Here is a 57,671-nt window from a genome sequence, read left to right on the forward strand (position 1 = left end):
CCCCACCGACAGTCCCCGCCCCCGATACGACCCCGACGGAGATCTCATGAGCAGCGCCCGATTCCGCCCCACGCGTGCCGGGATCATCAACCTGTGGGACTACCGCGACCAGGAGTTCTCGTTCGCCGACGGACGACTGGTGCTGCGCGGACCGAACGGGTCGGGCAAGACCAAGGCGCTCGAGGTGCTGTTCCCGTTCGTGCTCGACGGCCGGATCGAACCGCGACGTCTGAACCCGTTCGCCGGCGAGGAGCGCACCATGCGCTCGAACCTGCTGTACCGCGGCCAGGACAGCGCCCACTCGTACGTGTGGATGGAGTTCTGCCGCGGCCGCGCCGACGACCCGGAGGCCGTCACCGTCGGTATCGGGATGCGCGCCACTCGCGGCAACGACAAGGTCACCCGCTGGCATTTCGTCGTCGACGGCCGTGTGGGAGTCGACTTCTCGCTGCTCGACGACGAGGACCGACCGCTCACCCGCAAACAACTGGTCGATCAGATCGGGGCCGACGCGATTGCCGATCGTCCCGTCGACTACCGGGCCGCGATCGACGCGCGCATGTTCGGGCTGGGCGCGCAACGCTACGACCAGCTGATCAACCTGATCCTCACGCTGCGCCGCCCCCAGCTCGCCAAGAACCTCGACCCGAAGGGCCTGTCGCAGGCGCTGACCGACGGCCTTCGCCCCCTCGACGACGATCTCATCGTCGAGGCCGCCCGCTCGTTCTCCGCGATCGAGGAGGTCGAGCGCACCCTCGAATCCCTCGCCGCCGCCGACGATGCGGCGCAACAGTTCGTCAAGGTGTATTCGAAGTACATCCGTCAGCAGGCGCGCACCGCCGTCGACAAGGTCGCCACCCGTCTCGGAGTGGTGGACACCGCCGTCCGGTCGCTGCGCGAGGCGACCGAAGCCCGCACCGAGGCCGCCGCCGCTCGCGCGGCCTCCGAGGAACAGCTCCTGGTGGCCGAACGCGACCACGAACAGGCACGCACCACCCTCGAGGCACTGCACCGCTCCAGCGCCTACGAGGGCAAACAGCAGCTCGACGACCTCGCGTCCGCGGTGAAGAACCTCGAGCGCACCACCGCCGCGCAGGCCGAGCAGGCGAACCGTGCCCAGGCCGTCGTAGCCGACCGGCTCCGCGACCACGACAGCGCCCGCGACGCCCTCGAAACGGCGACGGTGGCGCGTCGTCGCGCCGAGGACGGGCTGAGTGCGGCGGCCGAGGACGCCGGCATCACATGGACCGGCCTCGACGGCATCGAACGGACCGAGCAGCTCAACACCGCGATCGACGCTCTCGCCGAGGAACGCGACGCCGACGTGCGCGCGGTGCGCAGCGCACTGTCCCAGCTCGACGGTGCGACCGCCGCGCGGTCACGGGCCGAGGCCGCCGCGGTGCGTGCCCGCGCGCAACGCGACACCGCCTCGGCCGCGGTGGAGGCCGCCGAGACCATGGTCGAGCTGTCCCGCAGCGAGGTCGCCGCCGAGCTGGGCCGGTGGTGGTCCGATCGCGCCGAGACCTTCGCGGCCGTGGGCCTGTCCACTCCGGTCTTCGAAGCGCTCGACACCGCCTTCGGCACCGTCGGTCAGGACGATGCCCCGTCCCCCGCGGCGGTGTTCGCCGAGCACACCGGGCCCGTGCTCGACGACCTGCGATTCCGGCGGCGCGTGTGCGGCTCTGAGACCGAGTCGCTCGGCACCCGCGTCGCCGAACTCGAGACCGAACGCGCCGCCGTCGCGGCCGAGCGCGACGACGCTCCCCCGGCGTTCCCGGCCCGCACCGGCAACCGCAACGATCTCGTCGGCGCCCCGCTGTGGCAGCTCGTCCGGTTCCGCGACGATGTGTCGGCGCAGGACGCCGCCGGTATCGAAGCGGCACTGCAGGCCGCGAACCTGCTCGACGGGTGGATCACCGACGGCGACCTGCCGGACATCGAGTCGGAGCAGTTGCTGGTGCCGTTGGCGCCCGAGCACCGCCCCAGCGGTCTCACCCTCGCCGACGTACTCGTTCCCGAACCCGACACGGCCGTCCCCGAGGAACGGGTCGCCGCGGTGCTGTCGTCGATCGCGTGGGCCACCGATCCCGGTCCGGACGCGCGAGTGTCGGTCGATGCGCACGGCGGGTTCCGGCAGGGAGTGCAGCTCGGTCGCCACGTCAAGGAGCAGGCCGAGTTCATCGGAGCCACCGCCCGCGCCCGGCGTCGGCAGCGTCGCATCGTCGAACTCGAGACCACCATCGCCGAATGCCGCGTCGACGTGGAGGCGCTGCGCGAGCAGGATCGCGAGATCGGCCACCGGCTCACCGCACTCGACGAGGCCGTGAAGTCGTTGCCGCGCACCGGATCCGTGCTCGCGGCGCTGCGCAAGGTCACCGAATGCGCCGGCGCGTTGCGGACCGCATCCGAATCCGCGGCTGCCGCCGATCGCGACCTGGACCAGGCGATCGCCGCGGTCGCCACCAAGGAACAGCATCTGCGGTCGACGGCCGGCCGGCACCGGGCACCGCTCACCGCGACGGAACTCGACAGTCTCGACGCAGCCGTGCGGCACTTCCGTTCCCAGGGCCAGGCCCTGCAGCGCGCCCTGCGAGAGCAGGTCACCTGCGGTGATCGACTCCGCGACACCGATGTGCGGCTCGACGAGGCGCGGGTCTCCGCCGAGCACGCGGCCGAGCTCGCGGCGGAGAACGCCGAGACGCTGGCCAACGAGCAGCAGAAGCTCGAGACGCTGCGCGAGTCGATCGGGGCGAGCGCCGACCGGATCGATGCCCAGCTCGACGAGGCCCGACGCCGGATCGAGACGGCGAAGACCGCCGAGCGAACCGCGCGTAAGGCCCACGAGTCGGCGCTCGAGCGGATCGGCAAGGCAGAGGCCGCCCACACGGGCGCCGAGCAGACACTGCGGTCGGCGCTCACCGAGGCCCGCGCCGACGCCGACGCCCTGGCACCCTTCGCCCGGCGCGACCTGCTGACCCTGCTCGGCGTGGAGAGCGAGCACGTGTGGCCGTCCAGCGCCGCCGCGTGGCTCGACGCCGATCAGCTGGCCTACCGAATCCGGCAGTCCCCCGACGACACGGTCGACGTGCTGCCCACCGAGGTCCTCTCGTTGTTCCGGGCACTCGACGCCGCCACCGAATCGGTCACGGCCTCCGAGTCGACCCGCAAGTCCACCGCTTCGGCACTGACCTCCGCGCTGCAGGAGTTCGACGCCGAACTCGCCCGGGGTCGCGACTACCGCCTGCATTGGGACGCCGCGGACGGCATCACCGTCGTGCAGGTACAGGACGAACAGGGTTACACGTCCGTCGCGGCGTTCGCGCAGCGCATCGCCCGGGCGCGGCAGGAACAGGAAACCCTGCTCACCGACTCCGAACGACGCATCCTCGAGGACGCGCTGCTCACCGGTCTCGCGCAGCAGATCCACGAGCGCACCGTCGACGCCCGCGACCTCATCGCCCGGATGGGCACCGAGATGCGGCAACGGCACATGTCCTCGGGCAACACCATCGGGGTGCACTGGGTGCTCGCCGACCATCTCGACGAGCCGGCCCGCGCGGTGTGCAAGCTCCTCGACCGTGACGCGTCGATGCTGGCGCCGGAGGACCTCGCGGGGATCCGCGCGCATTTCGCGTCGCGGATCCGCGCGGAGCGGGCCGCGCATCCGGAACGGTCGTACCCAGAGATTCTCGCCGCCACGCTGGATTACCGCCGGTGGCGGGTGTTCTCGTTCAGTCTCGTCGGTGCGGACGGCAGTGAGGACCGCCTCACCCCGGCCCGGCACTCGGCGCTGTCCGGTGGCGAGCAGTCCGTCTCCCTGCACCTGCCGTTGTTCGCCGCGGCGCACGTGATGCTCGATTCGGCCGACCCGCATGCGCCGCGTCTGCTCGCCCTGGACGAGGCCTTCGCCGGTGTGGATGACACCGGTCGCAGCGAATTGCTCGGTTTGTCCGTGCAATTCGACCTCGACCTGTTCATGACCGGTTTCGACCTGTGGATCACCTATGCCGGCGTGCCGGGTTGCGCGCACTACGATCTGTCGCATTCGGTGGCCGAGCACACCGTCGCCACGACGCTGCTGGTGTGGTCGGGTGGCGAACTGCTCGCCGAGCACGACGGGTCGGATCTGGAGAGCGCGCTCGGATCTCCGCGGACCCGGCGGGTCACACGTCCGGTGGAGGGAGCCCTCGAGTTCGCCTGATCGTGACGACGGTCACTGCGGCGTGTTCCTCCTTGATCGGGGCTCTCACCTGCGCCGCGGACCTACGATCCGGAAGATGACGAGGCTTCGGGTATCCAGACTCATCGTCGGCGCCGCGACCGTGGTCGGGCTGCTGCTGGGCACGAGCCCCGCGGCAGCGGCACCGGCGCCCGGCGCGCGGGTGACCGCGTCGCCGGACGGTTTCGCGCTCGACGGTCGGGCCTGGTGGCCCACCGGGTTCAACGCCTACCAGCTCGCCACCGACTGGTCGGTGAACTGGGGATGCGGAGCGATGGTCGACCTCGACGCCTATTTCGGTGCGCTGCCCCCGAATTCGCTCACCCGCTTCAACCTCTTCCAGGCGCTGGCCGTCAACCGGTTCACCGGGCAACTCGACTTCGGACCGATGGACGCGGTCTTCGCGGCGGCCGAAGCGCACGATCAGATGCTGCTGCCGGTCCTGGCACCACAGGACGGCGCGTGCGAGGACGAGGTCTTCAAGGGACGGCAATGGTACGTCGACGGGTGGACCGAATTCACCCCGGGACACGAACGGGTGGTGATGAGCTACCGGGACTGGATGCGTACCGCCGTCGCCCGCTACCGGGACTCCCCGTCCCTCGCAGCGTGGGAGCTGGTCGGCGAGCCGGAGACGAGTTCGTGCACCGACGCCGCGTGCCACTGGTGGACCCGGTCGTGCGAACCCGGCGCCGCGCAGGTGTTGCGTGACTTCTTCGACACGGCCGGTGCCGAACTGCGCGCCGTCGACCCCCGCACTCTGATCACCGCGGGCTACACCGGGGGCGGTCAGTGCGGCACCCAGGGCGACGAGTACCAGTTCGTCAGCGCCTCCTCCTATGTCGATGCCGTGCAGTACCACGACTACGGCGCCGACGGCGTGCCGTTGCCCGGCGATCAGTGGAACGGCCTTGCCCGGCGGGTCGCGCAGGCCGCAGCCGTCGGAAAGCCGTTGCTCGTGGCGGAGATCGGTGAGCTCGCCGGATCGTGCGGGTCGCTCGGTGACCGCGCCGATCACATCACCACGAAGATCGAGGGTCAACGCGCCGCCGGCACCGCGGGTGCACTGCTGTGGGCGTTCGTGCCCGACCCGCGGGAAGCCGACTGCACCTACGACATCGGATTCGACGACCCGTTGTGGGATGTGGTCGAGGACCTCGGATCCCTCGTACCCTCCACCCTCCCGAACGCGCAGTTCTCTCCGTAAGAGCAGTCCTCACACATCGACGGTGAATCCGAGATCCACATCGCACGCGGCCTGCCCGGCGCGGATCCCCCAGCTCTCGGTCGGGATGTCGCGCACGATCACGGTCACGTGGTCGGCGGGAATCGCGAATGCGCCGAGCCGCTCGGTGATCTCGCGGTAGAGGCGCCGCTTGGCGTCCACGCTGCGCCCGGCGAAGCAGTCGACGATCACGAGGGTGTAGAGCTCGGGCGATGTCAGGGTCGGCGGCACCGCGAATCGTTCGGGTTCGTGCACCACGAGCCGGATGTGCTTGTCGATCTCCGGGATCCGGAAGGCGGCGACGAGCGCGTCGTGGACGGCGTCGATGATGCCGGTCTCGACCTCGCGGTCGTGGCGGGTGCGGACCTCGATGACGGTGCTGGGCATCCGACACTTCTACCGGCCGGAGGACCGCTGCGCAATGGGCGGAGGCGGAATTCATCGTCGGAGGGCCGACAAGCTCGTCCCTATCTCGCTGGGGACCGCCATGGGCGCACCGCCGGTTCTCCGGTGGCGCCGGAGATTGCCGATGCACACCCGGCCCACGAGCGCGGGATGCATCAGATGTCCGGGTGGATCCATCAGGCTGCTGACCCGCAGGAATCGGTCGACAACCACGGGATCGTTCTCGGCGGCGGCCAGGACCCGCGCCACGTACGCGTTGCCGAGCCGGGTCTGCACGCTGCGGGGTCCTTCGACTTCGGGCAGCGCGAGGTCGGAGCCGATCGCGAGCTGCCACGCAGCACCGATCGGTTTCTTCGCGGCCCGGAAGAACCTGTGGGACAGGTCGTCCTCGCCGCGCCGCAGGCAGTCCCGCAGCGACATCGCTTCGACGGCGGCGACCGTCATGCCCTGACCGTAGATCGGGTTGAAGCTGCAGATCGCGTCGCCGAAGACGAGCAGCCCGTCCGGGAAGCGGCGCATCCGCTCGTAGTGCCGCCACTGGCTGGACGGGAACTTGTGCTGTGCCACCTCGCCGAGGGGTTCGGCGGTACGGAGCGCGGCCACGACGTGGTCGGGCGCGTACGCCTCCACGGCGGAGATCATGCCGTCCCGGCTCGGTGGCGGTTCGCGACCGGCCATCGCAGCGACCGTGAACAGCCACGTGCCGTTCTCGTAGCCGAACAGCGCCATGCCCGCCGGACGTCCCGGCACAGCACCGATCAACACCATCTTCTCCATCGGTGTGCCGGGCGCGAGTCGTAGCAGCTGGCTGCGGTACACGACGTGGACGACGACGTGTTCTTCGACCGGTCGTCCGTAGCCGAGTTTCTCGAGACCCGCCGGGGTGCGGGCGCCCCGTCCCATCGCGTCGACCACCAGATCCACCGTCATGGTCCGAACACCCTCGCGGCTGCCCACCTGCACCCCGGTGATCCGGCGGCGGTCGGGTGTCGTCGTCAGGTCGCCGACGTTGTGTCCGTCGAGGAGGGTGATGTTCGGGATGGCGCGGACCCGTCGCCGGACATGGTGTTCGAGCAGCGGCCGACTCGGCACGTAGGTGGCTCGACGGTCGCGGAAGCGACGGTTCTCTGCACCGGACGGGAGGACGTCGCGTTCGACGACCGTCACCGCGTCGTAGGACTCTGCCGGCGCACGGGCCGCGAGCAGACCACCGACGCTCGCGCCCAGAACGATTGCATGGTCACCGGTCTTGTCCATCTCGTCATCTCCGTCGTCCGGTCGACTGTCGCACTCCGTGCCTGTACACGAAGTCTGTGGTGGCGATCGCCGAGGGTCGCGAGTAGCGCACTACTCGATTCGGAATCCGGTTGACCGGCCGCGGCGGCACTGCTTCGATCGGTGCCATGAGCGACCGCACGCGCCTGACCCGCAAACCCGAACGCGGCACCGACGATCCGGCGGTGCTGCACCGGCTTCTCGACGAGGCCCGCATCGCGCACGTGGGTTTCGTCCGCGAAGGATCGCCTGTGGTGCTGCCGATGGCGATGGGCCGCGACGGGGACAGGTTACTGCTGCACGGCTCGACCGGCGCCGGCATGTTTCTCGCCGCGCGGTCCGGGATCGAGGTGTCGGTCGCGGTGACGCATCTCGACGGGCTCGTCTTCGCCCGGTCGGCCTTCGACCACAGCATGAACTACCGCAGTGCGGTGTTGTTCGGTGTGGCCACACCGGTCGCGCCGGGCGAGAAGGAACACGCATTGAAGGTGGTGACGGAGCATCTGATTCCCGGTCGGTGGGACGAGGTCCGGTCGCCGACACCGAAGGAACTGGCCGCCACCACGGTCCTGGAAGTGCCGCTCACCGAGGTGAGCGTAAAGGTCCGGGCGGCCGGACCGGGAGAGGACGCCGGGGACGGTGAAGACCACTCCGTGTGGGCGGGAGTGGTGCCGTTGCGGACCGTCGCCGACGATCCGATCCCGTCACCGATCACCGGGTCCTCGACCGCGTTGCCACGCTCCGTGCGCGCATTTCTGTGACATCGAACGGGCTGTCCGTTGTGACATCGAAGGGGCTTTCCGTCGTGTCCGCCCCCGAATCCGACATCGGTGATGAAAGGATGCCCGCGTCGAAGGAACAGATCGGAGTCGCCGCGAGTGCCATCAACGTCCGTGTCCGTGAAAGCCGCACGCAAGCGGCTCGGTGAGCTGGTCCGGGAGGTCAACGACGAGACCGTCGCCGTCGAGATCGTCGGCAAACGCGGCACGGGCGTCCTGATCTCCAAGGACCGCTATGCGGCGCTGCAGGAGGCAACCTTCCTGCTCCGCTCCCCCGAACTAATGGACAGCCTGCGCCGGGAGATGCAACGTTCGCGCGAGGCCGCCGCGTCGACGGGCCGGCGGCAGCCGCCGGCTGCTCGCCGGCGCGCGAAGAACAAGAAGAAGCGCAAGAAACGGCGTCGCGCCCGTTGACCGTCTCCATCCCGTACATCTGCACACCGCCGCCGAGCACTGCGGCCGGGCGGTGCAGATGCCGGAAGTCTCGCCGCGAGGCGGTGAAAGCGGTCGTCCAGCTCGCCGATCCCGCGGCCGCCTCCGACGCGAACTCGCCACCTGCAAGTACCCGACCGGAGTCGAGTTCGTGCGTAACCGGCCGCGCGATCCGACCCGCACCCGACTGGTCCAGATTTGACCGAGACCGGTGTTGTTCGCGAAATCCGTTGGGAACTCGCGAACAACACCGGTCTCGATTCGTCAGTATCGGGCGGTCAGGTGCCGCAGAAGGTCCGGAAGGACTCGGCGAACGAACGCGGTGCGGGCGAGACATATTCGTTCCACTCGGCACGCGCCTCGAAGGGATGTGTGACGACGTCGAGCAGCCTCGCGAGCGGCTCGAGGTCGCCGCCGGTCGCCGCCTTCAGCGCGGCGTCGACCTGATGATTACGCGGGATGTACAGCGGATTGACGCGGTCCATCGCCTCCGCCCTCTCCCCCGCTGCCCGGTCGTCCCGCTCGGCCGCGGCGTGCCAGCGTTCGAGCCACGACGCCGAGCGCTCACGCGGCACGAGCCCGTCGAGGGGTGCCGGATTGCCGCGCAGTTCGTCGGCGAGGGCACGGAAGGTCGCCGTCCAGTCGGCATTGTGCTCTTCCAGCAGCGTCAGCAGATCGTCGACCCGAGCCTGGTCGAGGGAGTCTTCCGGGAGACCGAGTTTGGCGGCCAGACCGGACCGGTAGTGACGCTCGTAGCGGGTGTCGAAGCTGTCCAGAACGGCGGTGACCGCGGCGATCGCCGCATCCGGGGTCGAATCGACGAGTCTGAGCAGGGTTTCGGCGAAGCGCGCCAGATTCCATTTCAGGACGGCGGGTTGGTTGCCGAACGCATAGCGTCCGCTGTGGTCGATGGAACTGAACACCGCCGCCGGATCGAAGGCGTCGACGAAGGCGCACGGACCGTAATCGATGGTCTGCCCCGAGATGGTGGTGTTGTCGGTGTTCATCACCCCGTGGACGAAACCGACGAGCATCCACTGCGCCACCAGCGACGCCTGCGCCTCGACCACGGCGGTGAACAAACCCAGGTAGCGGTTGTTCTCACCGGTCTCCCGCAGGTCGAGCAGATCCGGATAGTGCCGGGCGATCGCGTGGTCGGCGAGTGCACGCACGACCTCGCCCTGCCGCGCCGCGAACTCGAAGGTCCCCACCCGCAGGTGGCTGGACGCGACCCGGGCCAGTACCGCACCGGGTTCGGCGCCCTCGCGGTAGACCGGCCGACCGGTCGCCACCACCGACAACGAACGGGTGGTCGGGATGCCGAGCGCGTGCATGGCCTCGCTCACCAGATACTCGCGCAGCATCGGCCCGACGACCGCGAAGCCGTCCCCACCCCGGGAGAACGGAGTGGGACCCGAACCCTTCAGGTGCAGATCGACGCGGTCACCGTTCGAATCGACGAGTTCACCGAGCAACAACGCCCGACCGTCGCCGAGCAGCGGAGCGTATCCGCCGAACTGATGTCCGGCATAGGCCATCGCGACCGGCTTCGCACCCGCCGGTACCTCCGCGCCGGCCAGGACGGCGACCCCGTCGGCGCTGCGCAACGCCATAACGTCCAGTCCCAGCGACACCGCGAGGTCCTCGTTGAGCGCGAGCAGTTCCGGGTCGGGAGCCTCGGCGCCCTGCCACGGCACCGACAATCCGCTCAGTTCGTCGGCGAAGGAACTGCCGAGACCGGATATCGTGGTGTTCGTGCCGACGGGGAAATCCGGAATCGCAGTCATCCCTCGAGGGTAACCGTGTGACACCGACGCACGCTGGGAGCGAGGGAAACGCCGGCGGACCCCGGTCACCGGCGGCGCATCATTCCGCCCCGGACCGGGTATCCGCCCCCGTGCACACCGACCCGGACGATCCTCGCCGTCCCACCCGGCGGATCCAGGTCCGCGACGTCGCCGAGCACCTCCACGATGTCCTGCGATCCGGGCCGCCGGACGGGCACGACCGCGTGATCACCGGCATCAACGACGATTCCCGCACGGTGCGGCCCGGCGATCTGTACGTCGCGCTACCCGGACACCACGCCCACGGGCTGGACCTCGAGGCCGAGGCCGCCGCCCACGGTGCGGTCGCGGTGCTCAGCGACCGGCCGTCGCGCCTGCTGCCCGCCTTCGTCGTCGATCGACCGCGCGAGGTGGTCGGCCCGTTGGCGTCGTGGATTCTCGGGCACCCCTCCCGCGAGCTGCAAGTCCACGGCATCACCGGCACCAACGGCAAGACGAGCGCGACCTATCTCCTCGACACCGCGCTCGCGGCCACCGGCGTGGAGACCGGCATGATCGGCGGGGTCGTCGTCCGCGGTCCCGCCGGCACTCGGCCCGCGACCCGCACCACCCCCGAGGCCGCGGTCGTGCACCGCACCCTCGCCGAGTTCCGTGACCAGGGCGTGCAGGCGGTGACGCTCGAGGTGTCCTCGCACGGCATCAGCCAGGGCCGCGTCGACGGTGTGCGGTTCCGTACCGTCGCCTTCACCAATCTCGGGCCCGACCACCTCGACTTCCACCACACGATGGAGCAGTACTTCGCCGCCAAGGCGGCACTGTTCACCGCCGACCGCACGCAGACGGCAGTGGTGAACATCGACGACGAGTACGGCCGGCGTCTGGCCGCCTCCGTCGACGTGCCGCTGTGGACGCATTCGACCCGCGATGCCCGCGCCGACGTGTACGCGGACGCGATCCGGTGCGATCTCCACGGCACCACCTTCACCGTGCACACACCGGCCGGGAGTGCGCCGGTGCGACTGTCGCTCCTCGGACCCCACCAGGTGGCCAATGCGCTGACGGCGCTCACCTCGGTGGCCGCCGTCGACGGCGACGTCCTGCAGGCCGCGGCGGGTCTGGAAACCCTCGCGAGTGTGCCCGGCCGGCTCGAACGCGTCGACACCGGCGAAGGCGTTCTCGCGCTCGTGGACTACATGCACAACACGTCCGGGCAACGCGAACTGTTGCCCTTCCTCCGATCGCTCGCCCCCGAGCGGCGACTGGTCCTCGTGATCAGCGCGACCGGAGAACGGGATCCCGGCAAGCGATTTCCGCTCGGTCACACCGCCGCGACCTACGCCGACGTCGTGGTCGTGACCGACGACAGTCCCCTCTCGGAGAACCCGCGTGTCCTCCGGGACGCGGTCGCCGAAGGTGCCTTCGCCGCGCGCAGTGCCCGCGTCGTCGTCGAGGCCGACCGACGTCGCGCGTTCGACATCGCCGTCGCCCACACCGGTCCCGGAGACGTCGTCGTCGTGGCCGGGCGGGGATGCGAGCCACGCCTGGTCTCCGGGGACACGGTGCAGGTGTTCGACGACCGGGACGAACTGCGACGCGCACTGCACCGCGCACAACACCGGCCCGTCTCGCGCGTCCCCCGCCCCTGAGCGATCCGCTCGGAGGCTACGGCTGCAGCCACATGTAGCCGCTGGTGCCCCAGCTCGGCGCACCCATGGCGCCGGTGTTCGGGACGGAGACGAGCAGGCTCACACCCGCACCGGGGTTGATGATCGTGCTGGTGCGGCCCCCGGCGACGGTCACCGAGTGACCGTGGGTGAACGGGAACATCCCGTTGATCCACGCGAACTCGACCGGCACCTCGCAGCCCGGGATCGCACCCCAGGTGCCGGTCGGGGTGAAGATCGCCTCGGCCAGATCCGGTCGGCCCGGTACGTGCTCGTAGGCCACCTCGATGCTGCCGTGGCACTGCCCGGACGGGATCGGCACGATCGCATTGCCGAGGATCTGCAGGACGGGAACCGGTGCGGCGGCGGCACTTCCGGCGCCCACCCAGGCGGCACCCGCTGCGAGTGCGGCGGTCGAGGCTGCGAGGGCGGCCCCGCGGGTGATCCGTCGGCGAATCGACATGAAGACAGTCCTTTCGGTCGGTGAAGGAACACAGTACCGACCGTCCAGGATGTTACGAACGCGGCTGCAGGCCCGGCTGTCCGGACACGATGGCGAACGACGCCGCCGTCGACACCGGCGCGTCCGGTTCGGTGACCGTGTCGAGCACCCGGAAGTCGGCGTGCACGGCGTCCGGGGTGATCGTGGTACGCACGTAGCCTCGCCGGTCGTTGTAGAACTTCAGGTGCGGGTTCGCCGGCAGGTGGTCGACCTGCGTCGCGCCGGTACCGTTGCCGTTCGACGTGATCGACGTGCACACCAGTTCCGACCCCACCACCGGCGCGTCCGGGTCGGCGAAGTCGACCTTGATGTCGTTGGCCCAGTGCCGGTGCACGTCGCCGGTGAGGACCACAGCGTTGCGCACCGGCGACTCCACCCAGCCCTGGGTGATCCGATGACGTGACGCCGCGTACCCGTCCCAGCCGTCCATGCTCACCTCGTCGCCATCGGGGCTCGGGTCCTTGTCCTGTTCGGCGAAGAACACCTGCTGGCCGAGGAAGTCCCACTGCGCGGTGGAGGTACGGAACCCGTCGAGCAGCCACTGTTCCTGCTCGGTCCCGGTGAGTGTTCGTGCCTCGTCGTGACGTTCGGCGACGTTCTTCTTCCACCCGTCGCCGGCGGCCTGATCGTCGCGATACTGGCGGGTGTCGAGCATGTGGAAATTGGCGAGATTCCCCCACCGGATCCGCCGGAAGATCGTCATGTCGTGCCCCCGCGGTGCCGACGAGGGTCGCAGCGGCATGTTCTCGTAGTAGGCCTGGAATGCAGCGGCGCGGCGGGCGAGGAAGTTCTCGGTGGTGTCGTTGCCCTGAGCGGCGTCGGTGTTCTCCGGAATCGTTCCGGCCCAGTTGTTGTCGACCTCGTGGTCGTCCCACACCACCAGCCACGGCGCGATCGCGTGCGCGGCCTGCAGATCGGCGTCGGCCTTGTACTGGGCGTGACGTTGCCGGTAATTCGCCAGGGTGACGGTCTCGGGCCCGTCGAGCGAGCGGACGAGACCGGTGTCGCTGGTGTAACCGCCACTGGTGTACTCGTACTGGTAATCCCCCAGGTGCAGAACGAGATCCGGATTGTCCTCCGCCATGCGCCGGTAGGCGGTGAACCAGCCGTGTTCGTACTGGGCGCAACTCGCGAACGCCATCGTCAGGGCGGCCGGGGTCTCGGCCGCGGCCGGTGTCGTGAGCGCCCGCCCCACCGGGCTCAACCGGTTGCCGGTGCGGAACCGGTAGAAGTACTCCCGTCCGGGACGCAGGCCGAACAGTTCGACGTGCACGGAGTGAGCGCTGTCGGGGACGGCGTGTTCGGTGCCGCGTGCGACGACGCGGGTCATCTTCTCGTCCTCCGCCACCTCCCATTGCACCGGAACATTCCGGTTGGGCATGCCGCCGAGTCCGTCTTCGGCGAGCGGGTCGAGGGCGAGGCGGGTCCAGATCACGAATCCATCGGGCGCCGGGTCACCCGAGGCGACACCCAGCAGGAAGGGGTCGCCCTTCACTCTCGGCGCGTCGGCGCGCGCGTATCCGGTGACACCGACGGAGGTGGCTGCGGTGACGACAGTGATTCCGAGTCCGGCCGACAGGAACGATCTACGTGACAAAGGCATGGCCACGGAAGGTAGTGGTCGAATCTTCTTCGCACGGAATGCGTTACCGAACGTAGGGAGAACACTCGGAAACATTTGGGATACGCAGATATGGGTCGGCACGATCGCGCCGAAGTCTACGATGAGGAGGGGCTTCGAACGGAGGAGACTGTCATGGTTTTTCCCGCACTCACCCACGTCGCCGTCACCGTCTCGGATCTGGCTGCGAGCACCGCGTGGTACTCGAACCTCTTCGACGCCACACCCGTCCTCGACGAGGACGACGAATCCGGCACCTTCCACCACGCGGTCTTCGCACTCGACGGCGGCACCCTGTTCGGCCTGCACACCCACTCCGGTTCGCCGGCGCAGACGTCCTTCGACGAACGGAACACCGGGCTCGACCACATCGCGTTCGGTTGCACGGCCGACGAACTCGAGAAGTGGCGCGACCGGCTCGACAGTCTGGGTATCCCACACGGGGACATCAAGAACGCCTCGTACGGTTCCGGGTTGTCGTTCCGCGATCCCGACAACATCGCGCTCGAATTCTTCGCGCCGCCGAGCTGATCGCACTTTCAGGTCGCGCGTGCACATCTCGTCGCGACACGCCGAAGCACAGCGACGAGATGTGCACTCACGAACCGGGATTCAGCGCAGATTCACACCGAGCAGCGCGTCGACGGCGTCGGCGAACAGGCCCGGTGCCGCAGCGTCGTCGCCGCCGCGCTCGACCGCGAAGCGCGCCCACCCGTCCAGTGCGTCGAGGGCCTTGGGGGTGTCGAGGTCGTCGGCGAGGTGCTGGCGCAGGCGCGCAACGGTGTCCTCGGCCGACGCCGCCGACGGCAGCGCGGCCGCCTGCTTCCACAACGCCAGTCGCGCCTCGGCGGCGCCGAGGACCTCGGACGTCCACGGACGGTCGACGCGGTAGTGACCCGACAGCAGACCCAGACGGATGGCGGCGGGGTCGACACCCTCACCACGCAGCTTGGAGACGAACACCAGATTGCCGCGCGACTTCGACATCTTCTCGCCGTCGAGACCGATCATGCCGGTGTGCACGTAGTGCCGGGCGAAACGCCGGTCGCCGGTGACGGCTTCGGCGTGCGCGGCGGAGTACTCGTGGTGCGGGAAGATCAGGTCGCTGCCGCCGCCCTGCACGTCGAAGCCGGAGCCGATGCGGTTGAGGGCGATGGCCGCGCACTCGATGTGCCAGCCGGGGCGTCCGTCACCGAAGGGCGACGGCCAGGCCGGTTCGCCGGGACGCTGCGCACGCCACAGCAGCGCATCGAGCGGATCGCGCTTGCCGGGACGCTCCGGGTCGCCGCCGCGCTCGGCGAAGAACCGCATCATCGTGTCGTGGTCGTAGCCGGACTCGTAGCCGAACTGCTCGGTAGCGTCGGTCCGGAAGTAGACATCCGGGTACTCGGCGTCGTCGACGATGTAGGCGGCACCGGAGGCGACGAGCTTCTCGACGAGTTCGATGACCTCGTTCACCGATTCGACGGCACCGATGTAGTCGCGCGGGGGCAGCACGCGCAGCGCCTCCATGTCCTCGCGGAACAGGGCGGTCTCGCGCATGCCGAGGACGACCCAGTCCTCACCGTCGCGCTCGGCGCGTTCGAACAGCGGGTCGTCGACGTCGGTGACGTTCTGCACGTAGTGGACGTCGTGGCCGGCGTCGCGCCAGATGCGGTTGACCAGATCGAAGGTCAGGTAGGTGGCGGCGTGGCCGAGGTGCGTGGCGTCGTAGGGGGTGATGCCGCACACGTACATCGTCGCGGTGTCGCCCGGGGTGACCGGACGCACCGCTCGGTCCGCGGTGTCGAACAACCGCAACGGAGGCCCCTGACCGGGGACGGACGGGATCGCGACGTCGGACCAAGATTGCATGACTACGAGCCTAATGGAGCCGGAGGAGTGCTCCGCGCGGGCACCCGGGCGTGCGGCAGGCGAACGGCCGGGGCCTCAGAAGGCGGGCCAGGGAATGCGCCGGTCGCCGCGCGGATGCGGCATCACGGGGTGTTCGAGCACGCGGGTGATCCGGCGCTGCAGGGCATGCACCTCGGTGGCGGTGATGTGCTCGCACAGTTCCTCCGCGAAGCCGCCGTCGAACCGGCGCAGCAGCTTGTCGAGATCGGCGAGCAGGACCGGGTCGACCGGGTCGCCGCTCCACCCCCACAGCACGGTGCGCAGCTTGTCGTCCTGGTGCAGACAGATGCCGTGATCGACACCGTAGACGTGTCCGTCGAGACCTTCGAGGACGTGGCCGCCCTTGCGGTCGGCGTTGTTGAGGACGACGTCGAGCACCGCCATGCGCTGCAGGCGCGGATCGTCGGCGTGGACGAGCACCACCTCGGCGCCGTCCAGATCGCGGGCACGCAGGATCGGCAGCCACCCGTGCGCGACCGCGCCGGCCGGGCACAGGTCCACCAGATCCAGGCGTTCCGTTCCGCCCTGCGCGGTGTCGACGGTGTCGATCCAGCGCTGCACCATGCCGGGGCCGTACGGGCCGTCGCGCAGCACGGTGAGCGGGATGACGTCCCAGCCGAGCGCCTCGGAGATCAGGTACGAGGCAACCTCGCGTCCGGCGAGGGTGCCGTGAGGGAAGTCCCACAACGGCCGCTCCCCGCGGACGGGTTTGTAGACGCACCGCACCTCGGTGTCGCCGAGCTGCGCGTCGCACACGAGGGTCGCGTTGCTCGCGTGCGCGATCTGCCCGACGACGTCGAGGTCGCCGTCGGTCAGCACGCTCCGCACGTCCGGCGCCGTCACGCGGTCAGCTTTCTTCCTCGCCGAACCACGCGGCCGGATCGAATCCGGGGGTACGCAGGTAACCGTTGGTGCGGACGCAGATGTGTCCGTCGGCGCCGATCGGTTCGCCGCACAGCGGGCACGGCGCGCGCCCGGCCGAGACGACGAGTTCGGAGCGGGCCGCGAATTCGCGGGCCTGCACCGGGGTGAGGAATACCCGCACCGCGTCGGGACCTTCCTCGGTGTCGTCGAGCACCACCGATTCGTCGAGTTCGGTGTCGGTGACCGCGAGCAGCTCCACCACCACCGATCCGGCGTCGGCGTCCCAACCCAGACCCATGGTGCCGACCCGGAACTCGGCCTCGATCGGTGTCACCAACGGGCTGACGTCGACCTCGGTATCGTCGGGGATCACGGTGCCGAAGCGGCGCTGCACCTCTTCGAGCAACAGCCCCATCCGGTCGGCCAGGATCTGCACCTGCTGCTTCTCCAGAAGCACGCTCACCACACGGGACTCGTGCACGGCCTGCAGGTAGAACACCCGGTCGCCCGGTTCACCGACAGTGCCGGCGATGAACCGATCAGGTGTTCGAAACACGTGTATCGCGCGGGCCATCACACCTCCTCGAGTCCCCACACTCTGCCATGACGGACACTGCCATTATCCGCGTGCCGTCTCCTGCCGGTGCCCCTGCGGTGGGTCGCCGGGTTCCTCGACCGCGCCGGGGACCTCGCCGCCGGGCACGGACTTCGGTTCGGACGGCCCGGCGAGTCCGGACAGGTCCGAACCGGTGTCGTTCACGCGCAGCACGAACGGCCGGGTGTCGGTGTAGCGGACGACGCTGATCGACGCCGGCTCGACGACGATCCGCTGGAAGCTGTCGAGATGCGTCGCGAGCGCGTCGGCGAGGATCGACTTGATGACGTCGCCGTGGCTGCACGCGATCCACACGACGTCCTTGCCGTGCGCGTCGCGCAGGCGCCGGTCGTGTTCGCGGATCGCGGCCACCGCGCGGGACTGCACCTGCGCGAGCCCTTCACCGTCCGGGAAGACCGCTGCGGAGGCGTGCTGCTGCACGACCGCCCACAGCGGTTCCTTGACCAGTTCCTTCAGTTCGCGTCCGGTCCACTGCCCGTAGTCGACCTCGGCGAGCCGCTCGTCGACGACCGGTTCGAGTCCGCGATCGGTCGCCAGCGGCTGCACCGTCTGCCGGCACCGCAGCAGCGGTGACCGCACGATCTCGGTGATCTCGAGCCCGGCGAACCGGGTGACGAGATTCTTCGCCTGGACGTGGCCGACCTCGTCGAGTTCGACACCGGGGGAACGACCGGCCAACATGTGCGAGGTGTTCGCCGTCGACCGTCCGTGCCGCAGCAGGATGACCGTCATGCGCCCAGCCTAGAGGTACCGCCTGCCGGCAGCCTCTCAGGTGGCGGAGACCACGCCGGTCGCGAGCAGTCCGAGCACGATCACGCCGAGGATCACGCGGTAGCCGACGAACCAGTACATCGAGTGGTTGACGACGAAGCGCAACAACCAGGCGATCGCCGCGTAGCCGACCGCGAAGGCGATCACGGTCGCGACGAGCAGCTGCGCCCCCGACGCATTGAGCCCTTCCCCCGCCGGTTCGAAGGCGTCGGGCAGGCTGAACAGACCGGAGGCCACGACGGCGGGAATGGCAAGGAGGAACGAATAGCGGGCGGCGGCCTCGCGGGTGAGTCCGAGGAACAGACCGGCGGAGATCGTGCCGCCGGAGCGGGACACACCGGGGATCAGGGCCAGCGCCTGCGCCGAACCCATGACCAGACCGTCCTTGAGGGTGAGCTGACTGACGTCGCGCCGCTGCTTGCCGAAGTACTCGGCGGCCGCGATGACGATCGAGAACAGGATGAGCATGGTGGCGACGAGCCACAGATTGCGGGCGACGGTGCGGATGTCGTCCTTGAACAGCACACCGAGGATGCCGATCGGGATGGTGCCGAGGATGACGTACCAGCCCATCTTGTAATCGTGGTCGGCGCGGTGCTCCTTGTGGAACAGGCCGCGGAACCACGCGCGCAGGATCCGCCAGATGTCGCCGGCGAAGAACACCAGCACGGCGGCCTCGGTGCCGAGCTGGGTGACCGCGGTGAAGGACGCACCGGCGTCCTCTCCGAAGAAGATCTCCGACACGATCCGCAGGTGACCGGACGAGGAGATCGGCAGGAACTCGGTGAGGCCCTGCACGATGCCGAGGACGATCGTCTGCAGCCAGGTCATCGATTCGCCGATCATGCGGCGACCCCCGGCACGAAGGCGGTGGGGACGGATCGGCGGTCTCGGATGCAGGGAGCGGTTCTCACTCGCCGAAGGGTACGTGGAAGCCGACCGGTCGGCGCGCCGGACGCTGCCGCGCGCCTGTCGCGCATTAGGGTGCAGTACCAGGGTCGTGGCCGAGCGCGGCGACGTCCCGTCGTGTCGGGAGGAAACGCGGACGGTTATGGAATACAGGACAGTCGGTGCGAGCGGCCTGCGGGTTTCACGGCTCGGCCTGGGCACCTTGACGTGGGGTCGCGGAACGGACGGCGACGAGGCCGCAGCCCAGTTGTCGGCCTTCGTCGATGTGGGCGGCACGCTCGTCGACACCTCCCCCGCCTACGGGGACGGGGTCGCGCAACGGATCCTCGCCGAACTGCTCGACGACGTGGTGCCCCGCGACCAGCTGGTGCTCTCGGGCAGCTCCGGCATCGACACCTCCACACTCGGTTCCGGCCGGGTGGACTGCTCCCGCTCGGGCCTGCTCAACCAGCTCGACGCGACCCTGCGTGAACTCGGCACCGACCACCTCGACGTGTGGCAGGTTGCGACGTGGGATCCGCACACCCCCGTCGACGAGGTGATGGACGCCCTCGAATTCGCCGTCACCAGCGGGCGCGTGCGATACGTCGGGGTGCGCGGCTATCTCGGCTGGCAGCTCGCGACCGCCGCGGCCGCGGCCCGGCGCCCGGCGCCGCTGATCAGCACGCAGGTCGAGTACTCCCTACTCGCCCGCGGCGTCGAGGAGGAGTTGATCCCCGCCGCGGCCCACCACGGCGTGGGTGTGTTCGCGGCCGTGCCGCTCGCCGGCGGTGTGCTCACCGGTAAGTACCGGTCGGGGGTGCCGGCGGATTCGCGCGGCGCCGACGACGTGCACACCGAGGAAGTGCGCCGCTATCTCACCGAATCCGCGGTGCGCGTGGTCGACGCGGTCGCCACGGCCGCCGACGGTCTCGGCACCTCGCCGCTGACCGTCGCGCTGGCGTGGGTGCGCGACCGGCCGCACGTCGCCTCGACACTCGTGGGTGCCCGGGATCTCGCGCAGCTGACCGGAGTGCTGGTCGCGGAGGAGTTGGCGTTGCCGCCGGCGATCGCCGCGGCGCTCGACGACGTGAGCGCGTGATCCCGGCGACACCGCCCGCACCCTGCCTTTTTCCGGAAGGTTAGGCTAGCCTGCCGAGTACATTCGGTTCAGGCAATGTGAGGGAGGTCGGTCGATGGCCGCGACCGAAGTCGTCGGATTCGCCGAGCGCATCCGGCTCGAGACCCAGCAGGCCCACAGCGACACCGAGAACTCGGTGTTCGTCTCGGAACTGCTCGGCGGCAAGTTGTCGACCGAAGCCCACGCCGCGCTCATCGCGCAGACCTGGTTCGTCTACGACAGCCTCGAGCGGATCGGCCGTGGCTACACCGACGACCCGATCGCCGGTCCTTTCCTCAGCGACGAACTGCTCCGCACCGCCGCGCTCGAAGCCGACCTCGACTTCCTCGTCGGCTCGGACTGGCGCGAGCGCATCGCGCCGCTGCCCGCGACCGTCGCCTACGTCGACCGGCTCGAGCAGGTCGCGGCGGTGTCCCCGGAAGCCTTCCTCGCGCATCACTATCTGCGTTATCTCGGCGACCTGTCCGGTGGTCAGATCATCCGCCGCATGCTCGAACGCGCCTACGGCTACGAACGCGACGGCCTGCGCTTCTACATCTTCGATCAGATCCCGAAGCCCAAACCGTTCAAGGATGCCTACCGCGCGAAGCTCGACGCCGCACCGCTCGACGGCGACCAGCAGCAGACCGTCATCGACGAGGCGAACCTGGTGTACGGACTCAACGGTGCCCTGTTCGCCGACCTCGCGCGGGACATCGACCGTTACCGGGTGCGTGCCTGACCGATGTACCGTTCCCTCCTCCGCCTCCCGGTCGCGCTGATCGCGGTGCTGGGTGTCCTCGTCGTCGCCGCGTGCAGCGCCCCCACCACCGACGGTACGACCGCCACCGACATCGCGACCGGTCCGCGCACCGCCGTCGTCGACTCCGAACCCGAGCCGATCACCACCGACCCGGATCCCGTGCTACCGGCCACGGTGCGCGGCGTGGACGGGGTCGAGACCACGATCACCGACATCTCCCGGATCGTGGTGGCCGACCGCTCCGGTACCCTCGCGCAGACCGTGTACTCGCTCGGTCTCGGCGACAAGCTCGTCGGCCGCTCCACCGCGTCCTTCCCCGCGATCGAGGACGTCCCCAACGTCACGCCCGGCGGGCACGGTCTCAACGCCGAGGCGATTCTCGCGCTGAACCCGACCGTCGTACTCACCGACACCTCGATCGGTCCGCCGGCGGTGCAGGAACAGATCCGCGCGACCGGCGTGCCGGTGGTGTTCGTCGACCCGGAACGCTCCCTCGACACCGTCGCCGACGACATCGAGGCGGTCGCGGCCGCGCTCGGCGTCCCCGAAGCCGGAGCGGCGCTCGCGCAGCGGACGCTCGACGAGATCGCCGCGGCGAAGGACTCGATCCCCGTTGATCATCCCGAACCCACGGTCGCCTTCCTCTATCTGCGCGGTGCGGCGATCAAGATGCTCGGCGGCCCCGGCTCGGGAGCCGATGCGCTCGTCGCAGCGGCCGGTGGTCGCGACGCCGGCATCCTCGCCGGCCTGGACTCGCAGTTCGTGCCCATCACCAGCGAGGCGATGATCGCCTCGGCGCCCGACATCATCCTGGTGATGACGCACAGCCTCGACTCGGTGGGCGGACCGGACGGGCTCGCGCAGCTCCCGGGGGTCGCCCAGACCCCGGCCGGGAAGACGGGCACCATCGTGGACATGGACGATTCGACCCTGCTCAGCTTCGGCCCGCAGACCGGCAAGGTCCTGGCCGCTTTGGTGGAGGCGTTCTACCCGTCGGACCGGGCGTGATCGCCGGATGTCCGTGAGCGAAGACGTCACCGAAGCGACCGGTCTGCCCGAACGGGCACTGCGGAAGGCCGGACGGGGACGCACCACCGTCGTCCTCGTCGGTCTCGTCGTCGCCCTGCTCGCCCTGGCCGTCGCGTCGACGTGCCTCGGCCAGGTGCCCACGAGTCCGGCCGAGGTGGTCGGCAGTCTGCTGCACCGCATGGGGCTGGACCTCGGCCCGGTGCCCGCGCACCCCGCCGGGGAGGTGACCCTGTGGGAGGTGCGCTTCCCGCGCGTGGTGCTCGCGATGCTCGTCGGTGCCGCCCTCGGCTGTTCCGGGGCGCTGCTGCAGGGCATCTTCGCCAATCCGCTCGCCGAACCCGGCGTGATCGGCGTGTCCTCCGGCGCCGCCGTCGGCGCGTCCGCGGTGATCGTGCTCGGCGGCGCCTTCACCGCCGGCTGGGCGCTGGCCGGCGCCGCACTCGTCTCCGGTCTGATCACCACCGTGCTGGTCTATGTGCTGTCCCGATCGAACGGACGCACGGAGGTGGTCACGGTGATCCTCACCGGCGTCGCCGTCAACGCCGTCGCCGGCGGGCTCATCGCGTTCTTCACCTTCGTCGCCAGTCCCGCCGCCCGCGACCAGATCGTGTTCTGGCAACTCGGCAGTCTCGGCGGCGCCACCTGGGACATCGTCGCGGTGGTCGCCCCGCTGACCCTCGCCGGGGTGCTCGTCGCGGTGCTGCTCGCCCCGAAACTCGACCTGCTGGCGCTCGGTGAGAGCGTCGCCCGGCATCTGGGTGTGGACGTCGAACGCGTGCGGCAACTGTCGATCCTGGCGGTCGCCGTGCTGGTCAGCGGCGCCACCGCCTTCACCGGCATCATCATGTTCGTCGGACTGGTCGTGCCACACCTGATGCGCCTGGCGCTCGGCCCCGCCCACCGGGTGCTCGTCGTGGCGAGTGTGCTTGCCGGCGCGGTCGTCCTGCTCGCCGCCGATCTCGCGGCGCGCACGCTGGTCGAGAACGCAGACCTACCGCTCGGCATGATCACCGCCCTCATCGGCGGTCCGGTCTTCTTCCTGATGCTCCGCCGCACCCGAGCGAAGCAAGGCGGATGGGCATGAGGCTGCTCCCCCGCTCCCTGGGATCCCCGGCGACCGCCGTCCCGGCCCGCTCGGCGCCCGGCACCGCGACGATGCGCGCGGTGGGTGTGCGACTGCGGCGCGGCGAGCGGGAGATCCTGCACGGTCTCGACTTCGAGGTGCGCACCGGCGAGGTCGTCGCGCTGGTCGGCCCCAACGGGGCGGGTAAGTCCACCCTGCTCGCGGCGTTGTCCGGCGATCATCCGATCAGCGGTGGCACCGTCGAGATCGAGGGCCGCCCCCTCGAGCAGTGGTCGTCGCTCGCGCTGGCGCGTCGCCGTGCGGTGCTGCCGCAGCAGCACACGGTCGGTTTCCCGTTCACCGCCCGGCAGGTCGTGCGGATGGGACGGGCCGCGTGGACGCGCACCCCCCGGCAGGACGACGACGATCGCATCGTCGCCGAGGCATTCGCAACCTGCGACGTCACCCATCTCGCCGACCGGCCGTTCCCCGCGCTGTCAGGCGGCGAACGCGCCCGGGTGGCGCTCGCGCGGGTGCTGGCCCAGGACACCGAGACACTGCTGCTCGACGAACCCACCGCGGCACTGGACCTCGGCCATCAGGAGGCGGTCATGCAGGTCGTGCGGGCCCGCGCCGACCACGGGCACGCCGTGGTGGTCGTACTGCACGATCTCGGCCTCGCCGCCGCCTACGCCGACCGCATCTGTGTGCTCGAACAGGGCCGCATCGTCGCCGACGGCGCACCCGGCGACGTCCTCACCGAAGAGCTGCTCGGCCGCGTCTACCAGTACCCGGTGGCGATCGGCCGCCACCCCGAGACCGGTACCCCGCTCGTGTTGCCGCGACGACCGAACCGCGACAGGTCCGCGTCGGCGCAGACCTGAGCAGCAGGTCACATCCGGCCCGTCGGACGACCCACTGATTTCTTCCCCGCGACCGGCATCAGGAACACTGAAGGTCGGCGCGCCGGGCGCCGGAGCGCGTCCGGCAGGTGCGAATCGAATCCGAGGACGAGGAGCAACGATGGGCAGAGCGGGGATCCGAGCGGTCACGATGGTGGGCGCGATCGCGATGGTCGTGCTGGCCGGCTGCTCGTCGGAGAGCACCCCGGACGTGCTGCAGACCATCGAACCCGCCACTCCCGCGGCCGCCCCCGAGGTCGGCCCCTCCCCTGCCGGCGACGTCCGTCCGCTCGACCTGCAGGTCGACGCGCTGGTCGTCGAACCGTCCACAGGCACCTTCGCCGCGCTCGTCGACGACGGCGCACGACTCGCGTTGTTCGACGACACGGTGTTCGACGGTGCCGGGGCGGAACCGCGCCTGGTGGACCTGCCATCGTCCGCCGCGACCGTCGTGACCGGCCCCGAGGGCAGTGTGCTCGCGCCCGTGTCCGGGGCCGTGCTGCGCATCGACGCCGCCGACGGCACCATCACCGAGGTCCCGGTCGACGGCAATGCCGCGTCGGCGGCCGTGCTGTCCGACGGCCGCTGGGCCGTCGGCACCGACGACGGCCGGGTGCTCGTCGTCGACCCCGAATCCGGCGAGGTGGCCACCACCGTCGGGGGCCTCGCCTCCGTCGACGCCCTCGCGGTCACCGGTGACGCCGTCGCGGCGCTCGACCGCCGGCAGACCTCCCTCACCGAACTCGACCTCGCCGACGCCCATCTCGGGCCCGCGCTGCGTGCCGGAGAAGGTGCGACGCAGCTGACCACCGACCCCTTCGGACGCGTGGTGGTCACCGACACCACCGGCGACGAACTGCTCGTCTACACCCTCGACGCGATCGTCCTGCGGCAGCGTTATCCCGTCGGCCCCGCCCCGTACGCTGTGACCTACGACGAGACGCGGGACCTGATCTGGGTGACTCTGACCGGCAGCAACGAGGTCGTGGGCTACGATCTTTCGACCGGGATCCCGCGAGAACGCCACCGCTTCGCAACGGTGCGGCAACCGAATTCGATCGCCGTCGATCCGGCCGATGCGGCACTGGTGATCGCGTCGGCAACCGGTGACGGACTGCAACGGATCCCGATCGAAGGACAGTGATGGCGAACGAGCGACTCGGCCGGCTCACCCGGATGCCCGTCGGTTGGGACACCAGCAACGACGAATACGAATACGTGCCGCTCAAGCTGCCCCGGGACGTGTCCCGGGTGAGCGCGTCGATGCGTCTGGCGATCTCCGCCGAATTCCACGGCTGGGAACTCACCCGGGTGCGTCTGTATCCGGACGGGAGCCGGCGGGTGCTGCTGCGCCGCCGCAAGACCGCCCATCACGTCCCCGAACCCACCGTTGGTTGATAACAGATCCCGGACCGTCGTGGACCGGGCTTGCAGGGAGTAGTTCGTGTACCGCTATCTTCTTCGGCTCATGTTCCTGTTGCCGCCGGAACGAGCCCACCACCTCGCCTTCCTCGCGATGCGCTGGTCGACTCGCTTCGGGCCGCTGCGCGCCCTGGTGGCGAAAGTGCTCGTCACCGACGACCCCATCCTCCGCAACACCGTCTTCGGCGTGCAGTTCCCCACGCCGGTGGGTCTGGCGGCCGGTTTCGACAAGGACGCGACCGGTGTCGACGTGTGGGGGCCGCTCGGATTCGGGTTCGCCGAGATCGGCACCGTCACCGCCCAGGCGCAGCCGGGCAATCCGCAGCCGCGACTGTTCCGCCTCCCCGAGGACCGGGCGATCGTGAACCGGATGGGCTTCAACAACCACGGTGCCGGGGAGGCCGCCAACCGGCTGCGTCAGCGCCGCCGCACCGTCCCCATCGGCGCGAACATCGGCAAGACGAAGGTCGTGCCGGCCGAGCAGGCCGCCGAGGACTACACCGAGAGCGCGCGACTGCTCGGTCCGCTCGCCGATTTCGTGGTCGTCAACGTCTCCTCCCCCAACACCCCCGGCCTGCGGGATCTGCAGGCCGTCGAGTCGCTGCGCCCGATCCTCGCCGCGGTGCTGGACACCGTCACCGTGCCGGTGCTGGTGAAGATCGCCCCCGACCTGTCCGACGAGGACGTCGACGCCGTGGCCGACCTGGCACTCGAACTCGGGCTCGCCGGCATCGTCGCCACCAACACCACCATCCGCCGCGACGGGTTGAACACCCCGCAGAGCCGTGTCGAGGAGATCGGCGCGGGCGGCCTGTCGGGCGCCCCGGTCGCCGAGCGCTCCCTCGAGGTGCTGCGCCGACTGCGCGTGCGGGTCGGCGATCGACTCACCCTGGTCTCGGTGGGCGGCATCGAAACCCCGGAGCAGGCGTTCGAACGCATTCTCGCCGGCGCGTCGCTGGTCCAGGGCTACACCGGCTTCATCTACGGCGGTCCGTTCTGGGCGCGGCGCATCAACCGCGGCATCGCCCGCAAGCTGCGCGCGCACGGCTACCGCTCCATCGCCGACGCGGTAGGCGCCACGGCACGGGTCTGACCTGCAACGGACGGGGCCCGGGTCGAGTACGACCCGGGCCCCGTCCGTCACGACCTGTCAGCGCACCTCATAGGTGCCGGTCAGCAGACCGCGGGCGATGGCGTGCCCGAAGACGTTGAAGCCGAGGAAGGCCGGGCTCGACTCGGGCGTGACACCCTCGAGCACCTCGACGTCGAGTGCGTGCACCGCGACGATGTAGCGATGGTGGCCGTGTCCAGCCGGCGGAGCGGCACCGATGAACCCGTGGGCTCCGCCGTCGTGGCGCAGCGTGACGGCCTGCTCCGGAAGAGCGTCCGAGTCGGCGCTACCCGCACCCGTCGGCAGTTCTGTGACCGAGGCCGGGATGTTCGCGACGGCCCAGTGCCAGAAACCCGACGCCGTGGGGGCGTCCGGATCGAACACCGTGACGACGAAGCTCTTCGTCTCGGCGGGGAAACCCGACCAGGACAGCTGCGGGGAGACGTCGCCGCCCCCGGGGATTCCGAACGCACCGCTGGCCTGCGGGAGTTTCCATTCCTCGCCCTCGGCGAAGTCCGCGCTGGTCACCTCGAAGGTGGGCAGCTCGGGCAGGAACTTGTACGGGTCGTAATCGAAAGCCATTCCGGTCCTTTCGTGACGTTTCGTGTGTTCTAGGCGTGCATGAGGAAGTGTTCCATGACCCGGGTGCCGAAGCGCAGTGCCTCGACGGGGACACGCTCGTCGACACCGTGGAACAGCGCAGCGAAGTCCAGATCGGGCGGCAACTGCAGCGGCGCGAAACCGAAGCAGCGGATACCGAGCTTGGCGAACGCCTTGGCGTCGGTGCCGGCCGAGAGCATGTACGGCACCGTCCGGCCGATCGGGTCGTGCGCGAGGATCGCCGCGTTCATCGCGTCGACGAGGTCGCCGTCGAAGGTGGTCTCGTACGGCTCGAGACCGGTGATCCACTCCCTGGTGACGTTGGGGCCGATCAGCTCGTCGACGGTGCGTTCGAACTCGGTGAGCCGGCCCGGCAGGATGCGGCAGTCGACGACGGCGTGCGCGGTGCGCGGGATGACGTTTGCCTTGTACCCGGCGTCGAGCATCGTGGGGTTCGCGGTGTCGCGCAGGGTCGCGCCCACGATGCGGGCGATCGACCCGAGCTTGGCCAACGCCCCTTCGAGATCGGGCGAGGCCGGGTCGAAGTCCAGGCCGGTCTCCTCGCTCACGACGGAGAGGAACTCGGCGACGGAATCGTTGACGACCAGCGGGAAGGTGTGTGATCCGAGCCGGGCCACCGCGCGGGAGAGGACGGTGACGGCGTTGTCCTCGTGGAGGAACGAGCCGTGCCCGGCGACACCCGTTGCGGTCAGGCGCATCCAGCGCATGCCCTTCTCGGCCGTCTCGACCATGTACAGGCGACGTTCGGTGCCGTCGGGGCGCGGCACGGTCAGGGAGAATCCGCCGACCTCCCCCACGGCCTCGGTGACGCCCTCGAACAGCTCGGGCCGGTGCTCGACCAGCCACTGCGAACCGAACTTGCCTCCGGCCTCCTCGTCGGCGACGAAGGCGAACACCAGATCGCGCGGGGGCACGATGTTCTCGACCTTGAAGTAGCGGGCGACGGCGATCATCATCCCGACCATGTCCTTCATGTCGACCGCGCCGCGTCCCCACACGTAACCGTTCTCGACGGCCCCGGAGAACGGGTGCACACTCCAGTCCGCGGCTTCGGCCGGCACGACGTCGAGGTGGCCGTGGAGCATGAGGGCACCGCGGCTCGGGTCGGAGCCGGGAAGCCGCGCGAAGACGTTGCCGCGGCCCGGCGCTCCGGATTCGACGTAGGTGGTCTCGTAGCCGACCTCCTCGAGCACGGAGGCCACCCATTCGGCGCACTCGCGTTCGCCGCGGGTGGTGGTGGGTTCGCCGGTGTTGGAGGTGTCGAACCGGATGAGGCGGGAGACGAGGTCGACGACCTCCTCCTCCGCCCGGGACGGCTGGTGGGCGCTCGTGTCATTGGCCATGGCCGTATGTCTACCACCGCCCGTCCACCATCTCGACAGTTCGGATCACCGCAGGTGGAGGTGGCGATTTGGGACCGTGGGCGCGGTGGGTTACTCTTTCACAGCGCCCACGACGAGCGGGCGCGAGCATCAGGTCCGAGTGGCGGAATGGCAGACGCGCTAGCTTGAGGTGCTAGTGTCCTATTAACGGACGTGGGGGTTCAAGTCCCCCCTCGGACACTCTGAGTCGAGACAGACGACGAAGGCCCCGAACATCATGTTCGGGGCCTTCGTCGTTGTCGGGAAACGATCGAACGGGCGACAGTCGCTACCGCTTTCGTCAGCTGCGGCGGCGGTTGCCGTAGCGGATGACGAATCAGCGCGCGGGTCCACGCGAGGTCCGGCCCGTCGAGTACCGCGGGCGCGCCTGAAGTGCCGTTTTGGGGATCGGGCGCCCCATGCGCTACTGTTTCTTCAGCGCCCGCGGGAGCGGGTTCTACCGACATGCCCCGTGTGGGCGTCGGTCCGAGTGGCGGAATGGCAGACGCGCTAGCTTGAGGTGCTAGTGTCCTATTAACGGACGTGGGGGTTCAAGTCCCCCCTCGGACACTCCGAAACCCGAAGGCCCCGAACCGATATCGGTTCGGGGCCTTCGGCTCGTCCGGGGTCCGCTCAGTCCCGGCGACCCTTGCGGAAGTACCGGATCGGACCGAAGAAGTTCACCGCGATGGTCAGCGCCCAGCGCAGCTTGCTGCCGTTGATCTTGTCGGCCGGTCGCCTCGCCAGATCGGCCCAGGCCGCGACGGCGAGCGACAACTGCACCACCGCGAGGAGGACCACCAGCACCTGCTGGGGGCGGCTCAGTTCGGCGAACTTCTTCTTGGACAAGGGGGAGCTCGGGCTCATCGTTCCTCCGGTACCTGCACGGGAATTCGGACACGATCATCCTGCCCGATACGATCGGGCCTACAGCAGCACACGGAAAAAGGCAGATGAACCCCCACAGCGACACCACCGCCGAGCCCGCCACCGACGGCTTCACCCGCATCGACCCCGACGATCTGGCCACCTGCCTGCGGGTGCTCGACCAGGCGGCGGGTCTCGACGCCGAGCATCCCGACGCGATCACCGTGCAGCGGGCCGTGGGGCACATGTTCAAGAAGTTCAAGCGGTTGCGCCGCAACGAGGCCCGCAAGCAACGCGTCGACGCCGACCGTCAGGTGCTGTCCGCGACCGCCACCGCCTCCCCCACCCGCATCGACGACGAGACCGCCGGACTCCCGCTCGCGTCGGCGACGCGCGGTGCGAGCGCGGGAACGCTGCTGCGTCCGCGGCACTGCTACATCTGCAAGGACAAGTACACCCGCGTCGACGCCTTCTATCACCAGTTGTGCCCGACCTGCGCCGAGGAGAACCACGCCAAGCGCGACGCGCGCACCGATCTGCGGGGTCGTCGCGCCCTGCTGACCGGCGGGCGCGCCAAGATCGGCATGTACATCGCGTTGCGGTTGCTGCGCGACGGCGCGCACACCACCGTCACCACCCGGTTCCCCAACGACGCGATCCGCCGCTTCACCGCGATGGAGGACAGCGGCGACTGGCTGCACCGGCTGCGCATCGTCGGCATCGACCTGCGTGACCCCGCCCAGGTGGTCGCCCTCGCCGACGACGTCGCCGCGCAGGGTCCGCTGGACATCCTCATCAACAACGCCGCGCAGACGGTGCGCCGCTCCCCCGGTGCCTACTCAGCGCTGGCCGAGGCGGAGGCCGATCCGCTGCCCGCCGGTCCGCGCCCCGAGGTCCTGACCTTCGGCAAGCCCTCGGACGCCCACCCGGCCGCCCTGGCCGGGTCGCTGCCGGCCGAGTTGTCGGCGCACTCGCTGACCTCGCTGGCACTGGTGGCGGGCTCGGCGACACCCGAGCGGGTCGCGGCCGGCGTCGCCGTCGACGCCGGTGGCTTGTTGCCGGATCTCGTGCACACCAACAGCTGGGTGCAGACCGTCGGCGAGGTCGAGCCGCTGGAACTGCTCGAGGTGCAGCTGTGCAACTCGGTGGCGCCGTTCATCCTCGTCAACCGTCTGCGTCCGGCGCTCGCCGCCTCCCCGGCACGCCGCAAGTACGTCGTGAACGTCTCGGCGATGGAAGGGCAGTTCGCGGGTCGCCGCTACAAGGGCGCCGGGCATCCGCACACCAACATGGCCAAGGCCGCGCTGAACATGCTCACCCGCACCAGCGCCGAGGAGATGCTCACCGACGGCATCCTCATGACCGCCGTCGACACCGGGTGGATCACCGACGAGCGGCCGCACCACACCAAGATGCGGCTGGCCGAGGAAGGCTTCCACGCGCCGCTCGATCTCGTGGACGGCGCTGCCCGCGTCTACGACCCGATCGTCCAGGGCGAGACCGGTACGGACCTGTACGGATGCTTCCTCAAGGACTTCCGCCCGGCACCCTGGTGATCCGGACCCCGAAATTCGGGGAGACCGGTTCCACACCGTCGATCGTGGCCCGGCCTCGGGGCCGCGGCGATAATGGAGGACGTCCCCGCAGGCCCGCACGAGGAGAGTCATGACTGTCGCTGTCGTTCACGCCGATACCCCCGAAGGCCGGATCGCTCTGCAGGCCGCGGTGCGGGAGGCCGCCGATCGGCAGCAGTCGCTGGTGGTGCTCCACCCGCTCGACGAGCCCGACGAGGTGGAGGACGTGCGGGCACAGGTGAGCGAGGTGGCCGGTACCGACGGGTGGGAGTTGCTCTCGGCCGTCCACGACGGCGATCCGGTCGGCACGACCGTCGAACTGCTCGCGCGCAGCGGCGCCGAACGCGTGGTCATCGGCAGCCGCGGACGCACGGCGACCGGCAAGTTCCTCGTCGAGCGGGCGGTGCAGCGGCTGATCACCGAGTCGCCGGTGCCGGTGCTGGTCATCAAGGCCGGCTGAGCCGCCGCCCACCCTCCGGCGACCCCGTCCGTTCCGCAGCCGTTCGTTCTACCCTGGGCACATGGCGTTCCGGGTGGTCGCCGACCTCACGGCCTTCGTGCATCTGCTGTTCGTGCTCTACGTCGCGTTCGGTGGCTTCCTCGCGTGGCGGTGGCCCCGCACGATCGTCGCGCACGTCGCCGCGGTGGTGTGGGGAGCGGCCTCGGTGGCCGTGGGGTTCGACTGCCCGCTGACCGCCGTGGAGAACTGGGCCCGCCGCGAGGCCGGCCAGGAGGGTCTGCCGCCGAGCGGGTTCATCGACCACTACCTCACCGGCGTGATCTACCCGGAGTCCGCGCTCGGTGCGGTCCGCGCCCTCGTCGCGCTCGCCGTGCTGCTCTCGTGGGTGGTGCTGTGGCGCCGGATCCGTGTGACGAAGGTCGCCCCGAAGACTTACTCCTGAGTAGGGTGGGGACATGACTGTCTCCCGGGATCTCGACATCGTCGTCTACGGCGCCACCGGCTTCGTCGGACGCCTCACCGCCGCCTATCTCGCCGAGAACCTCCCCGACGGCGTCGCCGTCGGACTCGCAGGACGTTCACGCACCAAACTCGAGAAGCTCGCCGCCGACCTCGGGACCGACTGGCGGCTGATCGAGGCGAACGCCGACGATCCCGCCTCGCTGACCACGCTCGCCGAGTCCACCCGCGTGGTGATCACGACCGTCGGTCCCTACGCCACGTACGGGCTGCCGCTCGTGCAGGCGTGCTCCGAGGCCGGCACCGACTACGTCGACCTCACCGGCGAGGTGCTCTTCCACCGCGAGAGCATCGACCGCTTCGACGACGTGGCCCGCCGCACCGGCGCCCGCATCGTCCACTCGTGCGGTTTCGACTCCGTCCCGTCCGACCTCGGCGTCCACGCGCTCTACCGCGCCGCGGAGGCCGACGGCAACCTGCCGCTCACCGACACGACCTTCGTGCTCGGTTCCTTCCGCGGCGGCGTGAGCGGCGGAACCATCGATTCGCTCCGGCAACAGCTCGACGCGATCCGCAAGGATGCCGCCGCCCGGAAGATCGCCGCGCGCCCGTACTCGCTGTCCCCCGATCCTGCTCGGGAACCCGATCTCGGTCGGCAGAACGACTTCGCGTTCTTCGACGGCAAGTCCGTCGCCCCGGAGGTCTCGGGCCGGCTGGCCCCGTTCGTGATGGCCTCGTACAACACCCGCATCGTGCGACGCAGCAACGCGCTGCGCGACTGGGCCTACGGACGCCGCTTCCGCTACCGGGAGGTGATGAGCGTCGGGTCCTCGCCGCTGTCCCCCGTCCTCGCCGGGCTCGTCGGACTCGGCACGGGCGCCCTCGCCGCCGGCCTGTCGTTCCCGCCCACACGGTTCGTCCTCGACAAGCTCCTGCCCGCGCCCGGTGAGGGACCGTCGGAGAAGACCCGCGAGAACGGTTACTTCACGGTGGATCTGTACGCCTCGACCGAGTCGGGTGCCCGCTACACCGCGCGGTTCTCCGCGCAGGGCGACCCGGGTTACAAGGCCACGGCCGTGATGCTCGGCGAGTCCGCCCTCTCGCTCGCGCTCGGCGGCGCGGCCCTGCACGCCGGTGGCGGCGTCCTCACCCCCGCCGTGGCCTTCGGGGACGTGCTCAGCGAACGGCTCCGCGCGGCCGGTTTCGAGATCTCCGCACGCCGCCTCGGCTGACCTCGCGTCCGGCGCGCCCGATCGGGCGCGCATAGCCCGCCGAGTGTGGCTCCGTCGCCTCGACGGGCTATGCTCGACCGGACCGAACGATCCGCGCGCGGAACGAGACCTGAGGACGTGACCATGGCTGCGACGAGTACCGAGATGGCTCCGGCCGCTCGTCTCGCGCTCATGCCGTTCTGGCCGACCCGTCGCGGCGCCTGCTTCGATTGTCTGTGTTGCACCCGGGAGTGTTGCTGAGCGCTTCGCCGCTCGTCCAACTTTTCGGGTTCTTCCAGCTTTCGGAGCCAACGCATGTTCAATCTGCTCATCTTCACGCTCGTCGGTGTCGGCGCACAGCTCGTCGACGGCGCACTCGGCATGGCCTTCGGTGTCACCGCGACCACCCTGCTGCTGTTCAGCGGTGTCGGTCCGGCGCACGCGAGCGCCGCCGTGCACCTCGCCGAGGTGGGGACCACCCTCGTCTCCGGTGCCTCGCACTGGCGGTTCCGCAACATCGACTGGAAGGTCGTGCTGCGGCTCGGTGTGCCCGGCGCCATCGGTGCCTTCCTCGGTGCGACCGTGCTGTCGGGACTGTCGACCGAGGCCGCAGAACCGGTGACCGCCGGAATCCTGCTGGCCATCGGCGTGTACGTCGCGTTGCGCTTCTCGGTACGTCCCCCTGCGGTCGCCCATGCCCGCACCTCCCCGCACACCGCGAAATTCCTGTCGCCGCTGGGCTTCTTCGGCGGCTTCATCGACGCGAGCGGCGGTGGCGGATGGGGACCGATCACCACCAGCACCCTGCTCTCCCGCGGCAAGACGGCACCGCGCACCGTGATCGGCTCGGTGAGCGCGTCGGAGTTCCTCGTCGCGGTCGCGGCGAGCGTCGGCTTCCTGTTCGGGCTCGGGCACGACTCGCTCGGCAATCTGGTGATCGTCGCCGGTCTCGCCCTCGGTGGTGCCCTCGCGGCGCCGGTCGCGGCGTGGCTGGTCAGCCGCGTCCCCGCGACGCTGCTCGGTACCGGTGTCGGCGGTGTCATCGTGCTGACCAACGCGCACAAGCTCGCCAAGACTGCCGACCTCTCCGGCGCGGCGCTGGCGGTGCTCTACCTCGCCATCGTCGCTGCCTGGCTCACGCTGCTGATCGTGTCCTGGAAGCGTTCGCGCCTCACCGCCGCGGAGAAGAGCGGTTCGCTCGAACCGCTGGCGCAGCCGACGCCGGTGGCACTGCTCGAAGGCGCCGACGCGACGCCCCTCGCCGGGGCCCGTCCGGAGCCTCGGGAGGTGCCCGGACACAACGAGACTCGCCTGAATTCCACCCCGTCACCACGCTCCCCCGACGGCGCTTGATAATCGCTATTATGCCCGCGTGCGACAAAAGCGAATACATACTGGTGCCTTCGTCTTCCTCACCGCCGGCGCCGCTCTGACGGCCTGTTCCTCGGACGATTCCACGGTCGGCATCCGCAACGCAGCCGACATCAATTCCCCGACGTCCACCTCCGCCGAATCGCCGTATCTGGTGAAGATCGCACAGAGCTTCCCCAGCTGCGAGGCCATCGGCGCGACCCTCGAGCGCTACATCGACGGGCTGACGCCCGCTCCCGGCGGCATCGTGAGCACCCAGCGCGTGAACTGCGTGTGGGAGGCCGGAGCCGGCGAGCCGCCCTCCGGACTCCGTTCCGTCGAGGTCGTCGTCGAACCCGAGACCGTCACACCCGCCACCGCGGCGAAGACCGGCCTGGTGGTGCTTCCCGATCCCGCCATCGAAGCGGCCGGCGGATTCGCGCACAGCATGCCGATCAACATGGCCGGCACCGCCTTCACCGCGACCGGCGTCGAACTCCCCCAGGCCTCCGTGTCGATCACCGTCGGCGGCCGCGATGCCGCGATGGTCCTCGATCCGGCGGGCGGCGTGGCGGTCGCCAAGCAGCTTCTCGGGCTGTAACGCACGGTGTCGCGGCCCTCGACCGCCCGGGCGGAACCAAGATCACATACAACTCGTACGGACGCTACGATGCGCCGTGTGAATCTGACCCGATACGCGGTCGCATCCGCGACCCTCGCCGGCGCTCTGCTCCTCGGAGCGTGTTCCTCCGGCGACGACGCCTCCTCCGACACCGCCTCGGACGCCGACTCCGCAGCCGTCGACACCACCTTCGACGCCGACACCGTCGGCGAACCGACCGGCCTCGGCAGCGACATCCTCGCCCGCTTCGAATCGTGCGACGATGTCGCGCCCGCCGTCGCCCCCTACATCGAAGGCCTGAGCCTGCGTTCGTCGAGCGGCGTGGACGAGTACAGCGTCTACTGCGCGTGGGAGACCCCGGACACCGCGACGAACCTCGACGAGATCCGGTCGGTGGAGATCGTCCTGGCACCCGGATCCGGAAACGTCCCGTCGGCGAGCGACCTCGAAACCGGCGGTCTCGAATTGCTTCCCGACCCCGACATCGAGGCCGCCGGCGGCGTCGCCTACACCATGGGAGAGGCCGTCTCGGTCGCCGCCGTCTCGGTCACCCAGATCCAGCTGCCCGACGTGGAGGTGTCCATCACCGGCGGGCAGTGGGGCGACTACCCGTCGCTCGACGCCCCGACATCGGTGACCGTCGCCAAGGAACTGCTCGACCTGTAGGCCCGTCCGCGCCGATCGTGCGCGGTGAGCACACCGCGCACGATCAGGGCCTGGGCCGCGATGTAGGTGGCCATGATCCACAACCCCACGGCAGGCAGATCCGCGTCGACGAAGGCACGCGCGGCGATGAGCGCATCGGAGACGACGAAGAGCATCGCGCCGACCGCCGCCGTCCGGTTCAGACCGGTGGCGAGCACCGCCATCGCCGCCAGACACGACGCGTAGACCGCCATCGGGACCACGAGAATCCCTGCCGCCGAAGCGCACACGGCGACCATGGCGATCACCGCGAGGGCGTAGAGACCGACCACCCACGGGCGGGTCCGCACCACGCTCGACCGCCGGTACGGCCGGAACGCGACGATGTAGGTGAGCTGGGCACACAGGAAGAAGCCCACCAGCACCAGGAACGAGGCATCCCCCTCGACGAGATCGGGCGCGGTGTCCCCCAGCCACGAGAACCCCAGCGCCACAAGCGTGCCCACGACCAGCCGGTCGCGCGGTGCGGACGTGACGAGGACGAGTCCGAGCGCGAGCAGCGGCATGAGGAACCACTGCGAGACGTCGGTGAACGCCGAATCCGGCGCGAGAACCTGGAAGACGAGATGAGCCGCCGCGACGATCGCGAACGCACCGAGAACGGTGGCGGCGATCGTGCGGCGGCTCATGGGATCAGGAGTCCTCGCCGGACGTTCCGGGGTCGTTCACCCCGTCGAAGGCGTCGAGCAGGCGTTGCGCGGCGAGCGCGGCGGTCAGCGAACCGTCGCGCACCCCGGCCTCGACATCCTTGCGGATCGCCCGCACGCGCGGGGAGGTCTCGAGACGACGCAACAGCTGGTCGTGCACCATCGTCCACGTCCAGTCCACCTGCTGACGGCGCCGGTTCTCCTCGAACATGCCCGCCTCGGTGAGCACCTTCTTGTGCTCGAGCACGGTGTCCCAGAAGGTGTCCAGACCGTTGCCGGTCATGCCGCTCATGGTGATCACCGGCGGCTTCCAGATCGCGTCGTGCGGATGCACCATGCGCATCGCGCCGGCGAGTTCGCGGGCGGCGACCCGCGCGTCGCGTTCGAACTCCCCGTCGGCCTTGTTGACGGCCACCAGGTCGGCGAGTTCGAGCACGCCCTTCTTGATGCCCTGCAACTGGTCGCCGGTGCGGGCCAGGGTCAGGAAGCAGAAGGTGTCGACCATGTTCGCCACGGTCACCTCGGACTGCCCGACACCGACGGTCTCGACGAGGATCACGTCGAAACCGGCGGCCTCGAGCAGCACCATCGTCTCGCGGGTGGCCTTCGCGACCCCACCGAGCGTGCCGGCCGAGGGCGACGGGCGGATGTAGGCGTCCCGCTGCACCGCGAGACGCGCCATCCGCGTCTTGTCGCCGAGGATCGAACCACCCGTGCGGGTCGACGACGGGTCGACGGCCAGCACCGCGACCCGATGCCCCTGCTCGAGCAGATACATGCCGAGCGCATCGATGAAGGTCGATTTGCCGACACCGGGCACACCCGTGATACCGACACGAATCGCGTTGCCCGCCTTCGGGAGCAGGCGCAGCAGCAACTGCTGCGCCCGCTCCCGATGGTCGTCGCGGGTCGACTCGATCAGCGTGATCGCCCGCGCGAGGCCGGCCCGCTCGTTGGCGAGCACGGCCTCGGCGAGGGCGTCGACGTCGATCTGCCGTCGGCGGGTCTGCGCGGCGCCGGCCGAGGTGTCGCTCATGCCGACGTCAGCCTCCGAGGTGGTGGCCGAGCTGCGCGGCGAGCTTGGTCAGCAGACCGGTCGCCGCATCCGCGATCACGGTGCCGGGCGGGAAGATCGCCGCCGCACCCGCCGCGTAGAGCTCGTCGAAGTCACCCGGCGGGATGACACCACCGACGACGATCATGATGTCCTCGCGGCCCACCTCGGCCAGTGCCTGCTTGAGGGCAGGGACCAACGTCAGGTGACCCGCGGCCAACGACGACACGCCGATGACGTGCACGTCGTTGTCGGCCGCCTGCTGGGCGACCTCTTCGGGGGTCTGGAACAGCGGTCCCACGTCGACGTCGAATCCGAGGTCGGCGAAGGCCGTGGCGATCACCTTCTGGCCTCGGTCGTGACCGTCCTGGCCCATCTTCGCGACGAGGATGCGGGGGCGACGGCCCTCCTCCTCGGCGAACTTCTCGACCAGCTCGGTCGCGGCGGTGATGTTGGTGGCCTTGCCGGCCTCGTCGCGGTACACGCCGCTGATCGTACGGATCTCCGCCTGGTGACGGCCGTAGACCTTCTCCAGGGCGTCCGAGATCTCACCGACGGTGGCCTTCGCGCGGGCCGCGTCGATGGCCAGCGCGAGCAGGTTGTTGTCGAGACCCTGGCTCTGCGCACCGGCGGCGCGGGTGAGCGCGTCGAGGGCGGCGCGAGTGGCCTCCTCGTCGCGGTCGGCGCGCAGCTGTTCGAGCTTGGCCAGCTGCTCGGCCCGCACACGCGAGTTCTCGACCTTGAGGACCTCGATCTCGTGGTCCTCGGTCACCTGGTACTTGTTGACACCGATGACCGGCTGGCGACCCGAGTCGATGCGCGCCTGGGTGCGGGCGGCCGCCTCCTCGATGCGCAGCTTCGGGATGCCCTCCGAGATCGCCTGTGCCATACCGCCGGCCGCCTCGACCTCGGCGATGTGGGCGCGGGCCTTGTTGGCGAGCTCGTGGGTGAGCCACTCGACGTAGTGCGAGCCGCCCCACGGGTCGATGGGCCGCGTGGTGCCCGACTCCTGCTGCAGCAGCAGCTGGGTGTTGCGGGCGATGCGCGCCGAGAAGTCGGTGGGCAGCGCCAGCGCCTCGTCGAGCGCGTTGGTGTGCAGCGACTGGGTGTGGCCCTGGGTCGCGGCCATCGCCTCGACGCAGGTGCGGGCGACGTTGTTGAAGACGTCCTGCGCGGTGAGCGACCAGCCGGAGGTCTGCGAGTGGGTACGCAGCGACTTCGACTTCGGGTTCTTCGCCCCGAACTTCTCGACGAGCTCGCTCCACAGCAGGCGACCTGCGCGCAGCTTCGCGACCTCCATGAAGAAGTTCATGCCGATCGCCCAGAAGAACGACAGGCGCGGCGCGAACTTGTCGACGTCCATGCCCGCGTCGAGTCCGGCGCGGATGTACTCCATGCCATCCGCGAGGGTGTAGGCGAGCTCGAGGTCGGCCGTCGCGCCGGCTTCCTGGATGTGGTAGCCGGAGATCGAGATCGAGTTGAAGCGCGGCATCTTCGCCGAGGTGTAGGCGAAGATGTCGGAGATGATCCGCATCGACGGCTTCGGCGGATAGATGTAGGTGTTGCGGACCATGAACTCCTTCAGAATGTCGTTCTGAATGGTTCCGGCCAGCTGCTCGGGCTTGACGCCCTGTTCCTCCGCCGCCACGACGTACAGCGCCAGGATCGGCAGCACCGCGCCGTTCATGGTCATCGACACCGACACCTGCGACAGATCGATGCCGTCGAACAGCTGACGCATGTCGAGGATCGAGTCGATCGCGACACCGGCCATACCGACGTCACCCTGCACGCGCGGGTGATCGGAGTCGTAGCCGCGGTGCGTGGCCAGGTCGAAGGCCACCGACAGACCCTTCTGACCGGCGGCGAGGTTGCGCCGGTAGAAGGCGTTGGACTCGGCGGCGGTGGAGAAGCCGGCGTACTGGCGGATGGTCCACGGCTGGTTCACGTACATCGTCGGGTACGGCCCGCGCACGAACGGGGCGATACCCGGGTAGCTGCCGAGCGGATAGCCCTCGGCGACGACGGCGTCGCGGTCGGCCTTGGTGTAGACCGGCTTGACGTCGATGCCCTCGGGCGTCGACCACACGACGTCCTCGGTGCTGTAGTTGTTCGCCTCGGCGACGGACTCGACGAGCGCGGCGGCCTGCTCCGCGGTGGGAACAGTGGGCGCCGGCGCTGCCGGGTCCGTCAACGGGACGTCGGCGAAGCTGCCGATTTCGTGTTCGATGCTCACTTACGCTCCCAGAGTGTTCAGCAGGTCGGTGAGGGCGGCGACGGCGTCGATGCGCGCGGTGAGGAAGCCGTCCGGACGATCGTCGCCCTGTGCGTCCTTCACGGCCTTCTCGGGTCCGGCCAGCAGCACCGTCGTGATCCCCGCCGCACGCAGCGCAGCGGTGGCCGTACCGGCCTGCTCGCCGTAGCGGGTGTCGGTGCCGCACAGCACGGCGACGGACGTTCCGGTATCGCCCACCAGGGACGACAGGTCGGCGTCGAGATCGAGCGGTCCGGGATTGACCGCTTCGATGCCACCGGCGGCGAGCAGGTTCGCCGCGAAGGTCGCACGCATGTTGTGCTCGGCGATCGGTCCGAGCGGGGCGAGCAGCACCCGCGGACGGGCACCGTGCGAGGCCAGGTAGGTGTCGGAGCGGTCGCGCAGCGCCTCGAACGGAGCGGCGTACCGCGCGGCGGACGCGCCGGCCTCGGCGACACCGACCGGCAGCGGCTTCTCGGCCAGGTTCGGGAACTCGTTGACACCGGTCACCGAGAACTTGCGGTGCGCGATGTCGGACTCGCGGCGGGCACGCGTCTGCGCGACACGCTCGGCGATCAGCCCCGACTCGAGAGCGGCGCGGTAGCCACCGGCCGCCTCGATCTCCTGGAAGAAGCCCCACGCCTTCTCCGCGATCTGCGCGGTCAGTTCCTCGACGTACCAGGAACCGGCGGCGGGATCGAGGACACGACCGAGGTTGGACTCCTCGAGCAGCAACAGCTGGGTGTTGCGGGCGATCCGGGCGGAGAACGCCTCGGACACCTCGAGCACACCGGCCGGCAGCGCGGAGTCGAACGGCAGGACCGTGACGGCGTCGGCGCCACCGACACCCGCGCCGAAGGCGGCGAGGGTCGTGCGCAGCATGTTCACCCACGGATCGCGCTGGGCCATCATCGCCGCCGAGGTCACGGCGTGCTGCGGAGCGTTGCCGGCCTCGGGGGCACCGGCGACCTGGGCGACGCGCGCCCACACCTGACGACCCGCGCGGAACTTGGCGATGGTCTGGAACTGGTCGTCGGTCGCGGCGAGACGGAACTCGAGTTGGCCGAGCGCGGCCGCGACGGGAACCCCGGCGTCGACGAGTGCTCGCACGTAGTCGAGGCCGGCAGCGATCGCGGCGCCGAGTTCCTCGGCGTCGGACGAACCGGCGTTGTGGAAGGCGGTGCCGTCCACGGTGAGGGCACGCACCGCTTCGGTGCGGTCAGCGGCGGCCCGGGCCAGCTCGACGGCCTCGGCGAGAGACACGTCGGGACGCTCGGAGAACGCGCTGGTGAGCGGCGCTGCACCGAGGAAGATGCGCACGGCGGTGCGGTCCTCGATGTCGGTGCGATTGTCGAGCACGGCGTACACGGCGGTGGTCGCTGCAACCGCGTCGGCACCGGCGTCGAGACGGACCGGCGCGAGGTCGAGGAGCACACCGCTCAGCGCGGTGTCGAGCGCGTCCACAGGGACCGCGCCGGCGCCGAGACCGAGCCACACCGAGCTGACGCCGTTGTTCAGGGCGTCGAGGATGCGCTCGTTGACCGAGGCCGCATCGGTGTCGGTGAACCGGACGTCGACGAGCCAGCCGGTGTTGACGTCGCGCGTGGACGAGCCGCCGCGGACGAACGGGAACTCACCGGGCAGCGGCGCTTCGTCGCGCTCGTCGCGGACGCCGTACAGCGGCGCGACGGTGACGTCGTCGTAGGTCGTGGTCTCGAGCAGACGCTGCGGCTCGGGTCCGAGTTCGGCCGGGTCGACGCGTCGGGACTTGGCCAGCACCCCCGCCACCGCGTCCTGCCACTGCGCGTATGCGCGCGCGGCATCCTCGGCTTCTGCAGCTAATGACACGGGCGATTCCTCCTACTGCGGGTTTGCAGGCTTTGTACGGACGGCGTTGTCGGCCGGAGGTGGACAACCTCGAAAAGGGTAAGTTGCCTTCGGTGTGATGCTATCCCCACACACCGCGCGGTCGTTGTGGGGATCACCACAGTTTTTCTAGCGTTCGATAACGACGTCCTCGACCGGAACGGTATCGTGCCGTCTTCCTCACGCTGCTCGCGGGGAAGCAGACACTGCTCGGCCGGTAGTGTGGACGCTCGTGACGAGGCTTGCCGCAGACCGCAGAGTGCTCGGCATCCTGGGCCTGGTGGCGGCGCTCGTCGTCGTAGCTCTCGTGGTGCCGCATCCGACGATCGCCCAGATCCGGGAATGGTCCGAATCGGTGCACGGCCCGGCACTGGTCCTGGCGTTCTTCGCCGTCCACGCCCTGGTCACGATCGCCCCGATCCCGCGCACGGTGTTCACCCTCAGCGCCGGCGTGCTGTTCGGCAGTGCCGTCGGCATCGGCGTGACGGTCGCCGCCTCCACGGTCAGCGCCGTCCTCGCGTTCCTGCTCGTGCGGGCCGTCGGACGCAAGGCCGTGGAATCGCGTCTCACACACCCGGCGGCGAAAGCGATCGATCTGCGACTGGCACGCCGCGGATGGCTCGCGGTCGGCTCCCTGCGGCTGATCGCCGCCGCCCCGTTCTTCGTCGTGAACTGTTGCTGCGCCGTCTCGGCGGTCCGCCTCGTCCCCTACACGCTCGCGACGGTCGTGGGCATCCTGCCGGGCACCGTGGCGGTCGTACTCCTCGGCGATGCCCTGACCGGGCAGACCGATCCGCGACTGATGGTGATCACCGGGGTGTGCATCGCACTCGGTCTCGCCGGGCTGTTGCTCGAGGCCAGGCTCCCCGAGCCCGCCGGTTCGGCGCTCGACGCCGTCGTCGATCCGGATCAGGACCCGGCGGCGAGATAGTCCGCCAGGATCGGGCCGAGGACAGCGAGCACGGCCGGGGTCATCATCTCCAGATGGTCGCAGTCGATCGTGTGCTCGGTGATCGTGCCGGACACCCACGGCCGCCACAGGGCCGGTGACGCACCGTCACCCGTGCCGAGCGATCGCGCCGCGGCGACGAACAGCAGGTCGCCGTCGAAACATCGCAGCTCGAGTGTCGGCGCGGCCCGATGGACGTGCGCGTAGGCCGTGAGGATCCGCTCCAGGTCGGCGGTGGACAGTCCGGTCTCGTGCCCGAGACTGCGGTTCACCGCGTCGAGCAACTGTTCGGAGGTCATGTCGTCCGGCGTTGCGCCGGGCAGTTCGATGCCCAGGCCCGCCAGCAACTCCGCGTGGGTATGGGCACGTCGTTCGCGTTCGAGCGGGTAGTAGTCGAGGACGACCAGGTCGACGGACTCCCCCGCGGCGCCGAGTTCAACGCCCATGTGATGGGCGATCAATCCGCCCTGGGACCAGCCGAGCACGGTGTAGGGACCTTGCGGTTGCACGGCCCGCAGCTCCTCGACGTAGCGGTGCGCCAGTTCGGCGGGCGTCGCGTCGAGGGGTCCGCCGGAGAGGTACGGCAGTTGCAGTCCGTACACCGGCCGATCCGGCAGGTAGCGCAGCAGTCCCGCGTACACCCAGGACAAACCGATCGCGGGATGCACGCAGAACACCGGTGGGCGGTGACCCTGCCTTCGCAGGGGGATCAGCACATCGAACATCCCGGTCGCCGGAGCAGCGGTCGCCGGCGGCTCGTCGAGGTGATCCGCGAGCCCGGCCGGTGTGGGGTCGAGGAAGACCAACGACAGCGGAACGTCCCGGCCCAGCTCGCTGCGCAGCTTCGATGCCACGGCGGTCGCGGCGAGCGAGTTGCCGCCGAGGTCGAAGAAGTTGTCGTCGATCCCGATCCGGTCCCGTTCGAGGACGGAGGCGAACGCGCGGGCGACGACTCCTTCGGTCGGTGTGCGCGGCGCCCGGTAGGCGGCCCCGACGGGCGCAGCCGCCGGCAGCGCCGACCGGTCCACCTTCCCGCTCGGGGTGACCGGCAGCCCCGGCAGCACGACGATGACCGATGGGACCATGTACCGCGGCAACCGGGTGGCGGCGACATGCAGGATCTCGGGCGCCTCGACCGGAACGGCCCCGGCGGGCACCACATATCCGACGAGCCGGTCGCCGCTGCCGTCGTCACGCACCACCACGACCGCCTGGGCGACGGCCGGATGCCGGAGCAGTGCCGCCTCGACCTCCTCGAGCTCGATGCGCAGACCGCGCAGCTGGATCTGGAAGTCACTGCGCCCGACGTAGACGGGTTCGGTGCCGTGCGCGGTGCGGGTCCAGCGCATCAGATCCCCGGTGCGGTACATCCGGCGCCCCGGTGCGCCGAGGGGGTCGGCGACGAAACGCGTCGCGGTCAGGCCGGGTTGTCCCGCATACCCGCGCGCCAGACCCGGTCCGGTGAGGTACAGCTCCCCCACCGCGCCGCCGGCCACGGGCTGGAGGTACGAGTCCAGCAGGTATTCGTCGAAACCGGGCATCGGCGGTCCCACGGTGGGGTTCTCGCCGGGGATGAGCGGATCGAGCAGGTTCGACATCACCGTGGCCTCGCTCGGACCGTAGCCGTTGACCATGTGACGACCCCGGGCCCACGTCTCCACCAGGGACGGCGGGCACGCCTCCCCACCCACGCTCACGAAGGTCAGAGCCGGCAGCGCGTCCCGATCCAGCGTCGCCAGCACCGCTGGCGTGGTGTACAGGTGGGTGATCTCCTCGTCGGCGAGCACACGCTCGAGGTCGTCACCGGCGGCGATACCGGGCGGCACCACGACGAGCCGCGCCCCGGCCGAGAACGCGACGATCGTCTCCAGCAACGAGGCATCGAACACCGGCAGCATCGCCTGCGCGACACGCGACTCGCGGTCGGCGACCGTCGAGAGCCGATCGACCAGCTCGGCGATGCCGCGATGCGTCACGGTCACCCCCTTCGGCGTGCCCGTCGATCCGGACGTGAAGATCACGTACGCCGTGTTGTCGGCACGCACCGGCGCGCGGCGGTCGATGTCCGGCACCGGCGTTGCCGGCGCACCGTCGAGCTCGACGTCCCGGACGGGAACGACGGATACCCCGCCGGGCACCGCTGATTCGGGTCCGTCGACGAGCACGCAGAGCGGTGTGACCGTCCGGACCATCGCGGCGACACGGTCACGGGGTTGGTCGGGGTCGACGGGCACGTAGACGGCACCGGCGCGGACGACGGCGAGCATCGCGACGACCCGCAGGAACGATCGCCGGATCGCCACCACGACGGTGGTCTCCGGTGCCGCTCCGCGGGAGACGAGCAGATGCACGAGCCGCTGGACCCGCTCGTCCAGCCCCGCGTAGGTCCACTGCCTGCCCGCATCGACGACGGCGACGGCCTCCGGGGACCGCGACATCCAGTCGTCGACGATCTCCGTCCATGTCCGCGAAGGCGCGGTGCCGGGAGCGGACACGACCGGCACCTCGTCCCCGAACAAACGGAGGCGGCCGAGCGGCACCTTCGGCCGGTCGACGACGGCCTCGAGGACCTGAGCGACCTGCGACACGATCGCGTCGGCCGCGGCCGCGTCGAACAGGTCCGGGCGGTAGCTCAGTCGCAGCCGCAGCGCGTCGTCGACGTGTGCGATCAGCGTCAGCGGATAGTGCCCGGAATCGTGTCCGGTGACCTCGCGCACCTGCATGCCCGCGATGTCGACCACATCGGACAGAGCGGCACGGTCGACCGGATACGACTCGAACACCGTCAGGGTGTCGAACCCGGCGGCGGGTCCGGCGACCTGCTGGATCTCCGTGAGGCCGAGGTGATGCCGGTCGAGCAGCGCGGTCTGTTCGGCTCGGATCCGCTCGACGAGCGCTGTGAGGGTCTCGTACGGATCGAGCCGGACCCGCACGGGAACGGTGTTGACGAACAGGCCGATCATCTCCTCGACCCCGTCGACCTCCGCGGGCCGCCCGGAGACGGTCGATCCGAACACGACGTCGCGCTGCGAGGTGAGCTTCGCCAGCACGATCCCCCACGCGACCTGCACCACCGTGCCGACGGTGACCCCGTGGTCCCGCACGAAGCCCTCGAGGCGCCGGGTGTCCGCCGGATCGAGCGCCCAGGTGGTCTCCTCGGACAGGGCCTGCACGGAGGTCTGCTCGGCGTCCGGGGCGACCAGCGTGGGCCGATCCGGGCCGGCCAGGTACCGCGACCAGGCATCGCGGGCGGGTGCCGCGTCCTGCTGCACGAGCCACCGCACGTAGTCCCGGTAGGGACGTGCCGGCGGGAGAACCCCGGTGTCCGCGTCGGTTCCGTACAGCACGAGGAGTTCCTTCAGCAGCAACGGCGCCGACCAGCCGTCGAGCAGGATGTGGTGGTTGGTGAACACCAGCCGGTGATCGTCCGGCCCCATCCTGATCAGGCTCAGGCGTACCAGCGGTCCGTGCGCTGTGTCGAAACGCTGCGTCCGGTCCTCGGTCTGCAGTCGGACCAGTTCCACCGCACGGTCCTCGGGGTCCAGGTCGCTCAGATCCCGCTCACGCAGCGGCAGTTCGACCGACGCCTGCACGACCTGCACGGGCGGGGACTGCCCGTCGAAGACGAAGTTCACCCGCAGGTTCGGATGCCGCGCAGCCAGGGCGGCCACCGCCCGCCGGAGGCGTCGCGGATCGACGACACCGCCCAGGTGCAGGGTCAGTTGCACCGTGTACGCGTCGAGCGAATCGTTCCGGAGGGCATGGAACAGGAAGCCGGTCTGCAGGGGGGTGAGGGGCCACACGTCCTCGAGGCCGGGATAGCGGCGCTCGAGCTCGTCGAGGCGTTCCTGGCTCAACGGGACCAGCGGCAGATCCGAGGGGGTGTGCCCTCCCGCGCCCGGTTCGGCGACGTGCCGGGCGACGCCGCTGAGCATGCGTCGCCACCGTTCGGCCAGGTCGGACACCTCCGGGCGGGTGATGACCCCGGTCGGATAGGCGAGATCCGCGCGCAGCACGGGCCCGTCGGCAGTGTCGACGACCATGGCGTTGACGGAGATCACCGCCGGTACCGGCTGGGTGGGATCGAGGCCACCGCCGAATTCGATGTCCGTGACGGCATCCGGCAGCATGCTCCGGCCGTGGAAGTTGAAGGCGAGCCGGGGCGCCGGCAGGGGCTCGAGCGCGGCGCGGCCCTCGTCGTCGAGATACCGCAGCATCCCGTATCCGATCCCGTGGTCGGGAACGGCGCGCAGTTGTTCCTTGACGGTCTTGATCGTGGCGCCCGCTGCGGTGCCGCCGCGTGCCACGGCCTCCACGTCGATACCGGTCAGGTCCAGTCGCACCGGATAGGCCGCGGTGAACCATCCGACCGTCCGGGACAGATCGGCTCCCGGCACGACCTGCTCCTCCCGGCCGTGCCCTTCCAGCGCCACGAGCACCTCGGCGAGGTCGATCCCGCGCTCGGCGCGCTGCGCGACGACGGCTCCGGCCAGGGCTGCGAGAAGACCGTCCACGATGCTCCCGTGGAAGGCCGCCGGGACGACGGTCAGCAGCGCGGTGGTCGTGGGGGCGGGAACCTCGACGGTGACGGTGTCGACGGTGGCCCCGACGTCGACGGCGGGGTCCAGCTCTCGGGCGCCGAGCAGCGCATCCGGACCCGACAGCGTCGAGATCCAGAACGGCAGTTCGGCCGCACGCGTGCCACGGCGGGTGACCTCGACGAGACCGTGCGCCCAGCGGCGCATCGAGGTGCCCGTCGGTGCGGGAGCCGGGTCGAGCCCGTGTTCGAGTCGAGCCGCTGCAGCAGCGAGGTCGCCCAGCAGGATCCGCCAGGAGACACCGTCGATCACGGCATGGTGCGCCACGAGCAACAGTCGCGAGGCGGGTCCCGCCTCGAATTGCACCGCCTGCAGCATCACTCCCCTGCCGGGATCCAACCGTCCGGTCGCGGCAGCGTGTTCGGCGGCGGCGATCGCGGTGAACTCGGGCCCCGTCAGGTCGTCCACCTTGACGCGACGCAGGATCGACGACGCCGGGACGGATCCGATGGGCCGTGTCTCCAGGCGCAGCTCGTCAGCCGCTCCAGGGTCCGCGTGGAGGCGCGCCCGGAGCATGTCGTGCCGATCCACGACCGCCTGCAGCGCTGCGAGAAGGTCGGCCTCGCGGAGTCGGTCCGGCAGCGGAACCGACACCGATTGGCAGAAACCCGGATAGGTTCGGCCGCTGTCGACCAGCCACCGCAGTATCGGGGTGAGGGGAACGTCGCCGACACCACCACCCGGCAGTTCCTCGAGCGTCGGCGCGGCCGGTCCGGCCATGGTGACCGCCGCGGCGAGCGCCGCAACGGTCTTGTGTTCGAACACATCTCGGGGCGAGAGCACCAGGCCCGCGGCTTTGGCCCGCGCGACCAGCTGGATCGACATGATCGAATCGCCGCCGAGGGCGAAGAACGAGTCCTGTGTTCCCACCCGGTCGACGCCGAGCACGTCGGCGAACACCCGAGCGAGGGCCCGTTCGGTGTCGGTGGTCGGTGCGATGTAGCTGTCGCTGCGCGTCGCGACCTCCGGGGCCGGCAGCGCGCGGCGGTCGAGTTTGCCGTGCACCGTCACCGGCAGGTCGGCCATGTGGACGAACGCGGCCGGAACCATGTAGTCGGGCAACCGTTCCCGGACGAAGCGACGGACGTCGTCGAGTCGCTCCTCTGCGGCGGGGTCGTTGACGTAGCGCGCGAGGCTGCCGATGGGGTCGGCCGGACGGAAGACGTCGGTCAGCGCTACATCTCGGGTTCTGTCGTCCGGGTCGTCGCGGAGGACGATCACCTCCATCGATCCCGGTTCCTGCGACCAGGTCACAGCGACCCGGTAGCCGAGTTCGGCGCCGAGCAGATCGAAGTCCGCGGGACCGATGCCGTCCGATCGTGGCCGGAGGTCCGGTTCCGACACGAGTGCGTGGTCGGGCATCGCATCGAGGGCGGTCGCCGCGGCGATCACCGACCGCAGGGCGGTGTGCGGTACGCCGGTCACGCGCAGGGCATCGGGACGGCTCGTCCGCAGGTGGTCGGCGAACGCGGCGAGTGTTCCGAATCCCGTCCAGGACCGGCACGGAACGTCGGCGAGCGACCTGGGTCCGGTACCGGTGTGCAGCACCACGCTGTAGCGGTACAGGCCGAGTTCGTTGGCCGTCCGCATCCGGCCGAGTTCGATGTCGACCCCGGTGACACCGGGCAGACGACCGGCCAGGCCCGCGAAGAACTCGGGGGCGAGCAGCAGTTCCCGCTCGGAGAGCGTGGCACGGCGGACGCGTTCGCGGACCGTGTCCGCGGTCTCGGTGCCGTCGGCACGGGCGAGTTCCACCGCGGCGACGAAGTACGGCAGCAGCGCCTGGTTCCGGACATCGCCGAGATGGATCGATCCGCCGGGTGCGAGCAGCGGCAGGATTTTCCGGAGCACCTCGAGCAGATACGCCGCGTCCGGGAAGTACTGGATCACCGAATTGAGCACGACGGTGTCGAAGTACCGCTGCGGCAACCCCTCGGTCGCGTGCGCCGGTTGCGTCCTCAGCGTCACCCGATCGGCCCACGGCTGCGATCGCACGGCGGAGTGCAGCGTCTCGATCGTCGGAGCCGAGAAGTCCGTGCCCCAGTACTCGGCGCAGTCGGGGGCCAGTTCACGGAGCAGAAGACCGGAGCCCACGCCGATCTCGAGCAGGCGTCGGGGTCGGAGCCGCCGGACGGCCCGCACGGCGGCGTCGCGCCAGTCCCGCATCTGCTCGACCGGAATGGGCTGCCCGGTGTCGGTGGCGTTCCAACCCGCGAAGGCACCGGTGTCGCCGCTGTCCTCGGGCGGCGGCGCGGAGTACACGTCGTCGTACAGTGCCCTCCACCGCTCGACGGTGCCGGTCGCGCGGGTCGAGTCGGCGAGCAGTGTCTGCTCCCGGTCGAGCACGACATACGCGACCAGTCGTCCGGTGTCGTGGTGGCCCGGAGTCTCCCGGACGACCACGGCGGCATGGGCCACCGCCGGATGCGCACCCAGGACCGCTTCGATCTCACCGGGTTCGACCCGGAAACCGCGGACCTTGACCTGATCGTCGCAGCGGCCCACGAATTCCAGGTGTCCACCCGAGCCCTCGGCATCGCTCGTCGAGCAGATCCACCGCACGACGTCGCCGGTGCGGTACATCCGCTCCCCCGGCCCGCCGAACGGGGATGCCACGAATCGTGCCGCGGTCGTGGCCGGACGACCGGGATATCCGCGGGAGACACCGTCCCCGGTGAGGTACAGCTCGCCGGGGACACCGGGAGGCACCGGCAGCAGTCCGGCGTCGAGGACGAGGACCGCGACTCCCGGGATCGATGTGCCGATCGGGACCGACGCGCGCTCTCCTCGGGCGAACGCGTCCCCGACGAGGTACATCGTCGCGCACACCGTCGTTTCCGTCGGTCCGTACGCGTTGACGAGCAACGTCGAGGGATGCGACTCGTGGAAGTGGCGTGCGACCTCCGGGGACAGCACGTCACCGGCCGTGACCACCTGGTCCACACCGTCCCACACCCGCGCCGGCACGACGGTGGGGTCGGCGAGGGCGTGGAACAGCGGTGTCGGGACGAACATCGTCGTCACACCGTGTTCGGAGATCATCCGCGCGACCGTCGACGGATCGAGCAGGCCGGGTGGTGCGAGCACCAGTTCGGTACCGCCGATCAGGGCGGGCCAGATCTCGTACACCGACGCGTCGAAACCCGGTGAGGACACCAGCGACATCCGGTGTCGGGCTCGCGAATCGGTCCACCCGTGTTCGACGAGGTGCACGAGGTTCCGGTGCGTGACGGCCACGCCCTTCGGGACGCCCGTGGAACCGGACGTGTAGATCGTGTACGCGGTGTTCGACGGGTGCAGGGGCGCGATCCGGTCGAGGTCGGTGAGCGGTCGCGCGTCGTCGGGCAGGGCGTGGGACATCGGGCGGCCCGTCTCGTCGACGACCACGACGACGGCCGGGTCCGCGTGCGAGGTGGATCGACTGTCGGTGACCAGGACGCGGGGCGCGGCGTCGGCAAGGACGAAGGCGGTGCGTTCGCTCGGATAGGCGGGGTCCAACGGCAGATAGGCGCCACCTGCCGCCGACGCTGCGAGAAGAGCGACGACCAGTGCCGGGGATCGATCGAGGGCGACGACCACCACGGTCTCGGGCCCCACGCCCAGGTCGACGAGCAGACGAGCCAGCCGGTTGGCCCGGGCGTCGAGGTCGCGGTACGTCCATCGGCCGGCGACACCGGTCAGCGCCGGTGCGTCCGGTGTCGCCGCGACCCGCTCGGCGAGCACGGCCGGCACCGTCCGATCAGCAGTGGTGGCAGCCGGACCGCTCCACGCGGCGAGGAGCAGGTCGCGCTCCGACCGATCGAGCAGGTCGACACCGTCGACCCGTCGAAGGGGCGAGCTCACGAGGGCATCGAGGACGCGGAGATACCGGTCGGCGAATCGTTCGACGGTGTCGCGCTCGAACAGATCGCTCGCGTATTCGATGCTGCCGAGCATCCCGCCGGCGTCGGTGGACACGCTGTCCGACACGCTGATGTACAGGTCGAACCGCGCGATGTCGGTCGCGACGGGCAGCATCTGGACGTGGATGTCCGGGTGGTCCAGGCTCGGCAGCGGATTGTTCTGCAACGCGAATGCGATCTGGAACAGCGGGTGATGGGCGGTCGAACGCGCCGGGGCGAGCAGCTCCACCAACCGTTCGAAGGGCGCGTCCTGGTTCTCGTAGGCGGCCAGTGCCTTGGTCCGCACCCGGTCGAGGACATCGGCGAGGGGCCATCGTCCGGTGATGCCGTCCACGCGCAGTACCCAGGTGTTGACGAAGAATCCGACGAGATCGGCGAGGGCCTCGTCGGTCCGTCCGGCCACCGGACCGCCGATCGTGATGTCGTCTCCCGCACCGAGCTTGTGCAGGAGCACCACGAGTGCCGACTGGAAGACCATCGACGCGGTGGCTCCGTGCTCGGCGGCCAGTTCGTCGGCCGCGAGACGCAGCTCCGCGGGGATCGTGAACTCTACCCGGCCACCGCGGAAGGACTGCACCGCGGGGCGGGGACGGTCGAGCGGAAGAGAAAGGCATTCCGGAACCCCGGCCAGTTCTTGTCGCCAGTAGGAGAACTGTCTGTGCAGGATGCTTCCCGTCTCGTCCTCGTCCCCCAGCACGTCCCGTTGCCACAGGGTGTAGTCGGCGTACTGCACCGGCAACGGATCCCATCGCGGTTCGGTCCCTGCCGATCGGGCCGCGTATGCCAGCAGCATGTCGCGCACCAGCGGCACCATCGACGCGCCGTCGCCGGCGATGTGGTGCAGCACGAGCACCAGCACGTGGTCGTCGGAACCGGTCCGCAGCAGGGTGGCCCGCACCGGGATGTCGGTGGACAGGTCGAAGGGCCGCCGCGCCTCGGCGCGCACGGCCGCCTGCTCCTCGTCGGCGGACACCGTCCGCAGGGGTAGCGACAATGAGGTCCGCTCGACCGGCAGGATGCGCTGGAAGGCGACTCCGTCGGATTCCTCGAACACCGTGCGCAGCGACTCGTGACGCGCCACGACATCGGCGAACGCCGCTCTCATCGCGGCGATGTCCACCCGTCCGGTCAGGCGTGCCGCCATGGGGATGTTGTAGGTCGGCGACGGACCTTCGTAGCGGTGGATGAACCACAACCGGGACTGCGCGTAGGACAACGGGATCCGGTCCGGCCGGCGTCGGGGTGTCAACGGTGTCCGGGCGACACCGCAGTCCGCGAGTCGCGGTGCCAGCTCGGTGATCGTCGGCGCTTCGAAGAGCATCCTGATGGGTGCTTCGACGTGCAGCGCGGACCGGAGTCCCGCCACGACCCCGGTCGCCGACAGGGAATCGCCCCCGAGTTCGAAGAAGTTGTCGTCGACGCCGACCCGATCCGGGGACAGGTGCAGAACGTCCGCGAAGACCCCCACGAGAGTCCGTTCCAGGCCCGTGCGCGGAGGACGATGGAGCACTCCCCGGCGGTCCGGGGCCGGCAGCGCGGCACGGTCGAGTTTGCCGTTGGCCGTGATCGGCATCGCCGCCAGCGGCACCACCACGGCCGGGACCATGAAATCCGGGAGTTCCGCCGCGAGCGCATCACGAATCGCTGCGGCATCCGGGACCGTTCCGGTGCGCGGCACCACGTACGCCACCACCCGGTCGGATCCGGTCTCGCGCCGAACCACCGCCGCGGCCTGCTCGACGTCGGGGTGGCGGAGCAGTGCTGCTTCCACTTCGCCGAGTTCGATGCGCCGCCCCCGCACCTTGACCTGGAGATCGGCGCGCCCGGCGTAGATCAGGCGCAGATCCGAGGCGATCTCTGCGGCGTTCTCGTCGCTCGTCGACCACCGCACGAGATCGCCGGTGCGGTACATCCTCGATCCCGGTGGCCCGAACGGGTCGGCGACGAACCGCGTCGCCGTCGTCCCCGGTCGGCGGTGGTATCCCCGCGCCAGGGCAGGTCCTGACGGATACAGTTCGCCGATCACCCCGGGCGGCACCGGACTCAACCGTGCGTCGAGCACGACGGCCCGGAATCCGGGTCCGAGTGTGCCTGCGGTGACCGCTCTGCCGGGCACGAGGTTCTCGGACGCCATCTGCACGGTGATCTCGCTCGGTCCGTACCCGTTGACCATGCGACGACCCGCAGCCCATCGCTCCACGAGCCAGGCCGGGCAGTCCTCACCGCCGACGCTCACGAAGGACAGGTCTTCGGGGACCGCCGGATCGATCGTCGCGAGGACCGCAGGAGTGGTGCAGAAGTGGGTGATCCGCTCGGCGCGCAACGCCTGTGCGAGGTCGTCACCGGCGGACGCCTCGGGTGGGCCGATCACCAGCTGCGCAGCGGAGCCGAACGCAACGAGCACCTCCAGTACCGCCAGATCGAAGCTCGGGGATGTTCCGTGCCGGACCCGCGCGTGGGGCTCGGCGAGCGTGCGGGTGTGTGCGACGAGGTTCGACAGGCCCCGGTGGGTGACGACCACGCCTTTCGGCTGTCCCGTCGATCCGGAGGTGTAGATGAGGTAGGCGGGTTGATCCGAACGCGCGGGCGCGCATCGGTCCGAGTCGGTCACCCGAGACATGGTGAATCGCGTCGTCTCCGCGATCACCTCCGGATCGTCGACCACGGTCCACGGCACGGTGTCCGGAAGCAACGGCCGTTCGCCGCTGGTGGTGAGTCCGAGCACGGCGTCGCAGTCGCGCAGCATGTACTCGATCCGGGCGGGCGGATAGGCGGGGTCGACCGGGACGAAGGCCGCGCCCGTCTTCGCCACGGCCCAGATCGAGACGATCGAGTCGACGGATCGGGCCATGCCGATCGCGACGAATCGTTCCGGTCCTGCACCCCGCTCGACGAGCATGCGGGCCAGCCGATTCGACCGCTCGTCGAGTTCTCGGTAGTCGATCCGGGTCCCTCCGCACGACACCGCGAGTGCTTCAGGGGCACGGAGTGCAGCGTCGGTGAGGATCTCCGGCAGCAGGCGTTCGGGCACGGGAGGCGGACCCGTCACGGGGACGAGTGCGGTCCGTTCGGCTGCGTCGAGCAGATCGATGTCGCCGACCCGTATCGCCGGATCCTCTTCGACCGCCAGGAGGATACGTTCCAGTCGGCGGGCGATGCGCGCGACGGTCGGCGCGGTGTAGGCGTTCGTGGCGTACCGGATGCGGAGCACGTCCGCGGACGTGGACTCGCGTCCGGCACCGTCGCCGGCCGGCGGACGCTCCAGATCGATACGCAGGTCGACATCACCGAGGACCGCGTTCTTCACCTCCCTGTCCGCATCGCCCCGTCCTTCGACAGTGATGCGGAAGAGCGGGGCGTGCGAACCGTTCCGGGTCGGCGCCAGCGCGTCGAGCAGTGTCACGGCAGGTACGTCGGCATGTGCGAGAGCGTCCCGAGTCCCACGGAAGATGTTCTCGCGGAGATTTCGGAAGGGTTCGTCGAGGCGCACCCGGGTGCGCAACGGCAGGACCGTGCGCACATCAGTGGTACCGGCCGGGACCGGGAGACCGAGGACGACGTCGTCGGTACCACTCGACCTGGCGACGAGAATCGCGGTGGCAGCCTGCAGGATCGGGACACGATCGTCGGCACATTGGGCACTCGCTCGACCCGGTCCGCTGCCGAGGGGATGGACGAACTGCGCCCACGCCGAAGCAGATCCCGCGTTGCCCGCCCGTCCACCGGCAGGTGTCGGCAGGGACGGTGACAGAGTGGGCGGTGTGGGTGCACCCGCCAGAAGGTGTCGCCAGTGATCGAGCACGGTGTTCCGTCGGTAGCGGGGTGCGGCCGCTCCGGCGCTCGGCGGGTGGATCGAACCGACCGGCGTTCGAGGGTCGGCTGCGACGAACTGCTCGAGGATCTCTGTGAAACAGATGCACTGCGCTTGTATCTCGTTCTCCTCGTATCGGTTCGGATTCGCCCGGAATTCGATCACGGTGCCGGCCGGTGCACTGCGGCGATGGACGGTGATCAGCCGGTCCCCGACGGGCCCACGCGACAGGACATGTGGTGTTCCCACGATGTCCCCCAGTACGGGTTGCTGATCGAACAGCATGACGTTGACCAGCGGGACCGAGAAGCGGGACACCGGTTCGGATGTCGCCCGGCGGATGTCGTCGAGTCCGCACGCCTGGTGTCGGAGGGCTCCGACGAGCTCGACCTGCATCCGCCGGACGAGATCCTCCACCGGTTCGCTCGGCTCCACCCGGATCCGCAGGGGAACGACGTTGACGAGCATTCCGGCGGACCGTCGCAGCTCGGCCGTCGTCCGCGCCGACACCGGGATGTTGACGAGCACGTCGTACCGTCCCGACCGCCGTGAGAAGAAACAGGCGGCGGCCGCGAGTACCACTGCGGCCGAGGAGGCGTCCCGCATCGCCGGGGACCCCGACAGGTAGGTGTCCGCAGTGTCCGACAGATCCGTCTGTGCCGTGAGGGTCCGGACCGCCGGGGGCACCTCCGTGGTGTCGACGTCGGGCAGGTCGCGGATCCGCTCACTCCAGTACTCACGGTCCGCGACGAACCGGCTCGACGCGCGATACTGCCGGTCTTTCTCGTACAACGTCCGTAGATTCGCCGGTGGCTTGTCCGGCGTCGACACCGTGTCCTGGCCGGAACTCCGGGAGGCGAGTGCCCTGGAATAGAGTTCGGCTCCCCGGCGGACGATGATCATCGCTCCGAACCCGTCGAGCGCGATGTGATGGGCCTTGACGTACACGAGGTAACTGGCATCACCTGTGCGCAGAACCACGATGCGGCACAACCGATCCGCCATCAGGTCGACGGGCGCTTCCACATCCCGCCGGAGCCACTGCTCGGCCACCTCCCGCGGATCGGATTCGTCACGGAGATCGACGACCTCGGTGGGGACATCGAGGTCCCGGTCGACGACCTGGTACGGACGGCCGCCCACGTCGACGAGGCGCAGGAGGACGGTCTCGAACTCCCGTCCGGCGGTCGTCGACGCCCACTTCAGCAGCTCGAGGTCGAGTTCTCCACGGAACTCCACGTATTGGGCGATGACGAAAGGGACTTCGGGGACGAGCTGCTGAGCGAGCCAGATACCGTACTGGGCCGGAGTCAGCGGAAACGCACCCGCGCGCTCGTCGTCGGAGTTCTGCGCGGCGCCTACGGCGGGAGTGGCCACAGCGCCCCCTTCACGAGGATGTGTGCAGCGGCAGCGTCGAACGGGAACGTCTCGTGGAGCCGGATACCATCGGGCGTCGCGGGTGGGGACGACCGAGTCGGCACGTCGCTTCGAAAATGTATGCGTCAGCGTAGGACGGGGACTGGGCTGCTGCAATGCTGTGCAGCAGAACGAGATCGAGATGCGACCAGGACACGCCGCGGGGACCACGTTCTCACATCCCGACATTCGGCATATTCACTCCATAAACCCAAGGTTTGTTTGAAGGGATGGATCAAAACCTCCTGTCCGCGCTATGCTCGTTTTACAAACTTAGAATGCAAAACTTTCGGTAAACTCCGCGCGAAGGAGACTTCACGCCGGCCCGACGGTCGCACGAGCACCGGATTCGCGAGGGCGGACGATGCACGCAACCGGACCGTGGCATTCGACAATGTTGCGCTGCAACAGCTTCCGCCGGTCGCACACCTACTGCCCGAATCGGCCTTCCCACGATTCTTTCCGGGAGCCTTTCGCAGTTCCCGACCCGGCCGCTCCCGCCTCGGCCGCGATATCCGTCCCCTGGAGGGAGGAAGCGGAGATGCCGATCCAGAGACGAGTCGGACCTCGTTCGGGCACGGTCTGGGTGGACCTGTTCGGTGAAACCTCCGAGTACGCAAGAGAAGCAAGCGCCCATCTGCTGAGAACGTGGGCGAGCGGGTATCTCACCGAGCCCAACCCCGAGCTCGGCCGCAGTGGACCCGTCTGCCCGTTCGTCCGTCCGTCGATCGGCAAGCAACTCTTCGGAGCCGCGTTCGTCCACGGATCCGGAATCGACGCCGGGGCACTCGGCACGATCGTCGAGGACCAGTTCGACCTGTACGCGACACTCTCGCGCGAGGACGATCGCGACCGGAGCCTGAAGACGCTCGTGACCGTACTGCCCGACCTCACCGGCTTCGAGGTGATCGACGTCGTCCACGCGGAATTCAAGTCGCGGTTCGTCGAACACGGTTTCATGCTCGGCCAGTTCTACCCGGGTTGCACCCAGCCGGGCCTGTGGAATCACGACTTCCATCCCCTCGACGCCCCCTTGCCGATGCTGGTCGCCCGCAACATGATGACGACCGACTTCCCGTTTCTCGTCGGGCGCCAGGAATGGTTGTGCGCCTACTTCAAGAAGTTCGCCCCGGCACTGCCGTCGACACTCCGCCTCACCATCGCGAAACGGATGAAGTACGACGGCGATGCGGTGGACGCGATCACCGCACATCATGAGCTGACGGGGAACGAGCCGGCCCGATAGGCTGTACGCACCGCCACGCGGCACCCCGATTCGTCAAGCTTCAGGTCTTGATTATCCGGAATCAAGCCCTCACACTTGACACATGTTCGTCTTGACGGTCGACCAACGGGGCAGCCGCCGCGATGTCGACCGTGTGGCGGATCTCCTCACCGAACTGCAGGACGTTCCGCTGGTGCGGCCCTTCGATCGCACCGCGGGCGACGAGGTCCAGGCCGTCGCGGACGATCCCAGCCTCGTCGTCGATCTAGTCCTCGACCTTCTCCGGCGCGAACGCTGGAGTATCGGGGTGGGGATCGGCCCGGTGGAGACCCCGCTGCCCGAACAGACCCGAGCCGGTCGCGGTCCCG

42 protein-coding genes and 2 tRNA genes (1 of these 44 running past the window's edge) are annotated in these 57,671 nt (G+C 69.7%); 26 read left to right on the top strand and 18 right to left on the bottom strand.

The window, feature by feature from the left end:
• Positions 1–46: 46 nt before the first annotated feature.
• Both B9C99_RS21445 and B9C99_RS21450 read left to right on the top strand, forming a co-directional pair.
• Complete coding sequence (locus B9C99_RS21445; RefSeq protein WP_016694648.1) at positions 47–4,201, top strand: TIGR02680 family protein; 4,155 nt, start codon at positions 47–49, stop codon at positions 4,199–4,201.
• Positions 4,202–4,277: 76 nt separating this feature from the next.
• The gene (locus B9C99_RS21450) at positions 4,278–5,426 is read left to right on the top strand and encodes a beta-mannosidase (RefSeq protein ID WP_088899278.1); all 1,149 of its coding nucleotides are present in this window, start codon (positions 4,278–4,280) and stop codon (positions 5,424–5,426) included.
• A 9-nt stretch (positions 5,427–5,435) separates the two neighbouring features.
• Here B9C99_RS21450 and B9C99_RS21455 read toward each other — a convergent pair whose 3' ends face one another.
• Both B9C99_RS21455 and B9C99_RS21460 read right to left on the bottom strand, forming a co-directional pair.
• Complete coding sequence (locus tag B9C99_RS21455; RefSeq protein ID WP_016694650.1) at positions 5,436–5,831, bottom strand: tautomerase family protein; 396 nt, start codon at positions 5,829–5,831, stop codon at positions 5,436–5,438.
• Between the two features lie 51 nt (positions 5,832–5,882).
• Positions 5,883–7,106, bottom strand: coding sequence for a 2-polyprenyl-6-methoxyphenol hydroxylase-like oxidoreductase (locus tag B9C99_RS21460; protein ID WP_088899279.1), 1,224 nt, complete (start codon positions 7,104–7,106; stop codon positions 5,883–5,885).
• Positions 7,107–7,252: 146 nt separating this feature from the next.
• Between B9C99_RS21460 and B9C99_RS21465 the strand changes: the two genes are divergently transcribed.
• Complete coding sequence (locus B9C99_RS21465) at positions 7,253–7,885, top strand: pyridoxamine 5'-phosphate oxidase family protein (RefSeq protein ID WP_051424912.1); 633 nt, start codon at positions 7,253–7,255, stop codon at positions 7,883–7,885.
• A 138-nt stretch (positions 7,886–8,023) separates the two neighbouring features.
• Complete coding sequence (locus B9C99_RS21470; RefSeq protein WP_253250157.1) at positions 8,024–8,317, top strand: type II toxin-antitoxin system Phd/YefM family antitoxin; 294 nt, start codon at positions 8,024–8,026, stop codon at positions 8,315–8,317.
• Between the two features lie 296 nt (positions 8,318–8,613).
• Here B9C99_RS21470 and B9C99_RS21475 read toward each other — a convergent pair whose 3' ends face one another.
• A complete protein-coding gene (locus B9C99_RS21475) occupies positions 8,614–10,122 on the bottom strand; it encodes a YdiU family protein (RefSeq protein WP_088899281.1) in 1,509 nt (502 codons plus the stop codon).
• Positions 10,123–10,232: 110 nt separating this feature from the next.
• On the opposite strand from B9C99_RS21475, the gene B9C99_RS21480 reads away from it, so the two are divergent.
• Entirely contained in the window at positions 10,233–11,768 is a 1,536-nt protein-coding gene (locus B9C99_RS21480) for a Mur ligase family protein (protein WP_088899282.1), read from the top strand.
• A gap of 16 nt (positions 11,769–11,784) precedes the next feature.
• Here the strand turns inward: B9C99_RS21480 and B9C99_RS21485 are convergent, their stop codons facing one another.
• Positions 11,785–12,249, bottom strand: coding sequence for a hypothetical protein (locus B9C99_RS21485; protein WP_088899283.1), 465 nt, complete (start codon positions 12,247–12,249; stop codon positions 11,785–11,787).
• 52 nt (positions 12,250–12,301) lie between these two features.
• Positions 12,302–13,891: an alkaline phosphatase gene (locus B9C99_RS21490; protein WP_088899284.1), complete on the bottom strand. Its 1,590-nt coding sequence runs from the start codon at positions 13,889–13,891 to the stop codon at positions 12,302–12,304.
• A gap of 153 nt (positions 13,892–14,044) precedes the next feature.
• Between B9C99_RS21490 and B9C99_RS21495 the strand changes: the two genes are divergently transcribed.
• Positions 14,045–14,440 (top strand): VOC family protein, encoded by a 396-nt coding sequence (locus tag B9C99_RS21495; RefSeq protein ID WP_016691418.1) that lies wholly within the window; start codon positions 14,045–14,047, stop codon positions 14,438–14,440.
• 81 nt (positions 14,441–14,521) lie between these two features.
• Here B9C99_RS21495 and mshC read toward each other — a convergent pair whose 3' ends face one another.
• The 5 genes from mshC to B9C99_RS21520 form a co-directional block, all read right to left on the bottom strand.
• Positions 14,522–15,763: a cysteine--1-D-myo-inosityl 2-amino-2-deoxy-alpha-D-glucopyranoside ligase gene (gene mshC, locus B9C99_RS21500; protein WP_088899285.1), complete on the bottom strand. Its 1,242-nt coding sequence runs from the start codon at positions 15,761–15,763 to the stop codon at positions 14,522–14,524.
• A gap of 75 nt (positions 15,764–15,838) precedes the next feature.
• Positions 15,839–16,645: an SCO1664 family protein gene (locus B9C99_RS21505; protein WP_088899286.1), complete on the bottom strand. Its 807-nt coding sequence runs from the start codon at positions 16,643–16,645 to the stop codon at positions 15,839–15,841.
• A gap of 4 nt (positions 16,646–16,649) precedes the next feature.
• Complete coding sequence (locus tag B9C99_RS21510; RefSeq protein ID WP_088899287.1) at positions 16,650–17,240, bottom strand: DUF3090 domain-containing protein; 591 nt, start codon at positions 17,238–17,240, stop codon at positions 16,650–16,652.
• A gap of 45 nt (positions 17,241–17,285) precedes the next feature.
• Positions 17,286–18,014, bottom strand: coding sequence for a histidine phosphatase family protein (locus B9C99_RS21515; RefSeq protein ID WP_088899288.1), 729 nt, complete (start codon positions 18,012–18,014; stop codon positions 17,286–17,288).
• A 36-nt stretch (positions 18,015–18,050) separates the two neighbouring features.
• Positions 18,051–18,896 carry an undecaprenyl-diphosphate phosphatase gene (locus tag B9C99_RS21520; RefSeq protein WP_172415048.1) on the bottom strand — a complete coding sequence of 282 codons (846 nt, stop codon included), beginning with the start codon at positions 18,894–18,896 and terminating at the stop codon, positions 18,051–18,053.
• Positions 18,897–19,104: 208 nt separating this feature from the next.
• On the opposite strand from B9C99_RS21520, the gene B9C99_RS21525 reads away from it, so the two are divergent.
• From B9C99_RS21525 to B9C99_RS21560, 8 genes are all read left to right on the top strand, one after another.
• Entirely contained in the window at positions 19,105–20,043 is a 939-nt protein-coding gene (locus B9C99_RS21525; RefSeq protein ID WP_088899290.1) for an aldo/keto reductase, read from the top strand.
• Between the two features lie 94 nt (positions 20,044–20,137).
• Positions 20,138–20,803, top strand: coding sequence for a heme oxygenase (biliverdin-producing) (locus B9C99_RS21530; RefSeq protein ID WP_088899291.1), 666 nt, complete (start codon positions 20,138–20,140; stop codon positions 20,801–20,803).
• A gap of 3 nt (positions 20,804–20,806) precedes the next feature.
• Positions 20,807–21,832 carry a hemin ABC transporter substrate-binding protein gene (locus B9C99_RS21535; protein WP_088899292.1) on the top strand — a complete coding sequence of 342 codons (1,026 nt, stop codon included), beginning with the start codon at positions 20,807–20,809 and terminating at the stop codon, positions 21,830–21,832.
• Between the two features lie 7 nt (positions 21,833–21,839).
• Positions 21,840–22,937 carry an iron ABC transporter permease gene (locus B9C99_RS21540; protein WP_088899293.1) on the top strand — a complete coding sequence of 366 codons (1,098 nt, stop codon included), beginning with the start codon at positions 21,840–21,842 and terminating at the stop codon, positions 22,935–22,937.
• Entirely contained in the window at positions 22,934–23,800 is an 867-nt protein-coding gene (locus B9C99_RS21545; RefSeq protein WP_237451181.1) for a heme ABC transporter ATP-binding protein, read from the top strand. Before B9C99_RS21540 ends, B9C99_RS21545 begins: the two co-directional genes overlap by 4 nt.
• 139 nt (positions 23,801–23,939) lie before the next feature.
• Complete coding sequence (locus B9C99_RS21550) at positions 23,940–24,962, top strand: hypothetical protein (protein WP_088899295.1); 1,023 nt, start codon at positions 23,940–23,942, stop codon at positions 24,960–24,962.
• Positions 24,962–25,216 (top strand): DUF5703 family protein, encoded by a 255-nt coding sequence (locus B9C99_RS21555; protein ID WP_006551956.1) that lies wholly within the window; start codon positions 24,962–24,964, stop codon positions 25,214–25,216. The genes B9C99_RS21550 and B9C99_RS21555 overlap by 1 nt, the downstream gene beginning before the upstream one ends.
• A gap of 46 nt (positions 25,217–25,262) precedes the next feature.
• Positions 25,263–26,333 (top strand): quinone-dependent dihydroorotate dehydrogenase, encoded by a 1,071-nt coding sequence (locus B9C99_RS21560; protein ID WP_026061325.1) that lies wholly within the window; start codon positions 25,263–25,265, stop codon positions 26,331–26,333.
• Positions 26,334–26,390: 57 nt separating this feature from the next.
• Here the strand turns inward: B9C99_RS21560 and B9C99_RS21565 are convergent, their stop codons facing one another.
• A complete protein-coding gene (locus B9C99_RS21565; RefSeq protein ID WP_016693102.1) occupies positions 26,391–26,933 on the bottom strand; it encodes a YbhB/YbcL family Raf kinase inhibitor-like protein in 543 nt (180 codons plus the stop codon).
• A gap of 29 nt (positions 26,934–26,962) precedes the next feature.
• Positions 26,963–28,315 carry a M20/M25/M40 family metallo-hydrolase gene (locus B9C99_RS21570; RefSeq protein WP_088899296.1) on the bottom strand — a complete coding sequence of 451 codons (1,353 nt, stop codon included), beginning with the start codon at positions 28,313–28,315 and terminating at the stop codon, positions 26,963–26,965.
• 133 nt (positions 28,316–28,448) lie between these two features.
• On the opposite strand from B9C99_RS21570, the gene B9C99_RS21575 reads away from it, so the two are divergent.
• Together B9C99_RS21575 and B9C99_RS21580 are read left to right on the top strand one after the other, a co-directional pair.
• Positions 28,449–28,534, top strand: a tRNA-Leu gene (locus B9C99_RS21575).
• A 283-nt stretch (positions 28,535–28,817) separates the two neighbouring features.
• A tRNA-Leu gene (locus B9C99_RS21580) sits at positions 28,818–28,903 on the top strand.
• Positions 28,904–28,966: 63 nt separating this feature from the next.
• On the opposite strand, the gene B9C99_RS21585 is transcribed toward B9C99_RS21580, so the two are convergent.
• Positions 28,967–29,200, bottom strand: a complete 234-nt coding sequence (locus B9C99_RS21585) for a PLDc N-terminal domain-containing protein (RefSeq protein ID WP_033096644.1) — start codon at positions 29,198–29,200, stop codon at positions 28,967–28,969.
• An 86-nt stretch (positions 29,201–29,286) separates the two neighbouring features.
• Between B9C99_RS21585 and B9C99_RS21590 the strand changes: the two genes are divergently transcribed.
• The 7 genes from B9C99_RS21590 to B9C99_RS21620 all read left to right on the top strand — a co-directional run bounded on the left by B9C99_RS21590 (position 29,287) and on the right by B9C99_RS21620 (position 35,542).
• Positions 29,287–30,756, top strand: a complete 1,470-nt coding sequence (locus tag B9C99_RS21590) for an SDR family oxidoreductase (protein WP_088899297.1) — start codon at positions 29,287–29,289, stop codon at positions 30,754–30,756.
• Positions 30,757–30,865: 109 nt separating this feature from the next.
• Positions 30,866–31,234 (top strand): universal stress protein, encoded by a 369-nt coding sequence (locus B9C99_RS21595; RefSeq protein WP_088899298.1) that lies wholly within the window; start codon positions 30,866–30,868, stop codon positions 31,232–31,234.
• 61 nt (positions 31,235–31,295) lie between these two features.
• Positions 31,296–31,676 carry a DUF2784 domain-containing protein gene (locus B9C99_RS21600; RefSeq protein WP_088899299.1) on the top strand — a complete coding sequence of 127 codons (381 nt, stop codon included), beginning with the start codon at positions 31,296–31,298 and terminating at the stop codon, positions 31,674–31,676.
• A gap of 13 nt (positions 31,677–31,689) precedes the next feature.
• On the top strand, positions 31,690–32,925 hold the full coding sequence (locus B9C99_RS21605) for a trans-acting enoyl reductase family protein (RefSeq protein ID WP_088899300.1): 1,236 nt from the start codon (positions 31,690–31,692) through the stop codon (positions 32,923–32,925).
• Positions 32,926–33,219: 294 nt separating this feature from the next.
• The gene (locus B9C99_RS21610) at positions 33,220–34,257 is read left to right on the top strand and encodes a sulfite exporter TauE/SafE family protein (protein ID WP_088899301.1); all 1,038 of its coding nucleotides are present in this window, start codon (positions 33,220–33,222) and stop codon (positions 34,255–34,257) included.
• A 19-nt stretch (positions 34,258–34,276) separates the two neighbouring features.
• Positions 34,277–34,855, top strand: a complete 579-nt coding sequence (locus B9C99_RS21615; RefSeq protein ID WP_016693110.1) for a hypothetical protein — start codon at positions 34,277–34,279, stop codon at positions 34,853–34,855.
• A gap of 69 nt (positions 34,856–34,924) precedes the next feature.
• Positions 34,925–35,542 carry a hypothetical protein gene (locus B9C99_RS21620; RefSeq protein ID WP_088899302.1) on the top strand — a complete coding sequence of 206 codons (618 nt, stop codon included), beginning with the start codon at positions 34,925–34,927 and terminating at the stop codon, positions 35,540–35,542.
• On the opposite strand, the gene B9C99_RS21625 is transcribed toward B9C99_RS21620, so the two are convergent.
• Genes B9C99_RS21625 through mutA form a run of 4 tightly spaced genes read right to left on the bottom strand, consistent with a single transcriptional unit; the run spans position 35,482 to position 41,384 of the window.
• Positions 35,482–36,210 (bottom strand): lysoplasmalogenase, encoded by a 729-nt coding sequence (locus tag B9C99_RS21625; RefSeq protein WP_088899303.1) that lies wholly within the window; start codon positions 36,208–36,210, stop codon positions 35,482–35,484. The genes B9C99_RS21620 and B9C99_RS21625 overlap by 61 nt on opposite strands.
• 4 nt (positions 36,211–36,214) lie before the next feature.
• Entirely contained in the window at positions 36,215–37,264 is a 1,050-nt protein-coding gene (meaB, locus tag B9C99_RS21630; RefSeq protein ID WP_088899304.1) for a methylmalonyl Co-A mutase-associated GTPase MeaB, read from the bottom strand.
• 7 nt (positions 37,265–37,271) lie between these two features.
• Positions 37,272–39,518 (bottom strand): methylmalonyl-CoA mutase, encoded by a 2,247-nt coding sequence (gene scpA, locus B9C99_RS21635; protein WP_088899305.1) that lies wholly within the window; start codon positions 39,516–39,518, stop codon positions 37,272–37,274.
• Positions 39,519–41,384: a methylmalonyl-CoA mutase small subunit gene (gene mutA, locus B9C99_RS21640; RefSeq protein WP_088899306.1), complete on the bottom strand. Its 1,866-nt coding sequence runs from the start codon at positions 41,382–41,384 to the stop codon at positions 39,519–39,521.
• Between the two features lie 277 nt (positions 41,385–41,661).
• Between mutA and B9C99_RS21645 the strand changes: the two genes are divergently transcribed.
• Positions 41,662–42,333, top strand: a complete 672-nt coding sequence (locus tag B9C99_RS21645; protein WP_016693116.1) for a TVP38/TMEM64 family protein — start codon at positions 41,662–41,664, stop codon at positions 42,331–42,333.
• On the opposite strand, the gene B9C99_RS21650 is transcribed toward B9C99_RS21645, so the two are convergent.
• The gene (locus tag B9C99_RS21650; RefSeq protein ID WP_088899307.1) at positions 42,312–56,039 is read right to left on the bottom strand and encodes a non-ribosomal peptide synthetase; all 13,728 of its coding nucleotides are present in this window, start codon (positions 56,037–56,039) and stop codon (positions 42,312–42,314) included. The two genes, B9C99_RS21645 and B9C99_RS21650, sit on opposite strands and share 22 nt — an antisense overlap.
• Before the next feature lie 580 nt (positions 56,040–56,619).
• On the opposite strand from B9C99_RS21650, the gene B9C99_RS21655 reads away from it, so the two are divergent.
• Both B9C99_RS21655 and B9C99_RS21660 read left to right on the top strand, forming a co-directional pair.
• Positions 56,620–57,324, top strand: coding sequence for a DUF6875 domain-containing protein (locus tag B9C99_RS21655; RefSeq protein ID WP_088899308.1), 705 nt, complete (start codon positions 56,620–56,622; stop codon positions 57,322–57,324).
• An 82-nt stretch (positions 57,325–57,406) separates the two neighbouring features.
• On the top strand, positions 57,407–57,671 hold the start of the coding sequence (locus B9C99_RS21660) for a hypothetical protein (protein ID WP_016693120.1). The gene runs 317 nt beyond the window's last position; only the first 265 of its 582 coding nucleotides appear in the window; the start codon lies at positions 57,407–57,409; the stop codon falls past the right edge of the window.

The organism is Rhodococcus sp. BUPNP1 (assembly GCF_002215235.1).
Taxonomy (GTDB): domain Bacteria; phylum Actinomycetota; class Actinomycetes; order Mycobacteriales; family Mycobacteriaceae; genus Rhodococcus.

What these genes read in the sequence shown, in the direction of transcription:
- B9C99_RS21605 (WP_088899300.1), top strand. Translation starts at nt 31,690, where the DNA reads ATGACTGTCTCCCGGGATCTCGACATCGTCGTCTACGGCGCCACCGGC.
- B9C99_RS21475 (WP_088899281.1), bottom strand. Translation starts at nt 10,122, where the DNA reads ATGACTGCGATTCCGGATTTCCCCGTCGGCACGAACACCACGATATCC.
- B9C99_RS21485 (WP_088899283.1), bottom strand. Translation starts at nt 12,249, where the DNA reads ATGTCGATTCGCCGACGGATCACCCGCGGGGCCGCCCTCGCAGCCTCG.
- meaB (WP_088899304.1), bottom strand. Translation starts at nt 37,264, where the DNA reads ATGAGCGACACCTCGGCCGGCGCCGCGCAGACCCGCCGACGGCAGATC.
- B9C99_RS21515 (WP_088899288.1), bottom strand. Translation starts at nt 18,014, where the DNA reads ATGACGGTCATCCTGCTGCGGCACGGACGGTCGACGGCGAACACCTCG.
- B9C99_RS21525 (WP_088899290.1), top strand. Translation starts at nt 19,105, where the DNA reads ATGGAATACAGGACAGTCGGTGCGAGCGGCCTGCGGGTTTCACGGCTC.
- B9C99_RS21610 (WP_088899301.1), top strand. Translation starts at nt 33,220, where the DNA reads ATGTTCAATCTGCTCATCTTCACGCTCGTCGGTGTCGGCGCACAGCTC.
- B9C99_RS21465 (WP_051424912.1), top strand. Translation starts at nt 7,253, where the DNA reads ATGAGCGACCGCACGCGCCTGACCCGCAAACCCGAACGCGGCACCGAC.
- B9C99_RS21545 (WP_237451181.1), top strand. Translation starts at nt 22,934, where the DNA reads ATGAGGCTGCTCCCCCGCTCCCTGGGATCCCCGGCGACCGCCGTCCCG.
- B9C99_RS21570 (WP_088899296.1), bottom strand. Translation starts at nt 28,315, where the DNA reads ATGGCCAATGACACGAGCGCCCACCAGCCGTCCCGGGCGGAGGAGGAG.
- B9C99_RS21565 (WP_016693102.1), bottom strand. Translation starts at nt 26,933, where the DNA reads ATGGCTTTCGATTACGACCCGTACAAGTTCCTGCCCGAGCTGCCCACC.
- mshC (WP_088899285.1), bottom strand. Translation starts at nt 15,763, where the DNA reads ATGCAATCTTGGTCCGACGTCGCGATCCCGTCCGTCCCCGGTCAGGGG.
- B9C99_RS21450 (WP_088899278.1), top strand. Translation starts at nt 4,278, where the DNA reads ATGACGAGGCTTCGGGTATCCAGACTCATCGTCGGCGCCGCGACCGTG.
- B9C99_RS21620 (WP_088899302.1), top strand. Translation starts at nt 34,925, where the DNA reads ATGCGCCGTGTGAATCTGACCCGATACGCGGTCGCATCCGCGACCCTC.
- B9C99_RS21495 (WP_016691418.1), top strand. Translation starts at nt 14,045, where the DNA reads ATGGTTTTTCCCGCACTCACCCACGTCGCCGTCACCGTCTCGGATCTG.
- B9C99_RS21625 (WP_088899303.1), bottom strand. Translation starts at nt 36,210, where the DNA reads ATGAGCCGCCGCACGATCGCCGCCACCGTTCTCGGTGCGTTCGCGATC.
- B9C99_RS21655 (WP_088899308.1), top strand. Translation starts at nt 56,620, where the DNA reads ATGCCGATCCAGAGACGAGTCGGACCTCGTTCGGGCACGGTCTGGGTG.
- B9C99_RS21590 (WP_088899297.1), top strand. Translation starts at nt 29,287, where the DNA reads ATGAACCCCCACAGCGACACCACCGCCGAGCCCGCCACCGACGGCTTC.
- B9C99_RS21600 (WP_088899299.1), top strand. Translation starts at nt 31,296, where the DNA reads ATGGCGTTCCGGGTGGTCGCCGACCTCACGGCCTTCGTGCATCTGCTG.
- B9C99_RS21510 (WP_088899287.1), bottom strand. Translation starts at nt 17,240, where the DNA reads ATGGCCCGCGCGATACACGTGTTTCGAACACCTGATCGGTTCATCGCC.
- B9C99_RS21455 (WP_016694650.1), bottom strand. Translation starts at nt 5,831, where the DNA reads ATGCCCAGCACCGTCATCGAGGTCCGCACCCGCCACGACCGCGAGGTC.
- B9C99_RS21535 (WP_088899292.1), top strand. Translation starts at nt 20,807, where the DNA reads ATGTACCGTTCCCTCCTCCGCCTCCCGGTCGCGCTGATCGCGGTGCTG.
- B9C99_RS21550 (WP_088899295.1), top strand. Translation starts at nt 23,940, where the DNA reads ATGGGCAGAGCGGGGATCCGAGCGGTCACGATGGTGGGCGCGATCGCG.
- B9C99_RS21445 (WP_016694648.1), top strand. Translation starts at nt 47, where the DNA reads ATGAGCAGCGCCCGATTCCGCCCCACGCGTGCCGGGATCATCAACCTG.
- B9C99_RS21595 (WP_088899298.1), top strand. Translation starts at nt 30,866, where the DNA reads ATGACTGTCGCTGTCGTTCACGCCGATACCCCCGAAGGCCGGATCGCT.
- B9C99_RS21460 (WP_088899279.1), bottom strand. Translation starts at nt 7,106, where the DNA reads ATGGACAAGACCGGTGACCATGCAATCGTTCTGGGCGCGAGCGTCGGT.
- B9C99_RS21540 (WP_088899293.1), top strand. Translation starts at nt 21,840, where the DNA reads ATGTCCGTGAGCGAAGACGTCACCGAAGCGACCGGTCTGCCCGAACGG.
- B9C99_RS21585 (WP_033096644.1), bottom strand. Translation starts at nt 29,200, where the DNA reads ATGAGCCCGAGCTCCCCCTTGTCCAAGAAGAAGTTCGCCGAACTGAGC.
- B9C99_RS21555 (WP_006551956.1), top strand. Translation starts at nt 24,962, where the DNA reads ATGGCGAACGAGCGACTCGGCCGGCTCACCCGGATGCCCGTCGGTTGG.
- B9C99_RS21490 (WP_088899284.1), bottom strand. Translation starts at nt 13,891, where the DNA reads ATGCCTTTGTCACGTAGATCGTTCCTGTCGGCCGGACTCGGAATCACT.
- B9C99_RS21530 (WP_088899291.1), top strand. Translation starts at nt 20,138, where the DNA reads ATGGCCGCGACCGAAGTCGTCGGATTCGCCGAGCGCATCCGGCTCGAG.